At 72.9% G+C, this 54,848-nt stretch carries 56 protein-coding genes, 1 pseudogene and 1 riboswitch (1 of these 58 cut by a window edge); of the genes and pseudogenes, 23 read left to right on the forward strand and 34 right to left on the reverse strand.

The window, feature by feature from the left end:
- Window positions 1–27: 27 nt before the first annotated feature.
- Both AC067A_RS03645 and pdxR read right to left on the reverse strand, forming a co-directional pair.
- Complete coding sequence (locus AC067A_RS03645; protein WP_478613948.1) at window positions 28–1,617, reverse strand: alkaline phosphatase D family protein; 1,590 nt, start codon at window positions 1,615–1,617, stop codon at window positions 28–30.
- 112 nt (window positions 1,618–1,729) lie between these two features.
- Window positions 1,730–3,169: a MocR-like pyridoxine biosynthesis transcription factor PdxR gene (gene pdxR / locus AC067A_RS03650; RefSeq protein WP_478613951.1), complete on the reverse strand. Its 1,440-nt coding sequence runs from the start codon at window positions 3,167–3,169 to the stop codon at window positions 1,730–1,732.
- Between the two features lie 410 nt (window positions 3,170–3,579).
- On the opposite strand from pdxR, the pseudogene AC067A_RS03655 reads away from it, so the two are divergent.
- Window positions 3,580–3,984: pseudogene (locus tag AC067A_RS03655) on the forward strand (EamA family transporter); the annotation flags it as partial.
- 480 nt (window positions 3,985–4,464) lie between these two features.
- Here the strand turns inward: AC067A_RS03655 and AC067A_RS03660 are convergent.
- Window positions 4,465–5,295, reverse strand: a complete 831-nt coding sequence (locus AC067A_RS03660; RefSeq protein ID WP_478613953.1) for an alpha/beta fold hydrolase — start codon at window positions 5,293–5,295, stop codon at window positions 4,465–4,467.
- A 139-nt stretch (window positions 5,296–5,434) separates the two neighbouring features.
- On the opposite strand from AC067A_RS03660, the gene AC067A_RS03665 reads away from it, so the two are divergent.
- A complete protein-coding gene (locus AC067A_RS03665) occupies window positions 5,435–6,331 on the forward strand; it encodes an RNA polymerase sigma-70 factor (RefSeq protein WP_478613956.1) in 897 nt (298 codons plus the stop codon).
- A gap of 246 nt (window positions 6,332–6,577) precedes the next feature.
- Window positions 6,578–7,318 (forward strand): GntR family transcriptional regulator, encoded by a 741-nt coding sequence (locus AC067A_RS03670; protein WP_478613958.1) that lies wholly within the window; start codon window positions 6,578–6,580, stop codon window positions 7,316–7,318.
- A gap of 40 nt (window positions 7,319–7,358) precedes the next feature.
- On the opposite strand, the gene AC067A_RS03675 is transcribed toward AC067A_RS03670, so the two are convergent.
- The 4 genes from AC067A_RS03675 to AC067A_RS03690 form a co-directional block, all read right to left on the reverse strand.
- Window positions 7,359–8,516, reverse strand: a complete 1,158-nt coding sequence (locus AC067A_RS03675; RefSeq protein WP_478613961.1) for an ROK family transcriptional regulator — start codon at window positions 8,514–8,516, stop codon at window positions 7,359–7,361.
- A gap of 340 nt (window positions 8,517–8,856) precedes the next feature.
- Entirely contained in the window at window positions 8,857–9,354 is a 498-nt protein-coding gene (gene mug, locus AC067A_RS03680; protein ID WP_478613964.1) for a G/U mismatch-specific DNA glycosylase, read from the reverse strand.
- 62 nt (window positions 9,355–9,416) lie between these two features.
- On the reverse strand, window positions 9,417–10,859 hold the full coding sequence (purB, locus tag AC067A_RS03685) for an adenylosuccinate lyase (protein WP_478613967.1): 1,443 nt from the start codon (window positions 10,857–10,859) through the stop codon (window positions 9,417–9,419).
- A gap of 97 nt (window positions 10,860–10,956) precedes the next feature.
- Window positions 10,957–11,739: an SGNH/GDSL hydrolase family protein gene (locus AC067A_RS03690; RefSeq protein ID WP_478613970.1), complete on the reverse strand. Its 783-nt coding sequence runs from the start codon at window positions 11,737–11,739 to the stop codon at window positions 10,957–10,959.
- 64 nt (window positions 11,740–11,803) lie between these two features.
- Between AC067A_RS03690 and AC067A_RS03695 the strand changes: the two genes are divergently transcribed.
- Window positions 11,804–12,880 carry a maleylpyruvate isomerase N-terminal domain-containing protein gene (locus AC067A_RS03695; RefSeq protein ID WP_478613972.1) on the forward strand — a complete coding sequence of 359 codons (1,077 nt, stop codon included), beginning with the start codon at window positions 11,804–11,806 and terminating at the stop codon, window positions 12,878–12,880.
- Between the two features lie 51 nt (window positions 12,881–12,931).
- Here the strand turns inward: AC067A_RS03695 and AC067A_RS03700 are convergent, their stop codons facing one another.
- The 5 genes from AC067A_RS03700 to AC067A_RS03720 all read right to left on the reverse strand — a co-directional run bounded on the left by AC067A_RS03700 (window position 12,932) and on the right by AC067A_RS03720 (window position 17,813).
- Entirely contained in the window at window positions 12,932–13,951 is a 1,020-nt protein-coding gene (locus AC067A_RS03700; protein WP_478613975.1) for a hemolysin family protein, read from the reverse strand.
- Window positions 13,948–15,300, reverse strand: a complete 1,353-nt coding sequence (locus AC067A_RS03705; protein ID WP_478613978.1) for a hemolysin family protein — start codon at window positions 15,298–15,300, stop codon at window positions 13,948–13,950. Before AC067A_RS03705 ends, AC067A_RS03700 begins: the two co-directional genes overlap by 4 nt.
- 266 nt (window positions 15,301–15,566) lie before the next feature.
- Window positions 15,567–15,992 carry a GNAT family N-acetyltransferase gene (locus AC067A_RS03710; RefSeq protein WP_478613981.1) on the reverse strand — a complete coding sequence of 142 codons (426 nt, stop codon included), beginning with the start codon at window positions 15,990–15,992 and terminating at the stop codon, window positions 15,567–15,569.
- Between the two features lie 134 nt (window positions 15,993–16,126).
- On the reverse strand, window positions 16,127–16,876 hold the full coding sequence (locus AC067A_RS03715) for an ABC transporter permease (RefSeq protein WP_478613984.1): 750 nt from the start codon (window positions 16,874–16,876) through the stop codon (window positions 16,127–16,129).
- Between the two features lie 25 nt (window positions 16,877–16,901).
- Window positions 16,902–17,813, reverse strand: coding sequence for an ABC transporter ATP-binding protein (locus AC067A_RS03720; RefSeq protein ID WP_478613986.1), 912 nt, complete (start codon window positions 17,811–17,813; stop codon window positions 16,902–16,904).
- A 108-nt stretch (window positions 17,814–17,921) separates the two neighbouring features.
- Here AC067A_RS03720 and AC067A_RS03725 point away from each other — a divergent pair, with 108 nt between their 5' ends.
- On the forward strand, window positions 17,922–19,109 hold the full coding sequence (locus AC067A_RS03725; RefSeq protein WP_478613989.1) for a sensor histidine kinase: 1,188 nt from the start codon (window positions 17,922–17,924) through the stop codon (window positions 19,107–19,109).
- A gap of 4 nt (window positions 19,110–19,113) precedes the next feature.
- Window positions 19,114–19,764, forward strand: coding sequence for a response regulator (locus AC067A_RS03730; protein ID WP_478613990.1), 651 nt, complete (start codon window positions 19,114–19,116; stop codon window positions 19,762–19,764).
- A gap of 127 nt (window positions 19,765–19,891) precedes the next feature.
- Here AC067A_RS03730 and AC067A_RS03735 read toward each other — a convergent pair whose 3' ends face one another.
- From AC067A_RS03735 to bioB, 5 genes are all read right to left on the reverse strand, one after another.
- Window positions 19,892–20,614 (reverse strand): class I SAM-dependent methyltransferase, encoded by a 723-nt coding sequence (locus AC067A_RS03735; RefSeq protein ID WP_478613993.1) that lies wholly within the window; start codon window positions 20,612–20,614, stop codon window positions 19,892–19,894.
- A gap of 10 nt (window positions 20,615–20,624) precedes the next feature.
- Window positions 20,625–20,969 (reverse strand): VOC family protein, encoded by a 345-nt coding sequence (locus AC067A_RS03740; RefSeq protein WP_478613996.1) that lies wholly within the window; start codon window positions 20,967–20,969, stop codon window positions 20,625–20,627.
- Between the two features lie 320 nt (window positions 20,970–21,289).
- Window positions 21,290–22,006, reverse strand: coding sequence for a dethiobiotin synthase (gene bioD / locus AC067A_RS03745; RefSeq protein WP_478613999.1), 717 nt, complete (start codon window positions 22,004–22,006; stop codon window positions 21,290–21,292).
- A 36-nt stretch (window positions 22,007–22,042) separates the two neighbouring features.
- Window positions 22,043–23,323: an adenosylmethionine--8-amino-7-oxononanoate transaminase gene (locus AC067A_RS03750; protein WP_478614000.1), complete on the reverse strand. Its 1,281-nt coding sequence runs from the start codon at window positions 23,321–23,323 to the stop codon at window positions 22,043–22,045.
- Complete coding sequence (bioB, locus tag AC067A_RS03755) at window positions 23,316–24,572, reverse strand: biotin synthase BioB (RefSeq protein ID WP_478614003.1); 1,257 nt, start codon at window positions 24,570–24,572, stop codon at window positions 23,316–23,318. The genes AC067A_RS03750 and bioB overlap by 8 nt, the downstream gene beginning before the upstream one ends.
- 143 nt (window positions 24,573–24,715) lie before the next feature.
- On the opposite strand from bioB, the gene AC067A_RS03760 reads away from it, so the two are divergent.
- Window positions 24,716–25,894: an 8-amino-7-oxononanoate synthase gene (locus tag AC067A_RS03760; RefSeq protein WP_478614006.1), complete on the forward strand. Its 1,179-nt coding sequence runs from the start codon at window positions 24,716–24,718 to the stop codon at window positions 25,892–25,894.
- 303 nt (window positions 25,895–26,197) lie between these two features.
- Window positions 26,198–26,635 carry an ATP-binding protein gene (locus AC067A_RS03765; RefSeq protein WP_478614008.1) on the forward strand — a complete coding sequence of 146 codons (438 nt, stop codon included), beginning with the start codon at window positions 26,198–26,200 and terminating at the stop codon, window positions 26,633–26,635.
- 143 nt (window positions 26,636–26,778) lie between these two features.
- On the opposite strand, the gene AC067A_RS03770 is transcribed toward AC067A_RS03765, so the two are convergent.
- The 3 genes from AC067A_RS03770 to AC067A_RS03780 all read right to left on the reverse strand — a co-directional run bounded on the left by AC067A_RS03770 (window position 26,779) and on the right by AC067A_RS03780 (window position 28,730).
- A complete protein-coding gene (locus AC067A_RS03770) occupies window positions 26,779–27,255 on the reverse strand; it encodes a C40 family peptidase (protein ID WP_478614011.1) in 477 nt (158 codons plus the stop codon).
- A gap of 3 nt (window positions 27,256–27,258) precedes the next feature.
- A riboswitch (cyclic di-AMP (ydaO/yuaA leader) is annotated at window positions 27,259–27,440 on the reverse strand.
- A 339-nt stretch (window positions 27,441–27,779) separates the two neighbouring features.
- On the reverse strand, window positions 27,780–28,085 hold the full coding sequence (locus AC067A_RS03775; RefSeq protein WP_478614014.1) for a hypothetical protein: 306 nt from the start codon (window positions 28,083–28,085) through the stop codon (window positions 27,780–27,782).
- Window positions 28,086–28,091: 6 nt separating this feature from the next.
- The gene (locus tag AC067A_RS03780) at window positions 28,092–28,730 is read right to left on the reverse strand and encodes an ATP-dependent Clp protease proteolytic subunit (protein ID WP_478614017.1); all 639 of its coding nucleotides are present in this window, start codon (window positions 28,728–28,730) and stop codon (window positions 28,092–28,094) included.
- 43 nt (window positions 28,731–28,773) lie between these two features.
- On the opposite strand from AC067A_RS03780, the gene AC067A_RS03785 reads away from it, so the two are divergent.
- Window positions 28,774–29,052 (forward strand): type II toxin-antitoxin system Phd/YefM family antitoxin, encoded by a 279-nt coding sequence (locus AC067A_RS03785; RefSeq protein ID WP_478614020.1) that lies wholly within the window; start codon window positions 28,774–28,776, stop codon window positions 29,050–29,052.
- Between the two features lie 92 nt (window positions 29,053–29,144).
- On the opposite strand, the gene AC067A_RS03790 is transcribed toward AC067A_RS03785, so the two are convergent.
- Window positions 29,145–30,146 (reverse strand): ABC transporter permease, encoded by a 1,002-nt coding sequence (locus AC067A_RS03790; RefSeq protein WP_478614023.1) that lies wholly within the window; start codon window positions 30,144–30,146, stop codon window positions 29,145–29,147.
- A 103-nt stretch (window positions 30,147–30,249) separates the two neighbouring features.
- On the opposite strand from AC067A_RS03790, the gene AC067A_RS03795 reads away from it, so the two are divergent.
- The 8 genes from AC067A_RS03795 (at window position 30,250) to AC067A_RS03830 (ending at window position 37,514) form a co-directional block, all read left to right on the forward strand.
- Window positions 30,250–30,903, forward strand: coding sequence for a TetR/AcrR family transcriptional regulator (locus tag AC067A_RS03795; RefSeq protein ID WP_478614025.1), 654 nt, complete (start codon window positions 30,250–30,252; stop codon window positions 30,901–30,903).
- A gap of 336 nt (window positions 30,904–31,239) precedes the next feature.
- On the forward strand, window positions 31,240–31,542 hold the full coding sequence (locus AC067A_RS03800; protein ID WP_356545066.1) for an urease subunit gamma: 303 nt from the start codon (window positions 31,240–31,242) through the stop codon (window positions 31,540–31,542).
- Between the two features lie 13 nt (window positions 31,543–31,555).
- Window positions 31,556–31,897, forward strand: coding sequence for an urease subunit beta (locus AC067A_RS03805; RefSeq protein ID WP_478614030.1), 342 nt, complete (start codon window positions 31,556–31,558; stop codon window positions 31,895–31,897).
- Window positions 31,890–33,611: an urease subunit alpha gene (locus tag AC067A_RS03810; protein WP_478614033.1), complete on the forward strand. Its 1,722-nt coding sequence runs from the start codon at window positions 31,890–31,892 to the stop codon at window positions 33,609–33,611. Before AC067A_RS03805 ends, AC067A_RS03810 begins: the two co-directional genes overlap by 8 nt.
- A complete protein-coding gene (locus AC067A_RS03815; protein WP_478614036.1) occupies window positions 33,611–34,273 on the forward strand; it encodes an urease accessory protein UreF in 663 nt (220 codons plus the stop codon). Before AC067A_RS03810 ends, AC067A_RS03815 begins: the two co-directional genes overlap by 1 nt.
- Window positions 34,274–34,310: 37 nt before the next feature.
- Window positions 34,311–34,988, forward strand: a complete 678-nt coding sequence (gene ureG / locus AC067A_RS03820) for an urease accessory protein UreG (RefSeq protein WP_478614039.1) — start codon at window positions 34,311–34,313, stop codon at window positions 34,986–34,988.
- Window positions 34,985–35,728, forward strand: coding sequence for an urease accessory protein UreD (locus tag AC067A_RS03825; RefSeq protein WP_478614042.1), 744 nt, complete (start codon window positions 34,985–34,987; stop codon window positions 35,726–35,728). Before ureG ends, AC067A_RS03825 begins: the two co-directional genes overlap by 4 nt.
- A 208-nt stretch (window positions 35,729–35,936) precedes the next feature.
- Window positions 35,937–37,514: an alpha/beta hydrolase gene (locus tag AC067A_RS03830; RefSeq protein WP_478614045.1), complete on the forward strand. Its 1,578-nt coding sequence runs from the start codon at window positions 35,937–35,939 to the stop codon at window positions 37,512–37,514.
- Between the two features lie 188 nt (window positions 37,515–37,702).
- Here AC067A_RS03830 and AC067A_RS03835 read toward each other — a convergent pair whose 3' ends face one another.
- Both AC067A_RS03835 and AC067A_RS03840 read right to left on the reverse strand, forming a co-directional pair.
- Entirely contained in the window at window positions 37,703–38,743 is a 1,041-nt protein-coding gene (locus AC067A_RS03835; RefSeq protein ID WP_478614048.1) for an NAD-dependent epimerase/dehydratase family protein, read from the reverse strand.
- A gap of 64 nt (window positions 38,744–38,807) precedes the next feature.
- Complete coding sequence (locus AC067A_RS03840; RefSeq protein WP_478614051.1) at window positions 38,808–39,536, reverse strand: lysophospholipid acyltransferase family protein; 729 nt, start codon at window positions 39,534–39,536, stop codon at window positions 38,808–38,810.
- A 78-nt stretch (window positions 39,537–39,614) separates the two neighbouring features.
- On the opposite strand from AC067A_RS03840, the gene AC067A_RS03845 reads away from it, so the two are divergent.
- Window positions 39,615–40,625 carry a DUF3048 domain-containing protein gene (locus AC067A_RS03845; protein ID WP_478614053.1) on the forward strand — a complete coding sequence of 337 codons (1,011 nt, stop codon included), beginning with the start codon at window positions 39,615–39,617 and terminating at the stop codon, window positions 40,623–40,625.
- On the opposite strand, the gene AC067A_RS03850 is transcribed toward AC067A_RS03845, so the two are convergent.
- From AC067A_RS03850 to AC067A_RS03870, 5 genes are all read right to left on the reverse strand, one after another.
- Window positions 40,622–40,834: a hypothetical protein gene (locus AC067A_RS03850; RefSeq protein WP_478614633.1), complete on the reverse strand. Its 213-nt coding sequence runs from the start codon at window positions 40,832–40,834 to the stop codon at window positions 40,622–40,624. The genes AC067A_RS03845 and AC067A_RS03850 overlap by 4 nt on opposite strands.
- A gap of 252 nt (window positions 40,835–41,086) precedes the next feature.
- Entirely contained in the window at window positions 41,087–42,031 is a 945-nt protein-coding gene (locus AC067A_RS03855; RefSeq protein ID WP_478614056.1) for a cytochrome c oxidase assembly protein, read from the reverse strand.
- Window positions 42,032–42,135: 104 nt separating this feature from the next.
- Complete coding sequence (locus AC067A_RS03860; RefSeq protein ID WP_478614059.1) at window positions 42,136–43,161, reverse strand: 6-phosphofructokinase; 1,026 nt, start codon at window positions 43,159–43,161, stop codon at window positions 42,136–42,138.
- Between the two features lie 158 nt (window positions 43,162–43,319).
- A complete protein-coding gene (locus AC067A_RS03865; RefSeq protein WP_478614062.1) occupies window positions 43,320–44,048 on the reverse strand; it encodes a type 1 glutamine amidotransferase in 729 nt (242 codons plus the stop codon).
- A gap of 19 nt (window positions 44,049–44,067) precedes the next feature.
- Window positions 44,068–45,315 (reverse strand): MurT ligase domain-containing protein, encoded by a 1,248-nt coding sequence (locus tag AC067A_RS03870; protein ID WP_478614065.1) that lies wholly within the window; start codon window positions 45,313–45,315, stop codon window positions 44,068–44,070.
- A 126-nt stretch (window positions 45,316–45,441) separates the two neighbouring features.
- Between AC067A_RS03870 and def the strand changes: the two genes are divergently transcribed.
- The gene (gene def, locus AC067A_RS03875; protein WP_478614068.1) at window positions 45,442–46,002 is read left to right on the forward strand and encodes a peptide deformylase; all 561 of its coding nucleotides are present in this window, start codon (window positions 45,442–45,444) and stop codon (window positions 46,000–46,002) included.
- Between the two features lie 70 nt (window positions 46,003–46,072).
- Here def and AC067A_RS03880 read toward each other — a convergent pair whose 3' ends face one another.
- Window positions 46,073–46,720 carry a TetR/AcrR family transcriptional regulator gene (locus tag AC067A_RS03880; RefSeq protein WP_478614071.1) on the reverse strand — a complete coding sequence of 216 codons (648 nt, stop codon included), beginning with the start codon at window positions 46,718–46,720 and terminating at the stop codon, window positions 46,073–46,075.
- 163 nt (window positions 46,721–46,883) lie between these two features.
- Between AC067A_RS03880 and AC067A_RS03885 the strand changes: the two genes are divergently transcribed.
- Window positions 46,884–48,095: an acyl-CoA dehydrogenase family protein gene (locus tag AC067A_RS03885; protein WP_478614074.1), complete on the forward strand. Its 1,212-nt coding sequence runs from the start codon at window positions 46,884–46,886 to the stop codon at window positions 48,093–48,095.
- Window positions 48,096–48,103: 8 nt separating this feature from the next.
- Here AC067A_RS03885 and AC067A_RS03890 read toward each other — a convergent pair whose 3' ends face one another.
- A complete protein-coding gene (locus AC067A_RS03890; protein ID WP_478614077.1) occupies window positions 48,104–48,571 on the reverse strand; it encodes a VOC family protein in 468 nt (155 codons plus the stop codon).
- A gap of 163 nt (window positions 48,572–48,734) precedes the next feature.
- On the opposite strand from AC067A_RS03890, the gene AC067A_RS03895 reads away from it, so the two are divergent.
- Window positions 48,735–50,108 carry a cytochrome P450 gene (locus tag AC067A_RS03895; RefSeq protein WP_478614080.1) on the forward strand — a complete coding sequence of 458 codons (1,374 nt, stop codon included), beginning with the start codon at window positions 48,735–48,737 and terminating at the stop codon, window positions 50,106–50,108.
- A 65-nt stretch (window positions 50,109–50,173) separates the two neighbouring features.
- Here AC067A_RS03895 and AC067A_RS03900 read toward each other — a convergent pair whose 3' ends face one another.
- Both AC067A_RS03900 and AC067A_RS03905 read right to left on the reverse strand, forming a co-directional pair.
- The gene (locus tag AC067A_RS03900; RefSeq protein WP_478614083.1) at window positions 50,174–50,953 is read right to left on the reverse strand and encodes a putative protein N(5)-glutamine methyltransferase; all 780 of its coding nucleotides are present in this window, start codon (window positions 50,951–50,953) and stop codon (window positions 50,174–50,176) included.
- Window positions 50,946–51,428 (reverse strand): glutathione peroxidase, encoded by a 483-nt coding sequence (locus AC067A_RS03905; RefSeq protein WP_478614085.1) that lies wholly within the window; start codon window positions 51,426–51,428, stop codon window positions 50,946–50,948. The genes AC067A_RS03900 and AC067A_RS03905 overlap by 8 nt, the downstream gene beginning before the upstream one ends.
- Before the next feature lie 36 nt (window positions 51,429–51,464).
- Here AC067A_RS03905 and AC067A_RS03910 point away from each other — a divergent pair, with 36 nt between their 5' ends.
- Together AC067A_RS03910 and AC067A_RS03915 are read left to right on the forward strand one after the other, a co-directional pair.
- Window positions 51,465–51,689, forward strand: a complete 225-nt coding sequence (locus AC067A_RS03910) for a DUF6011 domain-containing protein (protein ID WP_478614088.1) — start codon at window positions 51,465–51,467, stop codon at window positions 51,687–51,689.
- A gap of 111 nt (window positions 51,690–51,800) precedes the next feature.
- Window positions 51,801–52,871 (forward strand): RNA ligase (ATP), encoded by a 1,071-nt coding sequence (locus AC067A_RS03915; RefSeq protein ID WP_478614089.1) that lies wholly within the window; start codon window positions 51,801–51,803, stop codon window positions 52,869–52,871.
- Between the two features lie 10 nt (window positions 52,872–52,881).
- Here the strand turns inward: AC067A_RS03915 and AC067A_RS03920 are convergent, their stop codons facing one another.
- Together AC067A_RS03920 and AC067A_RS03925 are read right to left on the reverse strand one after the other, a co-directional pair.
- A complete protein-coding gene (locus tag AC067A_RS03920) occupies window positions 52,882–53,745 on the reverse strand; it encodes an acyl-CoA thioesterase (protein WP_478614092.1) in 864 nt (287 codons plus the stop codon).
- A gap of 28 nt (window positions 53,746–53,773) precedes the next feature.
- A protein-coding gene (locus tag AC067A_RS03925; RefSeq protein ID WP_478614094.1) for a DEAD/DEAH box helicase crosses the window boundary here: on the reverse strand, window positions 53,774–54,848 show its 3' portion. Its footprint extends 1,439 nt past the window's final position; the window shows 1,075 of its 2,514 coding nt (coding positions 1,440–2,514); its start codon lies off the right edge, out of view; its stop codon occupies window positions 53,774–53,776.

A 54,848-nucleotide genomic window follows, 5' to 3' on the forward strand; every position in this document is an offset into this window, starting at 1 on the left:
CCGCCGTCGACCGGCGGTTCCTGCGGGCTACTGCCCCACCAGCCCCGGCCGCAGCACCTTGCTGAACAGCACCGTTCCGCCCTCGGCCCGCAGGCGCACCGTCAACTCGCCGCTGTGGCCGTCGATGTCGACCTCGCCGAAGTACTGGGGGCTCTCCATCGGCGACAGGTTGGCCCGCTCCGCCGCCCGGACGAAGACCCGCTCCGGTCCGAACGTGCCGTCGAGCGCGTTCGCCGGGAAACCGCCTGCGGCGAGCGGCCCGGACACGAACTCCCAGAAGGGGGCGAAGTCCCGGAAGGCCGCGCGCTCCGGCGCGTAGTGCTGGGCCGAGGTGTAGTGCACGTCGGCCGTCAGCCACAGTGTGCCGGTGATCCGCCGGTGCTTGACGAACCGCAGCAGCTCCGCGATCTGGAGCTCGCGGCCGAGGGGCGCGCCCGGGTCGCCCTGCGCGACCGCCTCGAAGTTCGCCGAGCCGTCGGGAACCACCAGGCCGAGCGGCATGTCGGCGGCGAGCACCTTCCAGACGGCGGTGGACGCGGCCAGTTCCCGCTTCAGCCAGGCCAGCTGCTCGGCGCCGAGGATGCCGGTGGTGTCATCGGCCTGCCGGCCGGGGGAGTTGGCGTTCCGGTACGAGCGCATGTCGAGGACGAACACGTCGAGCAGCGGTCCGTACCGCACCACCCGGTGCATCCGCCGCTCGCGCCCGCCACCGCGCGCGTGGAGGGTGGACACCGGCGTGTACTCGCCGAAGGCACGCAGAGCGCGCGCGGCGAGGACGTCCACGTCCTTCTCGGTGTAGCGCGGGTCGTCCAGGATCTGTCCCGGGTACCAGTTGTTGCGCACCTCGTGGTCGTCCCACTGCACCACCGACGGCACCTGCGCGTTGAAGGCCCGCGCGTTGTGGTCGAGCAGGTTGTACCGGAAGTTGCCCCGGTACTCGTCGAGGGTCTCGGCGACCTTCGCCTTCTCGGGGGTGGTGACGTTCCGCCAGGTCCGGCCGTCGGGCAGGGCCACGGTCGGGTGGATGACCCCGTCGGCGTAGACGGAGTCGCCGCTGCACAGGAAGAAGTCCGGGTCGAGCCGGCGCATCTCCTCGTACACCCGGAACCCCCCGATGTCCGGGTTGATGCCCCAGCCCTGACCCGCGATGTCCCCGGACCACAGGAACCGGACTCCGTCGCGCCGCCGGTCCGGTGCCGTACGGAACGTGCCGACGACCGGTTGGGAGGTCCGGCGCGGATCGTCCGGGTCGGCGAGCGTGACCCGGTAGTGGATCCGCTCGCCGGCGGGCAGGCCGCGCAGGGCCGTGGTGCCGGTGAAGTCCGTGCCCGCGCCGATCAGCGGCCCGTGGTGCCGGCGCACCCGCCGGAACGACTCGGTCGCCGAGGTCTCCACGACCATGCGCGCCGGCCGGTCCGACCGCACCCACACCAGACCGGAGGAGGCCGTGACGTCCCCCGTCTGCACGCCCCACTCGGCCCGGGGCCGGCCCGACAGCGCGAACGCCGGTGCCGCCAGGCCGGTTCCGGCGAGCGCGAGCCCGGCCGAGGCGGCCAGCGAGCCCCGCAGCAGACTGCGCCGGGCGGGCGAGGGGTGACCGGGCACGGGGTGGGACATGGGAAGGCCTCCGAGGTCGTTTCCGGGCGATCGTGGTGCGCCGTCCCCTGCCTAACGGCCCGGAGCGGCGCCCAAGCGAACCCCGCGTGAACAGATCACCCGCCCGGCCGCTTCACTCCCCGGCCGCCTCCGCCACGAGCCGCACCCCGGTCTCGATCGCGGCCGGCGGCAGATGGGCGTACCCGATGACGAGCCGCACGTCCCCGTCCTCGTGCCGTGCCGTGCCGTACTCCTCCAGGGGCCGCAGCGCCACCCCGGCGCCGGCGGCCCGGGCCACGAACCGCGCGGAGGGCCCGAAGCGTCCCGGCACGCGCGCGATGACGTGGAGTCCGGCGGCGATGCCGCTCACCCGGGTGCCCGGGAGGTGTTCCGCGAGGGCGGCCAGGAGGGCGTCGCGCCTTTCCCGGTAGGCGCGCTGGCAGTGACGGAGCTGCCGGTCGTACCCGCCGCGGGTCACGAACTCCGCGAGCACCGCCTGATCGAGTACGGGATTGCCGAGGTCCATCGTCCGCTTGCGCTCGACGACCTCACCGAGCAGCTCCGCCGGGACCAGCATCCAGCCGAGCCGCAACCCCGGGGCGAGCGACTTGCTGACCGAGCCGGCGTAGACGACCCGCTCGGGGTCGAGCCCCTGGAGCGCCCCGACAGGCGCCCGGTCGTAGCGGAAGTCGCCGTCGTAGTCGTCCTCCAGGACGTATCCGTCCACCGACCGTGCCCAGTCGAGGAGCGCGCCGCGCCGCTCGGCCGACCAGCTGATGCCGGACGGGAACTGGTGCGAGGGCGTCACCACGACCGCCCGTACCCCGGAGGCGGCCAGCGGCCCCGGCATCATCCCCTCGTCGTCCAGCGGCAGCCAGACGGTCTCCATGCCGGTCGAGGCGAACAGCCTTCCGTGCTCGGGACTGCCCGGGTCCTCGATGCCGATCACGCGCAGCCCTCTTGCCCGCAGCACGAAGCCCAGCAGGGTCGACGCCTGCGCCACCCCGGAGCAGACCACGAGCCGTTCCGGATCGGCCACCACACCGCGCCGCCGCGCAAGCATCCCGGCCAGCGCCTCGCGCAGTTCGGGCAGCCCGCGCGGATCGGGGTAGCCGAGCGACGGATGGGGCAACCGTGCGAGGACGGATCGCTGGGCCGCCCCCCAGGCGGCCCTGGGGAAGAGCGACAGGTCGGGCGTTCCCGGGCGGAAGTCCACCCGCACACCCGGCGCCCGGGGGGCCAGGTCACGGGCCTCTCGCACGGCCGCCCTGGCGGCCCCGCCCACCCACGTCCCCGAGCCCCGGTCGCTGCGCAGGTACCCCTCGGCGGTGAGCTGTTCGTACGCCTCGGTGACCAGGCCGCGCGAGACGCCCAGGTCGGCGGCGAGCTCCCGGGTCGACGGAAGCCTCGTCCCCGGCGTCAGCCGGCCCGCCCGCACCGCGTCGCGCAACGCCTCCTGCAAGGTCCGGCCGCGCCGTCGCGCCGGGGCGGCGACGGCCGGAAGCAGCAGCTCCCAGGCGGGCTGCCCCGGAGCGTCCCCCTCGGAATCGGCCCTGTCTCCTGCCTGTGTCATCCGGGTCCGTGGCCCTTCCGCCGCATGATCTCGCCGCTTCCTGCGGGTCCGTCGACCCGAGTATGCCGCGACGGTTCCGCGTGACGCGTAACGCGACCGTCAGCCGGGACGGGCCGCCCGACCGGGCGGGCGCCGCTCCGCCGCCGCGGGGACGGCCCCCCGACGGCCACGCGTGTACGTGCGGCGGCCGAGCGGCGCCGGAAGGCGGCCCCCGGCGAAGGCCGGCGGCTTCTGCGAAGAGCGGCTGCCCCGGCGAAGAGCGGCTGCCCCGGCGAAGGCCGCGGCCTGGGCGAAGGGCGCGGCCTGGGCGAAGGGCGGCGGCCCTGTTCCCCCGTCGCCCCAAGTGGTCCCCGATGGCGCCGTGAAAGTGGACCTCAACGGGGACCGCTCGGCTTTCTAGCGTCGGGAGCATGAACGCGAACTCCCTGCGCGGGGTCCTGCTGGTCACCGTCGCCTACGCCCTCGTCGGCGCCTCCTTCACCGCGAACAGCCTGCTCGGCGCCTATCCGTACGCGGGCGGGCAGGCGCTGCGTTACGGGGCCGCCTGCCTGCTCCTGCTCCCCTTGCTCGGCCGTGGCGGACTGGCCCCGCTGCGGCTCCTGACGCCGCGTCACTGGCTGCGCCTGGCCGCTCTCGTGGCCGTGGGCATGGTGGGCTTCAACCTGGCGGTGCTCGCCGCGGAGCGGTCCGCCGAACCGGCCGTGCCCGGTGTCCTGGTGGGGTGCGCCCCGGTCGTCGTCGCCGTCCTCGTCCCGCTCACCGAGGGCCGCAGGCCCGCCCCCGCCGTGCTGTACGGGGCCCTCCTCGTCGCGGCGGGCGCCTTCACCGTGCAGGGGTGGGGGCGGACGGACCTGGCCGGGATCGGCTGGTCGGTCGCTGCGCTCGCCGGCGAGGTCGGGTTCACGGTGCTCGCCGTGCCCGTGCTGCGGCTGCTCGGGCCGAAGCTGCTGACGGCGGCCGTCTGCGGCGCGGGTGCGGTCGAGGCGGCGCTCGTCGGTCTCGCCGTGGACGGGGCCGGTGTCGTCCGGGTGCCCACGGCCGTGGAGACGGGCGCCCTGGTCTGGCAGGCCGCGCTGGCCACCGTCGTCGGGTTCGTCCTCTTCTACATGGGCGTCCAGCGGGTCGGCATGGAGAGGGCCACTCTCTGTACGGGCGCCATCCCGGTCGCCGCCGCGCTGAGCGCCGCCCTGGTGGGGCACGCCGCCTTCGGCCTGCCGCAGGCGGCCGGGGGCCTGCTCGTCGGGGCCGGCGCCGCCCTCGGCACCGGCCTGTTCAGCCGTACGACCCGGCCGGAGTCAGCGGCTGCCGTCCAGGATCACGCGCGCGACGAGGGCCGGGTCGTCGTTCATGGGCACGTGACCGCAGCCGGGAAGCCGGACCAGTCGCGCACCCGGGAGGGTGTGCTTGGCGCGGACGCCCTGGCGCCGCAGGAGCAGCCGGTCGCGGGTGCCCCAGGCGATCGTGACCGGAATCGTGGGCACGTCGTCGCGGAAGAGCACGGTCCGGCCCGAGGCCAGGGTCTGGTGGAAGCCGGTGGCCTCGCGCAGCGCGAGCGTCTCCGCGACGACCGCCTCGGGTGACCTGCGGCCGGGGCGCGCGTAGATGGTGCTGGTGAGGGCGGTGCGCCCGGCGGGCGTACGGGAGAGGCGCTCGATCAACGGCACCGGCAGCGAGCGGGCCGCGCCCCGCATGGCCCGCAGCGTCCCGAAGGCGTACCGCCGCTCGCCCTCCGACCAGAAGCCGGCGGGGGAGAGGGCGGTGACCGAGCGCGCCCGCTTCTCCCGGCCGAGTTCCAGGGCGAGCAGCCCGCCGAGGGAGTTGCCCGCCACGTGCGGGCGCTCGACGCCGAGGGCTCCGCAGAAGGCGTCGAGTACCGGGACGACGGTGGACAGGCCGTACGGCGAGCCGTCCGGCAGCCCGTCGGACGCGCCGAATCCGGGCAGGTCGACGGCGATCACGTCGCGTTCGGCGGCGAGCACGTCGAGGACGGGCTCCCACGCCTGCCAGTGGTGCCCGATGCCGTGGAGCAGCAGCAGGGGGTCCCCCGCGCCCCGCCGCTCGTACGTCATCGACGTCGTGCGGGGACCCGTGGGGGTCTCGATCGTGAACGCGATCCGTGCGGGCATACCGGCTCCCTGTCCTGAACACCTGGTGTGCGACGTCCCTTAGACGGCTTGTCAGCAAGAGCATTACCGTTCGGTAGCCAGGAGTTCAAGACCACGTCCGAAACTGGACAGGGGAGTGGTCGTCGGCTGGGATGGGCGCGTGCCCACCGATACTCCGACCGAGACCCTGACCGATCTCTTCGAGGAGCACCGCCCGATGCTCCTCGGCGTCGCCTACCGGATGCTCGGCCGCGCGGCCGACGCCGAGGACGTCGTCCAGGAGGCCTGGCTGCGCTGGACCGCGGAGGACCGGACGGCGGTCCGCGAGCCGCGCGCCTTCCTCGTACGCGTCACCACCCGGCTCGCCATCGACCGGCTCCGCCAGGTCCAGAGCCGCCGCGAGTCCTACGTCGGTCCCTGGCTGCCCGAACCCGTCGTCACCGACTTCGGCGCGACCGCCCCCGACACCGCCGAGCGCGCCCTGCTCTCCGACTCCGTATCGCTCGCCGTCCTCGTCGTCCTCGAATCCCTCTCGCCCCTGGAGCGGGCCGTCTTCGTGCTGCGCGAGGCCTTCGGATTCCCCTACGCCGAGATCGCCGTCGCCCTCGACCGCTCCGAGGCGGCCGTGCGCCAGCTCGCCGGAAGGGCCCGTCGGCACGTCGACGAGGGCAGACCGCGCTACGACGTCGATCCCGCCGAGCGCCGCGACCTCACCGAGCGCTTCCTCGCCGCCGCGGCCGGCGGCGACCTCGGCGAGCTGCTCGCCCTGCTCGCCCCGGACGTGCGCCTCGTCGGCGACAGCGGCGGCAAGTCCAAGGCGCCGCTGCGGATCATCGAGGGCGCCGACAAGGTCGGCCGCTTCCTCAAGGCCGTGGCCGAGGGGGCGGAAAGCCTGTTCCAGGTCCGCCTGGTCGAGCTCAACGGCGGCCCCGCCGCGATCGTCCTCGCCGACGGACGGCCCGACTCCGTCTTCCAGATCGAGATGCGTGACGGACGCGTCCAGTGCGTCTACATCCTCCGCAACCCCGACAAGCTCGCAGGCCTCGCCGACCTCTGACCGCGCCGTCCGTGCCCCGCCCCCCGGCACCGGGGGGCGGGGCACAGTGCTGCGCGCGGCCCACACGGACGCGAACGTCCTGTGAACGATCTAGGTCAGAGGGTCACATTCAGGGGCGTTCGACGGAGGATTGGTCTTGACCAAGGGGTGGGCTCGCCTTATGGTCGCAGAGTTAGTGCAGGAACCTTTAATAAACAAGGGCGCGGAAAAAACGCCGCGGGACACGGCGAATTGCGGAGGATCAGGGTGGGGACCACGCAGCTGGCATCGGTACCGGAACCGAAGTACCAGCACCTCAAGACAGTGATCGGCGAAGCGCTCGACTCCGACTTCGCCGTCGGGGAGATCCTCCCCAACGAGCGCGAGCTCGCGGCACGCTTCGGCGTCGCCCGCGCCACGCTGCGCCAGGCACTGGAGCAGCTGGAGCTGGAAGGCCGGCTCCAGCGCCGCCGCGGCGTCGGCACCACGGTCGCCCCGCCGCGCGTCGGCGTGGACGTCTCCACCACCCAGCACGCCTGGCCCGGCGTCGCCGACGACTCCTGGCAGTCCCTCGACTCCGCCGCCGACGTGGCGCCCGCCGCCGTCGCGCGCGTCCTGGAGACCGGCCCGGAGGACCAGGTGCACGTCGTCCGCCGCCTGCGCGTCTCCCAGGGCCAGCCGGTCGCCGCCGAACTGCTCTACGTGCCCGTGGACTCCGTCCCCGGCCTCAGCGCCATCGACGCGCCCGCCGGCCCGGCCCGCGCCCGCGCCGTACTGCGCGAGCTGCAGCACCTCGCCCTCGACGGCCAGGACCGCTCCGTGGAGCTCGGCTCCGCCCGCGCCGACGACGCCAAGGAGCTCGACCGGCTGCCCGGTGCCCCCGTCCTCGTCGTGACGACCCGCTACCTCTCCGCGGGCCGCACCGCCGCCGTCTCCGTGGCCACCTACCGCGCCGACACCTGCCGCCTCACCTTCGGCGACTCCGGCGACCTGGTCATGGCGTCGTAACACCCGTACCGCGTGCACCGGTCCGTCGCCGAAACACCCTCTAGCGGCGGGCCGTCACCGTTCCCTCGACCGCGAAGAGCTGTTCCTCGACGTGGTCGAGGGCGAGGCGCAGCGCGCCCGTGCCCACCGCGGCCTCGCCGAGCAGGGACAGCACCACGCGAGGCGGCCGCAGGCAGAACCGGGCGAGCTCCTCGCGTAGGGGCGGGAGCACGCCGTCGAGACCGGCCGCCCAGCCCCCCACCACGACCAGCTCGGGGTCGATCGCCAGGACCAGCGCCGCCACGTCGTGCACGAGGCGCTGGATGAACCGGTCCACCGCCGCCTCCGCCTGCGCGTCACCCTTGCGGGCCAGCGCGAAGACCTCGGCGACCGCCTGCTCGTCCAGCGGGTGCAGCGGCTCGTCGGTGGTCGAGAGCAGGTGCTCGGGGGTGACCCCCCGGCCCAGCAGGTGCAGGGCGCCGATCTCCCCGGCCGCCCCGCCGTACCCCCGGTGCAGCCGGCCGCCGATCAGCGACCCGGCGCCCGGGCTCAGCCCGGCGAGCACGAACACGATGTCGTCGGAGTCGGTCGCCGCGCCCTTCCAGTGCTCGGCGACGGCCGCGGCGTTCGCGTCGTTCTCCACGATCACCGGACACCGGAAGGAGCGCCGCAGCCGCTCGCCCAGCGCGAGCCCCGTCCAGCCGGGGAGGGCGGTGCCGAGGCGCACCGTGCCGTCGGCCTCCACGATGCCGGGGGTGCCGACGCCGACCGCCCGCAGATTGGACCGGGCGACCCCGGCCCTGCGCAGCACGTCGGCGACGACCGTACGCACCTTGTCCAGGCGCTCGTCCTCGGGCGCCGTCTCCGACACCTCGCGCGACCCGGCGCCGATGATCCGCCCGTCCAGGCCCGAGAGCAGCCCGGCCACCCGGTGCGGACCGATCTCGATGCCGAGCAGATGACCTGCCTCCGCGCGGAAGCGGAACCTCCGCGCCGGACGTCCCTGCCGCCGGGCCTCACCCTCCTCGGGCGCCGACTCGACGACGAGTCCGCCCTCCATGAGGCCTTCGACGACCCCCTCGACCGTGGGCCGGGAGAGGCCCGTGATCCGGGTCAGATCCGTGAGCGTGGGCGCGTCGGCGCCCCGCAGCGCATGGAGTACCACCGCGGAGTTGATCCGCCTCAGCAGAGAAGGATCCCCGCCGGTCAGCCGCCCCACAGTGTGTCCTCCCAGCTCGTACACCTCTTCGGCGGATGGTACTCAATGGGCAGGGTCGCGGCGAGCGCCGCCCCCGGACCCGTCCGTCCGGCGGCCTGACGCGACGCCAACTGCCAGTGCCACGGGCTTTACCGGCCCCATGAACACGACGGCACGCCACCTGGCGACGATCGGCTTGCTCCGCGCCCGCGGCTTCGACGGGAGCCCGGGCTTCCACCTGGCCGAGCCGGCCGCCGGCGAGGAGTTCCGGGAGGACGACGGCACGCGCCGGGAGGCCGTCGAGGATCAGTGCGAAGCGGAACGGGCCGACGGTGTGGCCCGCTCCGCGGACTCTCCCCCGCTACGCGCCGGGTGCCTCGGCGGCCTCCCGGAGACGGGCGTACTCCTCGGCCATCGTCGCCGTCGTCCAGTGCGCGTTGAGGCCGCTCGGATTGGGCAGGGCCCAGATCCGGGTGGACCCGATCATGCGCGGCTGCGGACCGATCGCGGCCTTCGGCTCACCGAAGGCCGTGCGGTACGCCGTGACGCCGACCACCGCGAGCCAGCGCGGCGCGAGCCGCTCCACCTTCCCGGTCAGGATCCGCCCGCCCTCGACGTACTCCTCCCGGCTCAGCTCGTCGGCCCGCGCGGTCGCCCGCGCCACCACGTTCGTGATCCCGAGCCCGTACGTCAGGAGCTCCTCCTGCTCGTCCGGCCGCAACTGCCGCGGCGTGAAGCCGGACAGGTGCAGGACCGGCCAGAAGCGGTTGCCGGGGCGGGCGAAGTGGTGGCCCGTCGCCGCCGTCATCAGACCCGGATTGATCCCGCAGAACAGCACGGAAAGGCCACCCGCGACCACGTCGGGAACGACGCGGTCACGAGCGGCCTCCAGCTCCTGCGGGGTGAACCGGGGAGTCCGGGTCAGAGGATCGCCCCCGGGGTGTACGCGGCGGCCTCCGGGTGCTGCTTGAGGATCTCCTCGATACGGGAGACCACGACCGCGACCTGGTCGGCGGCGGCGCCCGTGAAGGACAGCTTGTCCGCCATCAGCTCGTCGAGCTGGGCCCGGTCCAGCGGGATCCGCTCGTCGGCGGCCAGCTTGTCGAGGAGCTCGTTGCGCTCGGCGCCCTGCTCGCGCATCGCGAGGGCGGAGGCGACGGCGTTCTCCTTGATGGCCTCGTGGGCGACCTCGCGGCCCACGCCGGCGCGCACCGCGCCCATGAGGACCTTGGTCGTCGCCAGGAACGGCAGGTAGCGGTCGAGCTCGCGGGCGACGACGGCCGGGAAGGCGCCGAACTCGTCGAGCACGGTGAGGAAGGTCTCCAGGAGGCCGTCGAGCGCGAAGAAGGCGTCCGGCAGCGCGACCCGGCGGACCACGGAGCAGGACACGTCGCCCTCGTTCCACTGGTCGCCGGCCAGCTCGCCGGTCATCGACGCGTACCCGCGCAGGATGACCATGAGGCCGTTGACGCGCTCGCAGGAGCGGGTGTTCATCTTGTGCGGCATCGCCGAGGAACCGACCTGGCCGGGCTTGAAGCCCTCGGTGACCAGCTCGTGGCCCGCCATCAGGCGGACCGTCTTGGCGATCGAGGACGGGGCGGCGGCCAGCTGCACCAGCGACGTCACCACGTCGTAGTCGAGCGAGCGCGGGTAGACCTGGCCGACCGACGTGAAGGCGTTGGCGAAGCCGAGGTGACCGGCGATCCGCTGCTCGAGGTCGGCCAGCTTGCCGGCGTCGCCGCCGAGCAGGTCCAGCATGTCCTGCGCGGTGCCGACCGGGCCCTTGATCCCGCGCAGCGGGTAGCGGCCGAGCAGCTCCTCCAGGCGCGCGTAGGCCACGAGCAGCTCGTCGGCCCCCGTCGCGAAGCGCTTGCCGAGGGTGGTCGCCTGCGCGGCGACGTTGTGCGAGCGGCCGGCCATGACCAGCTCCGCGTACTCGGCGGACAGCTTGCCGAGGCGGGCGAGGACGGCGACCGTACGGTCCCGCATCAGCTCGAGGGAGAGGCGGATCTGGAGCTGCTCGACGTTCTCGGTGAGGTCGCGCGAGGTCATGCCCTTGTGGACGTGCTCGTGGCCGGCGAGGGCGTTGAACTCCTCGATCCGGGCCTTCACGTCGTGCCGGGTGACCTTCTCGCGCTCGGCGATGGAGCCGAGGTCGACCTGGTCGAGCACGCGCTCGTAGTCGGCGAGGGCGGCGTCCGGAACCTCGATCCCGAGGTCCTTCTGCGCACGGAGCACGGCGAGCCACAGCTGACGCTCCAGCTTCACCTTCTGCTCGGGGGACCAGAGGACGGCGAGCTCCGCAGAGGCGTAGCGGCCGGCCAGAACGTTGGGGATGCGGGGCTTCGCAGTCACAGCAGTCACGTGCACAGAGTCTACTGGCGGTTTCTGCAGGCCAGCGCCACCCTCCGATGTGGAGCTTGCTACGAGACCCAGGTCACGGCGGTGGCCCGACGCCGGCTCAGGGACCGGCGGGGGACTCGTACGGCAGCAGCTCGGGACGCTTGGGAGGGAGGCCGTCGCCGGAGGAACGGCCGGTCAGACGCCGTCCGATCCACGGCCCCAGGTGCTCCCTGGCGAACCGGGCGTCCGCGACCCGGCGGCTCGCCCACCCCGGCTGCGCGGACGGCGGCAGCGGGGTCCGCCAGTCCTCCTCGGGCGCGAGACCGAGGGCCTGCCACACGGCCTCGGCCACCCGCCGGTGCCCGTCGGCGGTCAGATGCAGCCGGTCCACGTCCCAGAGCCGGGGATCGCCGAGGGACTCGGCCCCGTAGAGGTCGACGACCAGGGCGCCGTGCCGGGAGGCCAGGCCGTCGATGTGGTCGAAGAGCTCCTCCATCCGGGGGCGGAACCGCTCCATCACCGGGCCGTTGCGGCCGGGGCTGCGCATGAGGACCAGCTGCCCGCAGGCCGGTGTGAGGCGTTCCACTGCCTCGGTGAGCAGGTCCCGCACGCGCACCATGTCGACCTTGGGGCGCAGGGTGTCGTTGAGCCCCCCGACGAGGGTCACCACATCGGCCTGCATGCTTGCGGCCAGGCCGACTTGCTCCTCGACGATCTGCTTGATGAGCTTCCCGCGCACGGCGAGGTTGGCGTAGCGGAACCCGGGCGTACGGGCCGCGAGCCGGCCCGCGAGGACGTCCGCCCACCCCCGGTAGGAGCCGTCGGGCTTCAGGTCCGACATACCCTCGGTGAAGCTGTCGCCGACGGCGACGAGACTGTTGTACGTGGCATTGATCTCCATGGCGGAGTGATCATACCGCGCGGTATGCGGCGGATGCCGTGGAGATCCCGGGAGGGGAAACCCGATGAGCGACGCGCTCCTGAGCGCCCTGGCCGAGGCCTTCGCCGAGCTCGTGGCGACGGTCGACACCTCGGACGACGAGGTACTCGACCCCGACACGGCGACGGCCTGGCTGCGGGGCACCTCGCACCACCTCTCCGGACTCTCCCCGGCCGACCGGTCCCTCCTCGACGGCCTCCTCCGCGAGGCGGCCCACCGCAGGCCCGAGGGCACACGGCGAGAGGCCCTGCTCCGCGTCCCCGAGCGCCTCGGCGGCACCGAGGACCCCCGGACGACGTCGCACGCGGCCTCGCCGAAGCCGCCCGCGCCCGCCTCACCCGCCGCCCACGTCGCCGCCTGCGACGAGGTCGCCGACCGTGTGCGGCGCTTCGCCGACCTGATACGGGACGCCGATCCCGCCACCCCGGTCCCCACGTGCCCCGGCTGGACCCTCGCGGACCTGACGCGGCACCTCGGAACGCTGCACCGCTGGACCGAGCACCTGATACGGACCCGGGCCTCGGTACGCGTCCGGGCCGACGACCTGCCGCTCGACCTGCCGGCCGACACCGACGGGTACGCCGGGTGGCTGACCTCGGGCGCCGAGAGCGTCCTCACGACCCTGCGCGCCGCCGACCCGGACCTTCCCGTCTGGTCGCCCGGGGCCGACCCGCACGCCCGGTACTACCCGCGGCGGCTGCTCTCCGAGGCGGTCGTCCACCTCGCGGACGCCGAGCTCGCCCTCGGCGGCGCCGCGGAGACGGTCGAGCCCCACACCGCCGTCGACGCGATCGACCACTTCCTCGCCGACGCCCCGTACGTCCCGTGGATCGCGGAACCCGTCGCCCACCTCGACCGGGACGGCGCCGTCCTCCGGCTCACCGCACGCGACACCGGCGCCGTCCGGACCCTGACCCTCGGAGGCGGCGGCTTCACCTGGACGCGGGGGAGCGGCGGCACGGAGCCGACCGCCGGCGTCGAGGCGGACGCCGGCGACCTGCTGCTGCTCCTGCACCGCAGGTACGGTGCCGACGACCCCCGGTTCACGCACACCGGCGACCGGGACCTCCTCGACGACTGGCTGGCCGCCACGGCGCTCTGACATGCCGAGGGCGCCCGGAGACAGGCTCCGGGCGCCCCGAGGTCACGGATGTCACGGCGCCGCCGGACGTCCCACCAGTTCGCGCAGCACGTCCTCCATCGCCACGAGACCGGCAGGCTTGCCGTCCTCGTCGAGCACGGCCGCCAGGTGCGTCCGGCTGCGGCGCATCGCCGTCAGGACGTCGTCCAGCGGCGTGACCGCGCGGACCCGCGCGATCGGCCGCAGCGCCGACACCGGGAACGGCACGTCGCGCGGCGACACGTCCAGGGCGTCCTTGACGTGCAGATAACCCAGGATCCGGCGCTCCGAGTCGACCACCGGGAAGCGCGAGAACCCCGACAGCGCCGACAGTGCCTCCAGCTCCTCGGGGGTCGTGCCGACCTGTGCGTACACCACCTTCTCCGCCGGCATCACGACGTCCCGCACGGGACGCCGGCCCAGCTCCAGGGCGTCGTGCAGCCGCTCGGCCGCCCGGTCGTCGAGAAGTCCGGCGTCACCCGCGTCGGTGACCATCCGGGCGAGCTCGTCGTCCGAGAAGGTCGCCGAGACCTCGTCCTTGACCTCCACGCGAAGCAGCTTGAGCAGCGTGTTGGCCAAGGCGTTGATCGCGAAGATCACCGGCCGCAGGGCCCGCGCGAGCGTCACCAGGGGCGGCCCGAGCAGCAGCGCGGAACGCGTCGGCTCGGCGAGCGCGATGTTCTTCGGCACCATCTCGCCCAGCAGCATGTGCAGATAGGTCGCGAGCGACAGGGCGATCACGAACGAGATCGGGTGCACCAGCCCGTGCGGGACGCCCAGCGCGTCGAAGACCGGCTCCAGCAGGTGCGCGATGGCCGGCTCGGCGACGATGCCGAGGACCAGGGTGCACAGCGTGATGCCCAGCTGCGCCGCGGCGAGCATCGCGGACACGTGCTCCAGGCCCCAGATGACGCTGCGCGCCCGCCGGTTCCCGGCCTCGGCCAGCGGCTCGATCTGACTGCGGCGAACCGAGATCAGGGCGAACTCGGCGCCGACGAAGAACGCGTTGACGACCAGCGTGAGCAGGCCGATCAACAACTGGATCACGATCATCGGCGGGCCTCCCCGGTCTCGTCGTCGGTCTCGTCCCCGGTGTCGTGCGCGGGGGCGTGCATCAGCACGCGCGCCGCGCGCCGACCGGAGGCGTCCACGACGTCGAGCCGCCAGCCGGCCAGCTCCACGCTGTCGCCGACGGCCGGGATACGGCCCAGCTCGGTGGCCAGGACACCCGCGAGCGTCTCGTACGGGCCGTCCGGCACCCGGAGCCCGATGGCACCCACCTGGTCCGTCCGGGCCGCGCCGTCGGCCGACCAGAGCTCACGTCCGTCCGCGTCCTCGCCCGCCCGGGCCAGGTCCGGCGTCTCGTGCGGGTCGTGCTCGTCGCGGACCTCGCCCACGACCTCCTCGACGATGTCCTCCAGGGTCACCACGCCGGCCGTACCGCCGTACTCGTCGATGACGACGGCCATCGTCTGCTTGCCGGAGAGCCGGTCGAGGAGACGGTCCACGGTCAGGGTCTCCGGTACGAGCAGCGGCTCCCGCACCATCTCGCCGATGCGCCGGCGCGGCCGCTCGGCTGCCGGTATGGCGAGCACGTCCTTGATGTGCGCGATGCCGACGACCGAGTCGAGGTTGCCGCGGTAGACCGGGAAGCGCGAGAGGCCCGTCGCCCGGGTCGCGTTCGCCACGTCCTCGGCGGTGGCCTGCACCTCGAGCGCGGTGACCTGCACGCGGGGCGTCATCACGTTCTCGGCGGTCAGCTCCGCCAGGTTGAGCGTCCGGACGAACAGCTCGGCCGTGTCCGCTTCGAGTGCCCCCTCCTTCGCCGAGTGCCGCGCCAGCGCCACCAGCTCCTGCGGGGACCGCGCCGACGCGAGCTCCTCGGTCGGCTCCATGCCCAGGCGGCGCAGGATCCGGTTCGCGGTGTTGTTGAGGTGGCTGATCAGCGGCTTGAAGGCAGCCGTGAACACCCGCTGGGGGGTGGCCACCACCTTCGCCACCGCGAGGGGCGAGGAGATCGCCCAGTTCTTCGGGACCAGCTCGCCGACGACCATCAGGACGACGGTCGACAAGGCCGTACCCAGCACCAGCGCCACGGAGGAGGCGACCGAGGGGGAGAGACCGAGGGCCTCGACCGGACCGCGGATGAGCTTGGCCACCGACGGCTCGGCGAGCATGCCGACCACGAGGTTGGTGACGGTGATGCCCAGCTGCGCGCCGGAGAGCTGGAAGGTCAGCGACCGCACGGCCTTCAGGGCGCTCGCCGCCCCGCGCTCGCCGCGCTCCGCCGCTGATTCGAGCTCGCCCCGCTCGACGGTCGTCAACGAGAACTCCGCCGCGACGAAGGCGCCGCACGCGAGTGAGAGGAGGAGCGCTAGGAGGAGCAGAAGCACTTCGGTCATCGGTTCACCTCCGTCCCATGATCAGTCAGGGAAGGAAGGATCGCTCGATGTCGGCGGTCGAAACCGGAGCTGTCGGGACCAGTGCTACTGGGAGGCTCGCCCATGGGCGGACGCTCACACCTTTCGGTAGTCGGGATGAGACACCATGGTAAAGGACGGGCAAAGCGTCGTGGTGGCCAGGTGCGGCCGTGTGGGGCCGGGCGGCTGTCGGGTCGTGGTCGGGTAGGTAGGGCGGTCGGGTGGGCCGGTGTGGCCGGGTCGAGCCTTCAGGCCGTGAGCGGCTTCACCCAGCGGCGCCATTGATCCTGACGCTCGTACCCGGCGGCGGACCACAGAAGCCTGCCCGTCTCGTTTTCCTCAAGCACCATCGCGTCCACACGCCGCCCGCCGAGGGCGGCGAAGCGCTCCTCCGCCGCCCGCAGGAGCACGGTGGAGATGCCCCGCCTGCGATGGGAGGGAAGGACCGCGAGCCGGTAGAGCGAGGCGCGCCAGCCGTCCCAGCCGGCGATCACGGACCCCACGATCCGTCCGTCTGCCACGGCGAGGATCAGCGCCTCGGGGTCACGCTCGACCAGTCGTGTCACCCCGTTCACGTCGTCCGAGACGGACGTTCCCTTGGCCGACTCCTTCCAGAAGGTCAGGACGTCCTTGGCATCGGAGGGCGTGGCTGCACGTATCTCCAGTTCGACCATGCGCGGATCCCATCACGCGGTGCCGCGCCCCTGCCATCGAGTTCCGAGGGCCGGAACGACCTCTCTCGGCCTCCGAACGAGGAGGTCCACCCAGCCCAGGCGCCATAAGGGCGGCGGCGGTCACCGGCTCGGGGTCAGGCGTCCCGGCGCCGTATCGCCAGCCATCCCCCGGCCACGGCGGCCAGAGCCCACAAGGCCAGGAGGCCGATGCCGGCCCACGGGCCGAGGCCGTCGTGCGCGTCCATGCACATGACCCTCCAACCGGCCCGGTCCGGCAGGAACCGGGCCACCCCCTCGGAAGCAGAGCCGAGCACGAACGGCACCAGCAGCACGAAGGGTATGAGCAGGCTGAGCACGACCGTCGCGCTGCGCAGCACCGCCGTCAGGCCCGCGGCCAGCAGTGTCATCAGCATCAGGTAGAGGCCGCACCCGAAGATCGCGCGGTAGGTGCCTTCGCCGCCCAGCTCCAGCGCATCGGGTCCCATGAACGCCTGTCCGCCGACGAAGGTCGCCAGTCCGGCGAACTGCCCGGCAAGAAAGCCGAGTCCGGCCGTCATCGCCATCTTCGACAGATAGAGCCGCGCGCGGTTCGGCACGGCGGTCAATGACGTGCGCAGGGCGCCGTTGTGGAATTCGGCGGACAGCGCCGTCGCGCCGAAGGCGAAAGCGGCGATCGTGCCGAAGTTGACCCCGTAGAAGGCCGAGAGAAGCGGATCGTCCCCCATGCCGGCGGCCTCCTCGGCGCCGAGCAGGGCGGCCATCAGCATCTGTATGCCCGCGGTGGCCACGCAGACGGCCCACAGTGCCGTGAAGGTGCCGCGCAGGGACCGTATTTTGATCCATTCCGAGTGCAGGACGGGGACGGTGGGCAGAGCGGAACGCATGGGAATCCTCCTTGGACGGTTCGTGTCAGTGGGCGGCGGCGAAGGGGGCGTGCTCGGCGGTGAGGTCGAGGTAGGCCTGTTCCAGCGAGGCCCGCTCGTCGACCAGTTCCAGGATCGGGACGCCTTCGTGAGCGGCCAGGGCGCCGAGTTCCCCGGCCCGTATGCCCGCCACGGTCCACCGCCCGCCCTCGGCGGAGACCAACTCGAGGTCGCGCCGGGCGAGCGCCGACCGCAGCCGTGTCGGGTCGGTCGTGCGCACCCGGGCCGTCGGGGTGCTGCGGGCCTCGATGAACTGCTCCATCGAGGTGTCGGCCAGCAGCCTTCCCTGCCCCAGCACGATGAGATGGTCGGCAAGGGCGGCGGTCTCCGTCATCAGATGGCTGGAGACGAGCACCGTTCGACCCTCGGCGGCCAGTGACCGCATGAGCTCGCGGATCCAGATGATGCCCTCGGGATCCAGCCCGTTGGTCGGCTCGTCAAGGAGCAGCACACCAGGGTCGCCCAGCAGCGCGGCCGCTATGCCGAGGCGCTGGCGCATGCCCAGGGAGAAGGTCCTGATCCTCCGGCCGGCCGCCGCGGCGATCCCCGCCTGCTCGAGGACCTCCTCCACGCGGCTCACCGGAACGCCGCCGGCCGCCGCGAGGAGGCGGAGGTGGTCCCTGGCCGTCCGGCCACCGTGCGCCGACTGCGCGTCGAGTAGGACACCCACCCGGTGGAGAGGGTCGGGGAGTTCGGTGAATCGGCGGCCTCCGATGGTGGCGGTTCCCGACGTGATCCGGTCGAGGCCGAGGAGGAGCCGCATGGTGGTGGACTTCCCCGCGCCGTTGGGCCCGAGGAAGCCGGTCACCCGCCCGGGCAGGACATCGAAGGTGAGGCGGTCGACGGCCCGGCTGCGGCCGAACTCCTTGGTCAGTTCTCGGATCTCGATGGTGTTCATGCCTCAAGGTTCGCCACCGGCCCCACCCGCCGGCCTCCCCCGAGCGAGGGTTCCGTCTCCCCCGTACAGGGGAGTCGCGGCAGGGCCGTGAACTGCCACGATGAAGGCATGCAGCGACTGTTCCGTGCATCTCTCCGACCCGTCACCTACTCACGCTGGGTGCACCTGTGTGTGCCCGTGCTCATGCTCGCCGTGTGGATGTTCATCGAGCGCGATACGCCGTGGATGCCGCTGCTTCTCGTCATACCGCTGGCGCTGCTGCCCTGGACGCGGCGCGCCGAGGGGCACCAGGCGAGGTTCCTGCTGGCACCGCACGACGGGGGCGCCGGCACGGGCGGTTTCAGCACCGTGGCGTCCCGGCGATGGGGCGACCGCTGGCGGACCCTGTTGTGGCTGGAGATACGGCTCCTCCTTTCGGGGGTAACCGTGTGTGCCAGTGTGGTGCTGCCCGTCGCGACGGTCGACCTGGTCCGCGTCGCGGCCGGCGGGGGCCCCGTCGAGGACAGCCTCCTGCCCTTCACACCGCCTTCCTGGGCGGCGTGGCTGCTGGCTCCCGTGCCGCTGGTGCTGCTGATCGTCGTCGTGACCCTGCTCGGCGAGCTGGTCACCTCCATCGCCGGGCTGCTGCTGGGACCCTCCTCGGCGGAGCGACTCACGGCGCTGGAAGCACGCACCGAGCAGCTGCTGGAGCGCACCCGCATCGCGCGGGAGCTGCACGACTCGATCGGCCACGCCCTGACCGTGGCGGTGGTCCAGGCCGGTGCCGCGCGGGCCGCCGGCGACCCGGAGTTCACCGACCGCGCGTTGAGTGCGATCGAGGAGACGGGCCGGGCGGCACTGGAGGACCTCGAACGAGTGCTGCTCGTCCTGCGGGAGTCGGGTCAGCGGCCGTCCCAGCGGCCGACGCTGGCGGAGGCCGACCGTCTCCTCGACTCGGCCCGCGCCTCCGGCGCCGCCGTGGACGCGGAACTGGCGGGCTCACTGGAGAAGCTGACGGGCCCGGTCACCCAGGAGGGGTACCGGATCCTGCAAGAGGCGCTCACCAATGTGTTGCGGCACTGCGGTCCGGTGCCGGTGAGGGTCCGGATCGGGATGGTCGCCGACCGGCTCGACCTGGAGGTGACGAATCCGCTGCCGGACGGCCCTTCCCTGACGATCAGCGGTAGCGGTGGCAGTGGCAGCGGACTGCGCGGAATACGGGAACGGGCCGCCCTGCTCGGGGGGCAGGTCGACACCGGTCCGCACGGGGGCGGCTGGAGGGTGCGCGCACGGCTGCCCCTGCAACCCATACGCTGACCGGATGTCAGTCACCGTCCTGCTCGTCGACGACGAACCCCTCGTGCGCATGGGGCTGCGTGCCGTCCTGGAGGCGCAGCCGGACATCGAGGTGGTCGGTGAAGCCGCCGACGGCGCCTCGGTGGTACCGCTCGTGCGACAACTGCGCCCCGACGTGGTCGCGATGGACGTCCGGATGCCGCTGCTCGACGGGATCGAGGCGACCAAGGCGGTTCTGCGGACGGTGGACTCGCCGCCGAAGATCCTCGTGGTCACCACCTTCGAGAACGACGAGTACGTCTATCAGGCGCTGCGGGCCGGCGCGGACGGATTCCTGCTGAAGCGGGCCCGCCCTTCGGAGATCGTGCACGCGGTCCGGCTGGTGGCGGAGGGCGAGACGCTGCTGTACCCCGCGGCGGTTCGGGCCCTCGCCGCCGAGTACGGCAACCGGCAGGCCCGGGAGGCACTGGAGCGGGCCGCCCTGACGCAGCGGGAGCAGGTCGTCCTGCGCCTGATGGCGAAGGGCCTGACCAACGTCGAGATCGCCCGCGAGCTGATCGTCGGCGCCGAGACCGTGAAGTCCCACGTCAGCGCGGTCCTGGCCAAGCTGGGGGCCCGGGACCGGACCCAGGCCGTCATCACCGCCTACGAGTCCGGCTTCGTCACCCCGGCCTGACCGTCGGCGACCGGTGAGCGGCAGTCACTTCGAGCGGGTGGCCTCGCAGCCCCGCCCGGCCGACCTGGCTGCCGGCGACCGGTGATCGGTAGTCACTTCGAGTGGACGGGCCCGTGACCCTGTTCGGTCACCCAGGACCGCCTGGGCCTCCGACGCCTCCTGGACCCGTGCCACCCCCCAGCTTCGCCACGCCCAGGACGCAGGGTGAGGAGGGGAGGCGGGGGCCCTGGTCGGGGAGGTCGAAGGAGCGGTGGGAGGTGAGGGTGAAACCGGCTGTCGTGATCTCGGAGAGGGGGGTGCGGGAGGTGTGGCAGCCGCCGAAGAGGAGGGGCCAGACCGTGCGGTCGAGGCCGCGTTGGAGGCGGGCCAGGCCGGGCGAGTCCGCCGCCCCGTGTTCGAAGAAGCGGAGTTCACCCTCGGGGCGCAGGACCCGGCGCAGCTCCGCGAGGGCCGCGGGCACGCTCGGTACGGTGCACAGGACGAGCGAGGCGACGGCGGCGTCGAAGGAACCGCTCTCGACCGGCAGCGCCTCCGCCGTGCCCGTCACCACGGTCACCGGGACGGGCGCCCGATGGGCGGCCTCCTCGGCGAGGCGCCGCAGATGGGGTTCCGGCTCGACGGCCAGGACCTCGGTGACGCCGGACGGGTAGTGGGCGAAGTTCAGGCCGTTCCCGGCGCCGATCTCGATCACGCGGCCGGAGAGCCCGGAGAGGAGCTCCGTACGCAGGGCGCCGAGTCCGCCGCGGGCGTCGGCCGTGACGCTGACGCGGGCGTAGAACCGGGCGAAAAGGGGGTGACGGACGTGGGGCCCCCGGGCCGAGGGCCGTGGCGGGGTCGGAGCCGGAGTCATCGGAGGGCCCTCAACCGGTCACGAAGCAGAATTCGTTGCCCTCCGGGTCACGCATGACCTGGAAGGAGCCCTGTTCGTCCGTCACGAGGCCGCCGACCCTGACCGCGCCGGGGGGAAGCGCCTCGTCCGCGGCCCGGGCCGGGTCCGGGACCTCCAGGTCGAGGTGGACCCGATTCTTGACCGCTTTGCCTTCGGGGACGCGTTGGAAGGCGAGCCGGACGAACCCCGGCGGATCGACGTACGACCAGTCGTCACTCCGGTCGACCGGATCACCGCCGAGGAGGCGGGACCAGAACCGGACGAGTGCGGAAGGGCCGGCACAGTCGAACACGATCTCCTGAACGCGAGCACGCATGAACCCAGCCTACGGAGTCAACGGCCCCACGGGGTGTCTTGTCGGCATGCCGGCATCGCGGCCCCAGGATGGCTTGACGGACAGGGCGCTCATGCCGGGTTCGCGGGCCGCCAGGGATGCCTTACCGCTCATGCCGGGCTCGCGGCCCCAGCGGTGTCTTGCCGGGCATGGCGGTCATGCCCGGCTCGCGGGCCCCCAGTGGTGTCCTACCGCTCATGCCAAGCTCGCGGCCCCCGGGGGTGCCTTGCCGATCATCAGGCCTCGCTTCCTGATCCGGCGTGATCGGCCGGGCACCCCCGCTCAAGCCGCGTCTCTCGCTCTCAGGCCCTGGCGGCCTCCGCGAAGGCGGCCGCGTCCCAGGTGCCGCCGAGGGCCGGGGCCAGCCAGCCGCTCGCCGCCTCGCGGAACTCGGTCGGGGTGAGCGACCCCGAGCCTTCCGGCACCGCGCCGAGGAGCGGGGCGCCGGCCGATTCCGGCAGGTCCGTGAGGTTGCAGCGGGCCGCGAGGTCGGGCGCGGCCGGCCAGCTGCCGACCACCACACCGAGCTGTTCGATCCCGCGGGCCCGGAGTGCCTCGCCGGTGAGGGCCGCCGTGTTGAGGGTTCCCAGACCGGCCGGGACCACGACCAGGACGGGTGCGCCGAGGAGCGAGGCCACCTCGGCGAGGGTGCCGCCCTCCTCGTCGAAACGGACGAGGAGCCCGCCCGCCCCCTCGACGAGCACCAGATCGTGGTCGGCGGCGAGCTTCCGGGCGGCCTCGGCGACCTCCCGGGGCCCGACCGGTGCGAGCCCGGCCCGGCGCGCGGACGTGTTGGGGGCCAGCGGCTCCGGGAAGCGGCCCAGCTCGGCGGAGGTCACGGCTCCGGACAACCGGACGACCTCGTCGGCGTCGCCCCGCTCGTCCGGCCCGACCCCCGTCTGCGCCGGCTTCAGGACGGCGACGGACCGTCCCGCCGCCGTTGCCGCGGCGGCCACCGCGGCGGTCACGACCGTTTTGCCGATCTCCGTCCCCGTACCGCTGACGACGATGATTCCCACTGCTGCCCAGTCCTTCCGTTCGGCCGTTCGGCCTGTTCAGCCGGCCGACGCGGCCGCGCGGACCGCCGCGCAGATGCGGGCCAGGTCCTCGTTGCCGGTCACGTACGGCGGCATCGTGTAGATCAGGTCCCGGAACGGGCGCAGCCACACGCCCTCCCGGACCGCCGCGCGCGTCGCCGCCGCCATGTCGACCTCGTGGTCGAGCTGGACGACACCGATCGCGCCGAGCACCCGGACCTCGCGCACGCCCGGCAGGTCGGCGGCAGGGGCGAGGCCCTCCCGCAGGCCGGTCTCGATCCGCTTGACCTCGACCTCCCAGTCCTGGGAGAGCAGCAGGTCGAGGGAGGCGAGGGCGACGGCCGAGGCGAGCGGGTTCCCCATGAACGTCGGCCCGTGGGCCAGGATCGGCACCTCGCCCTGGGAGATGCCGTCGGCGACCCGGCCGGTGCAGAGCGTCGCCGCCATCGACAGGTAGCCGCCGGTCAGCGCCTTGCCCACGCACATCACATCGGGGGAGACCCCCGCCTGATCGGCGGCGAACAGCTTGCCCGTCCGGCCGAACCCGGTCGCGATCTCGTCGAAGACGAGCAGCACGTCGTGTGCGTCGCACGCCTCGCGGAGCACCCGCAGGTAGCCCGGGTCGTGGAAGCGCATGCCGCCGGCGCCCTGGACCACGGGCTCCACGATCACGGCCGCCAGTTCGTGGGCGTGGCGCCCGATCTCGGTTCGCAGCAGTTCGGCGTAGGACTCGTCGTACGTCGCCGGCGGGGTGTCCACGAACACCTGCCGCTGGAGCACGCCCGTCCACAGCTCGTGCATGCCGCCCTGCGGGTCGCAGACGGACATCGGCTGCCAGGTGTCCCCGTGGTAGCCGCCGCGCCAGGTGAGGAGCCGCTGCTTCTGCGGGTGGCCGAGGGAGCGCCAGTACTGCAGGCACATCTTGGCCGCCACCTCGACGGAGACGGAGCCCGAGTCACTGAGGAAGACGTGCCGCAGCGGCTCGGGGGTGATCTCGACGAGCCGGGCGGCGAGCCGCACCGCCGGTTCGTGGGTGAGCCCGCCGAACATGACGTGGCTCATCTTCTCCAGCTGCCCGCGCACCGCCTCGTTGAGCACGGGGTGGTTGTAGCCGTGGATCGCCGACCACCACGAGGACATGCCGTCGACCAGCTCGCCCTGGCCCTCGACCGGCTCGGCGAGCCGGAGGCGCACCCCGGACGCGGACGCGACGACCAGCGGCTCCGCCCGCCCCGGCATGGGGCCGTACGGATGCCAGACGTGCGCCCGGTCCAGGGCGAGGAGTTCGTCGTTACGCATTCGGCGCCAGGTCCGTGCCGGCGCCCCGGCGGCGTACCGCCACCAGGTCGGTCCGGGCGGCGTTCGGCGCGGCCTCGGCGGCGGGTGCCTCCGCCGGAGCCTCGGCGTGACCGCCGCAGGGACCGCAACCGCCACCGGCGTGCGAGCCGCAGCCGGCGCCCCCGGCGGAGGCCTGCGAGCCGCAGCCAGGGCCCTCGGCCGAGGCGTGCGAACCACAGCCGCCGGCCGCCGCGGCGAGCGCGTCCGCGCGGTGGGCGGGCAGCGTGGTCGTACCGGCGCCCTCCACCTCGAAGCCGGCGTCCGCGATCATGTCCAGGTCGGCCTGGCCGGCCTGGCCCTCGCTGGTCAGGTAGTCGCCGAGGAAGATCGAGTTCGCGATGTTCAGGGCCAGCGGCTGCATGGAGCGCAGGTGGACCTCACGGCCGCCCGCGATCCGGACCTCGACGTCGGGGCAGACGAACCGGACCATCGCCAGGATCCGCAGACAACGCTGCGGGGTGAGGTTCCACTCCTTGGCGAGCGGGGTCCCCTCGAACGGGATCAGGAAGTTGACCGGCACCGAGTCCGAGTCCAGGTCGCGCAGCGCGTACACGACGTCGACGAGGTCCTCGTCGCTCTCGCCCATGCCCGCGATCAGGCCCGAGCACGCCGACAGACCGGCGGCGTGCGCCTTCTGCACGGTGTCCACGCGGTCCGCGTAGGTGTGGGTCTTGGTGATGTCCCCGTACGTCGCCTCGGACGTGTTCAGGTTGTGGTTGTAAGCGTCGGCGCCGGCCTCCCGCAGGCGCTCCGCCTGGCCGTCCGAGAGCAGACCGAGACAGGCGCACACCTCGACGCCCTCGTTCTGCTCCTTGATGGCCTCGATGGTCTTGCCGACCCGCTCGACGTCCCGGTCCGTCGGGCCGCGGCCGCTCGCCACCAGGCAGACCCGCTTGGCCCCGCCCGCGACGCCCGCCGCGGCGGCCTGGGACGCCTCGTCCGGCTTCAGCCACGTGTACTTGAGGATCTCGGCCTTGGAGCCGAGGCGCTGCGAGCAGTACGAGCAGTCCTCGGGGCACAGCCCGGACTTCAGGTTGACCAGATAGTTGAGCTTCACCCGGCGCCCGAACCACTGGCGACGCACCTTGCCGGCCGCCGCCACCACATCGAGCAGTTCGTCGTCGGAGGTCGCCAGCACGGCGAGCGCTTCTTCACGGGTCGGCAGCTCGCGCCGCAGCCCCTTTTCCACCAGCGTGTTCAGCAGGTCCATAACCGCAGATCCTTGCCTACCGCCCGCCTCCGGGCCAAGGAGGATCCGAACAAACGCCTCCGATCGAGGTGTGTGGATGCCCACATCCCGACCTCGGCATACTCCGGTTAGGGTCTGTCCGCTGCCTACAAAAGGATCGCCGTATGCCACAGGCCGACGACGCACGGGCCGCGGGCCCGCGCCGGACCGCGTTCGACTGGACCGACGCCGAGGCGCGCCGCCGGGCGGAGGCCGGTCTCGTCCGTACGCTGCGGCCCCGGGCGGCGGAGTCGGAACTCCTCGACCTGGCGAGCAACGACTACCTCGGGCTCACCCGCCGCCCGGAGGTCACCGAGGCGGCGGCCGACGCGGCACGGCGCTGGGGCGCCGGCTCCACCGGCTCGCGGCTCGTCACCGGCACCACCCGGCTGCACACCCGCCTGGAGCGCGAACTCGCCGACTTCTGCGGCTTCGAGGCGGCCCTGGTCTTCTCCTCCGGCTACACCGCCAACCTGGCGGCGCTCACCGCGCTCGGCGGCCGTGGCTCCCTGATCGTCTCCGACGCCGCCAACCACGCCTCGATCGTCGACGGCTGCCGCCTCGCGCGCGCCGAGACGGCCGTCGTCCCGCACACCGACCCCGAGGCCGTACGCAAGACCCTCGACGCGTGCCCCGGACGGCGGGCCCTGGTCGTCAGCGACTCCGTCTTCTCCGTCGACGGGGACAAGGCCCCGCTCCCCGCGCTCGCCGAGGCCTGCCGCGCGCACGGTGCCGGGCTCGTGGTGGACGATGCCCACGGCTTCGGCGTCCTCGGCACCGGAGGCAGGGGCGCCCTGCACGAGGCGGGGCTGGCCGGTGCGGAGGACGCCGTCGCCACCCTCACCCTCTCCAAGTCCCTGGGCAGCCAGGGCGGCGCCGTCCTCGGCCCCGCGCGGGTGATCGAGCACCTGGTGAACGCCGCCCGCACCTTCATCTTCGACACAGGGCTCGCCCCCGCCGCCGCGGGCGGCGCGCTCGCGAGCCTGCGGCTGATCGCCGCCGAACCGGGCCTCGCCGAGCGGGCCCGTACCGTCGCGACGACACTGCACCGGCTGCTCACCGACGCCGGGCTCACCTCGGCCCGGCCCGACGCGGCCGTCGTCTCCGTCCGCGCGCCCTCCCCGGAGGCGGCACTCGCCTGGGCGGCGGACTGCCGCGAACAGGGTCTGCTGGTCGGCTGTTTCCGGCCGCCGTCGGTGCCCGACGGCATCTCGCGACTGCGCCTCACGGCCCGCGCGGACCTGACCGACGCGCAGATCGGGCGTGCGGTGGAGACGATCCTGCGGACGGCGCCGACCGGCTGAGTGTCCAGGGGGTCCTGTCGATCGGACCCCCGAGCCCGGCCTGATCGACAGGGCACCCCCTGGACACTCAGCAGGCCCGGCGCCCGGCCGTCCGCCCGTCGCCCGCACCGAACGCCCCGGCTGGATCGGGCAGGACACCATCCGGGCGCCCAAGCGCGTTCCCAGCGCGCATAGTTCACCGCTTCGGGCGACAGATGGGGACATATCTTGGTGGAACCCCGCTCGGGGCGGCACGATCGGTGGCACTCTGGCGCGAAGCGCAATCCGGGGTGTGCTCCCCGGCGGGAAAGGGACAGCGTCGCCATGGCAGATCACCAGGAATCATCCGTCACGCTGCCGAGCGAACCCGCCTCGGTGCCCACGGCCCGGCGGTACGTCGCGGACGTGCTCACCGGCTGGGGCCTCGACGGCGACGGCGACACCGCCGACGCGATCCGCCTGATCGTCTCGGAGCTGGCCACCAACGCCGTCCTCCACACCTTCGGCCAGTCGCCGAACTTCACGGTCGACGTCCGGCTGGTCCGCGAGGAGTTCCTCCACATCGGCGTGACCGACAGCCATCCCCGCAGGCCCCGCCGCCTTCCGGCCGCGGTGCAGCAGGACAACGGGCGCGGCCTGGTCATCATCCGCTCCCTGGCCGCCGAGGCCGGCGGCCGTCTCTCCGTCACCCCGACCGAGGACGGCGGGAAGACGGTCTGGATCAGCCTCCCCTGGACTGCGGCGGCCGTGCCCAGCCGTTAGGGCGGGCCGGCCGGGGCGGAGCCCCCACGCGGCCACACACCGTTCGCGAAGTGCCGGACAGGCCCTCAGGAGGCGGCGGAGCAGTGGGGCGGCGGCCCCACTCCTCAGTGCCGTCCGAGGGCCGGTTCAGTGGCCGGGCTCCGTCAGCGGACGCGGCCGTAGTAGACCTTCGACGACCAGATCCTGTCGAGCTTCACCCAGGACCCCGTCTTGGGCGAGTGCCAGATCTTGCCGCCACCGGCGTAGATGCCCACGTGGTAGACCCTTCCACCGGAGTGGAAGAAGACCAGGTCCCCCTGTTGTCTGCTGGACGCGGAGATGTGCCGGGTCTTGTTGTACTGCTGCTGCGCGGTGCGAGGCAGCCACTTGCCCGCCTTCTTGTACGCGTAGAGCGTCAGACCGGAGCAGTCGAACCTGGTGGGCCCGGTGGCTCCGTAGCCGTACGGCGCTCCCTTCTTGGACGCGGCGACGCTCAGTGCCTTGTTCGCGTGGGTGGTCGCTGCCTGGGCCTCCGGCGCCACTCCTGGGGCGAGCAGCGTGCCGCCGACGGCGGCGAGGGTGAGAGCCGAGACGGCTCCGGCCCGGGACAGCAGGGACGGGACGTGCATCTGCGCAGTCATGCGCAACCCTTCGTCAGCCGCCTGCGAAGGATGACCTGTCGGGTTCGGGCTGGCGAAGATGCCCGGCCGCGGCTGCGGCTTCACCCCAAGGAACGGCCTCGCTGCCGGAACAGCGCGTTCGTCCCGCAAAAATCGGGTCCTCCACTCCTGCCGATCCACTCCTGTCGACCAGGCGTCCGGGACAGCGGCAGGACTCGGCGTCCGCCCGGACCGCCCCGCCGCGGCGGCGGGGGCTTGTCGTCGTCAGGGATCTTGACCCACGACATGGGCGAAAACCGAGCTGAAACGGCGATATGTGAGGCTCCTCACGACTGATCCATACGGGTGGACAAGCGGGCTTTGCGATCTTCGGAGGTTTGGCCTACGAGTCCCGCACCTGCGGTGGAACGTTCGATTCCGCCAGATGTGTACACCTGTTGCGCAACTCACCCGCGCTTCCTGTCGATTCGTCGACTACGCCGAACGGGCGAGGATTTCTGCGGCGCGCGTCGGCCGTTCGGAGCTGGACACGACACCCGGGAATGTCAACTCGGCCGAGTGCGTGGGACCGTGACGCGGTCGGCCCGGCGCTCGCCGTCCAACACCCTCAGGGCGCGCGTCAATGTGTCGGCGCGTACCTCGTTCTCGCCCCGTATATGCATGAGCGTCAGCGCCTCGAGCAGGGCCTCGGTGCGCCCCACCAGGGCTTGTGCCGCGCGCAGCGCCCCATAGGTATGCGAACCCCTGGATGGGTTGATTCTGCCCAGGAGGTCGACGACTTCGAGGTACGCGTCGACGAAATCACCCTCGGCGCGGGTCAGGGCCGGCAGCGGCGGCAGTTCCGGGACCACGGCCCCTCACCGCGCCGTGCCGCCGGCGGACGCCCGCCGGTTCGTGAGGACGTGGTCGACCAGTCCGTACGCGACGGCCGCCGACGCGTCGAGGACCGTCAGGCGATCGATGTCGGCGTCGATCCGCTCCCTGCTCCGGCCCGTGTGTTCGGTGAGCATCCCGGCCACCAGGGCCCGCAGCCGGAGCAGTTCGCGGGCCTGGAGGTCGAGGTCGCTCGGCTGCCCCCGCAGCGGCTCGTCCAGGGCGGGCTGTTCGAGCGTGATCCGGGCGCCGGGCAGCATCATGCGCTTGCCCGGGGTGCCGGCGGCGAGGAGCACGGCGGCGGTGAACACGGCCTGCCCGAGGCAGGTGGTCTCCACGTCGCAGGCGAGCGTCCGCATCGTGTCGTAGATCGCGGTCATCGCACTGATCGACCCGCCGGGGGAGTTGATGTACAGCGAGATGTCCTGGCCGGGAGCCGCGTGGTCGAGGTGCAGGAGCTGGGCGATGACGTCGTTGGCGGAGGTCTCGTCGATGGGCGTGCCGAGGAAGACGATCCGGGACTCGAGGAGCTTGGAGTACGGGTCGAGGGTGCGGGTTCCGAAGCCGGTCCGCTCGGTGAACTCGGGCAGGATGTGGCGGGCGTCCATGACGGGCACCTCCATCTGTAAAAAATGTACAGGATGTACAGGCCGTAAGATGAGGAGCATGACCTACGAGATCCCGGTGACGCAAGCCCGGGCCGAGCTCGCCGACCTCATCAACCGCGTGGTGTACGGCGGTGAGCGCGTCGTCGTCACCCGCCACGGAAAGCCGCTGGTCGCCCTCGTCTCGGCCGCTGACCTGGAGGAACTCGAGGCGGCGGAGAAGCCCGCCGACGAGCAGGTGGTCCGTTCGGTCTCCGGCCTCCACCCGGTCGACTCCGCTCCCGGCGAACAGCGCCGCTTCGGCATCGCCGCGCACCACCGCGACCCCGGCGCTTCCTGAGGAACGCCGCGAGAAGGCCGCGTGCCCCCGACCGTCACGGTCGGGGGCACGCGGCCTTTCGCCGGGCGGGGCTCGGCCCGCGAGCGCCGGCCTCAGCCCGCGAGCGCCGGCGCCGTCGCCGGTGCGGAGGGGGTCGCGACCCGGCCCCGGCGGGCGCCGAACCAGGTGGCGGCCAGGCCCGCCGCCGCCCAGAGGGAGAGGACGAGCAGCGGTCCACCGGCCGCCGCCCCGTCGAAGGCGGACACCGAGCGGAGCGCCGAACCCCCGGCGCCCGGCGGCAGCCACTGGCCGAGCGTGCCGACGCCGCCGGGCAGCATCTCCGGCGCGCTGGACATGCCCGAGAACGCGTTGCCGAGGAGGATCGTCAGCACGGCCGACAGGCCGAAGCCGGGCTTGCCGAGCAGTGTCGCGAGTCCCGCGAAGGTCGCCCCGATCGCGAGCACCGTCAGGCCGAGCACCCCTGCCTCGGCCCACCAGTCGCCGGCCAGCACGCCGAGCCAGCTGTCGGCGAGCGCCGCGCCCACCATCCCGGCGAGCGCGGCGGCGCCCACCAGGGTGCCGACCGCCCGGGACCCGCGCAGGCCGAGCAGGACGGTGGCGACCCCGGTGGCCGCCCCGACGAGGGCGAGCGGCAGCAGGCTCGCCCCGAAGGCGGCGCCGCGCGGGTCCTCCGCAGGAGCGGCGACCACGTCGGTGACCTGGACCGGGGCGTCCGCCGGCGCCTGCGCGGCCACCGCCTCCCGAAGGAGTCCGGCCACGACAGGGCTGCCCGCCGAAGCGGTCAGGAGCCTCGTGCCGCCGGGAGTGACGACCACGGCGCCGTACACCTCGCGGTCCTCGACGGCCGACCGGGCGGTGTCGGCGTCCTCGTAACGGTGGACCTCGAAGGCGCCCTCGTGCCGGCCGAGCTCCCGCTCCACGGCATCGGCCGCGATGGCGGGCCCGGCGACGCCGATCGGCAGGTCGCGCGGTGCGAGCCGGGCGGCCGGCCAGGCGAAGATCCACAGGGCCAGGGCCGCGACGGTGGGTATCAGCACGAGCACCGCGAGGGTCCTGCGCCCCGTGGTGGCTGAGGGGGCGGTGGCGGGGGGCATGGGGGTCTCGATTCAAAGAGAAGGATCGTTCGTTTTACGTCCGTCACTGTGCGGCGGCCTCGGGCGGTTGTCAAGAATGAATATTCGTTTTAGGTTTCGGGGCATGGCTCGTGTCTCCCAGGAACACCTCGACGCCCGGCGGCGGCAGATTCTCGACGGCGCCGCGCGCTGCTTCGCCCGTACCGGCTTCCACGCCACGTCCATGCAGGACGTGCTCGCCGAGGTCGGGCTGTCCGCCGGCGCGGTCTACCGCTACTTCCGCGGCAAGGAGGAGCTGATCGCGGCCATCGCGACCGAGGCCTTCACGGCGATCCGGGGGGCTTTCGAGGAGGCGTCCCGCGCCACCCCGCCGCCCACCCCCGACGTCCTCCTCGGGGCGGTGCTGCGGCTCTTCCTGGAAGAGCGGATCAAGGGCGCCGACCGGCAGGCCTTCGCGCGCCTGATCATCCAGGTGTGGACGGAGACCCTGCGCAACCAGCAGCTGGCCGAGACGCTCGCGGACGGCTACGACGGCATGCGGGGCGCCTGGACCGCGCTCGTGAACGCCTACCGCGAGAGCGGGCTGCTGCACGCCGACGTCCCGGCCGACCACGTGGCCCGCACCCTCATCGCGACCGCCCAGGGATTCATCGCCCAGCAGGCGCTCTTCGGCGACGTGGACGTCGAGGTCCTGGAGGACGGCCTGCGCGGCCTCATGTCCATGTCCGTCCCCCTGGACGCGCCCCCGGCGCGGGACGTGCCGTCGGGGGAGGTGTGAGTCCCGGCAGGGGGCGTGGCGTCGCGGAGTCGTAAGTCCCGGCATGAAGCGTGTCGTCGCGAGAGCGAGAGCAAGAGCGAGAGGTGTGGACGTCGGCGCGGGACGTGGCGGCGCGAGGGGTGTGAAGAATCGAGGCCGAGTGAACACCTCGGGGCGCCCGTCCGGTCGGATGATCATGGAAACGCAAAGCCGCAGTTAACGAGCCGGAAAAACTTCCGCCCTAACGTGCAATCTCTGGCCGTCCACCGCATCTCCCCGGTTCAACACCGTGTTGACGGTCGGTAGGGTCCGCAGCTGTCCGGGCGTCGTCCCGGTCGACGACTGTGAGGTGGAAGAGTGCAACTCAGCCCGCACGAGCAGGAACGCCTGCTCATACATGTGGCGGCCGACGTGGCCGAGAAGCGCAGGGCCAGGGGCGTCCGCCTCAACCACCCCGAGGCCGTCGCGCTCCTGACCTCCCACATCCTGGAGGGCGCCAGGGACGGCCGGACCGTCGCGGAGCTGATGGCCTCCGGACGCAAGGTGCTCACCCGCGACGACGTCATGGACGGCATCCCGGAGATGATCCACGACGTCCAGGTCGAGGCCACCTTCCCGGACGGCACCAAGCTCGTCACCGTCCACGACCCCATCGTCTGACGGGCGGCCGCGGATGATTCCCGGAGAGATCCTGTACGGGGACGGGCCCGTGACCCTGAACGAGGGCCGTCCCGTCACCCGCCTCACCGTGCTCAACGCCGCCGACCGGCCCGTCCAGGTCGGCTCCCACTACCACTTCGCCGAGGTCAACCCCGGCCTCGCGTTCGACCGCGCCGCCGCGCACGGCCGGCGGCTGAACATCGCCGCCGGGACCGCCGTCCGCTTCGAACCCGGCATCCCCGTCGAGGTCGAGCTCGTGCCCCTGGCCGGCCGCCGGATCGTGCCCGGTCTGCGCGGCGAGACCGCCGGCCCCCTCGACGCCACCGTGCAGCACAAGGACGGCGACCGTGCCTGACCTCCACCGCGCCGTGTACGCGGACCTGTTCGGCCCCACGACCGGCGACCGCATCCGCCTCGCCGACACCGACCTCCTCGTCGAGATCGAGGAGGACCGCTGCGGAGGTCCCGGCCGCGCGGGCGAGGAGGCCGTCTTCGGCGGCGGCAAGGTCGTCCGCGAATCGATGGGCCAGGCGCGGACCACCCGCGCCGAAGGCGCTCCCGACACCGTGATCACCGGCGCGGTGGTCGTCGACCACTGGGGTGTCGTCAAGGCCGACATCGGCATCAGGGACGGCCGGATCACCGCCCTCGGCAAGGCCGGCAACCCCGACACCATGGACGGCGTCCACCCCGACCTCGTCATCGGCCCCGAGACCGAGATCATCGTCGGCAACGGGCGGATCGTCACCGCCGGAGCCGTCGACGCCCACGTCCACTTCATCTCGCCGACGGTCGTCGAGCAGGCCCTCGCCACCGGCGTCACCACCCTCGTCGGCGGCGGCACCGGACCGGCCGAGGGCACCAAGGCGACCACGATCACACCCGGCCCCTGGCACACGGCCCGGATGTTCGAGGCCCTGGACACCTTCCCCGTCAACATCGGCCTGCTCGGCAAGGGCAACACGATGTCCCGGGAGGCCATGCACTCCCAACTGCGCGGCGGCGCACTCGGGTTCAAGATCCACGAGGACTGGGGAGCAACCCCCGCCGTCATCGACGCCTGCCTGGGGGTCTGCGAGGAGACCGGCGCCCAACTCGCCATCCACACCGACACCCTGAACGAGGCCGGCTTCGTCGGCGACACCCTCGCCGCCATCGCGGGCCGCACCGTCCACGCGTACCACACGGAGGGCGCCGGCGGCGGGCACGCCCCCGACATCATCACCGTCGTCTCCGAGCCGTACGTCCTGCCGAGTTCGACCAACCCGACCCGGCCGCACACCGTCAACACCATCGACGAACACCTCGACATGCTGATGGTCTGCCACCACCTCAACCCCGCGGTGCCCGAGGACCTCGCCTTCGCGGAGTCCCGCATCCGGCCCTCGACCATCGCCGCCGAGGACATCCTCCACGACCTGGGCGCCATCTCGATCATCTCCTCCGACTCCCAGGCCATGGGACGGATCGGTGAGGTGATCATGCGGACCTGGCAGACCGCCCACGTCATGAAGAAGCGGCGCGGTGCCCTGCCCGGCGACGGCCGCGCCGACAACCACCGGGCCCGCCGGTACGTCGCCAAGTACACGATCAACCCCGCCGTGGCCCAGGGCATGGACCACCTGATCGGTTCGGTCGAGCCCGGCAAGCTCGCCGACCTCGTGCTGTGGGAGCCGGCCTTCTTCGGAGTGAAGCCGCTCGTCGTCGTCAAGGGCGGCCAGATCGCGTACGCGCAGATGGGCGACGCCAACGCCTCCATCCCGACGCCCCAGCCGGTCCTGCCCCGCCCGATGTTCGGCGCGCTCGGACGTGCCGCCGCGGCCGGCTCCGTCAACTTCGTGGCCCGGGCGGCGATCGAGGACGACCTGCCCCGGAAGCTCGGACTGCACAAGGAGTTCACCGCCATCGGTTCCACCCGGCGGGTCACCAAGGCCGACATGCGCGAGAACGACGCCCTGCCCCGCGTCGAGGTCGATGCCGACACCTTCTCGGTGACCATCGACGGCGAGGCGGTCGAGCCGGCCCCGGCCGTCGAACTGCCCATGGCCCAGCGTTACTTCCTCTTCTGATGTCACGCTCGGCCCTCCTCGTGCTCGCCGACGGGCGGTTCCCCGCCGGCGGGCACGCCCACTCCGGCGGCGCCGAGGCCGCCGTGCGCGCAGGCCGCATCACGGACGCCGCCGGGCTGGAGTCCTTCTGCCGGGGACGGCTGCACACCACGGGCCTCACCTCGGCCGCCCTCGCCGCCGCGGCCGCACACGGCCTCGACCCGCACGAACTCGACGCGGCCGCCGACGCCCGCACCCCCTCGGCCGCCCTGCGCTCAGCCGCCCGCAGACTCGGCCGCCAGATGATGCGGGCCGCGCGCGCCACCTGGCCGTGTCCCGAACTCGACGCGCTCGCCGCCGCCTTCCCGCGCGGCGCGCACCAGCCCGTCGTCCTCGGCGCCGCCGCCCGGGCCGCCGGCCTCGGACCCGAGGACGCCGCGCACTGCGTCGCGTACGAGACGGTCGGCGGACCGGCGACCGCCGTCGTACGCCTCCTCGGCCTCGACCCCTACCAGGCCACCGCCATCCTCGCCCGCCTCGCACCCGAGACGGACCGGGTCGCGGAGCGCGCGGCCGCCGCCGCCCGGCAGGGCGTCGACGCGCTGCCCGCCGCGTCCGCGCCCCTGCTCGACCTCACCGCCGAACAGCACGCGGCCTGGCCCGTCCGCCTCTTCGCGTCCTGACCGCCGCACCCCGCCCCCGACCGACCGGAGCCGACCCATGCACCTCGACCACGGCCACACTCACCACGGCGCCGTCTCCGCCGACGCCCACCGTCCCGACGGCACCCGCCGTGCCCTGCGCATCGGGCTCGGCGGCCCCGTCGGCTCCGGCAAGACCGCGACGGTCGCCGCCCTGTGCCGGGTGCTGCGCGACGCGCTCTCCCTCGCCGTCGTCACCAACGACATCTACACCCGTGAGGACGCCGAGTTCCTGCTGCGCAACGCCGTCCTGCCCCCGGAGCGGATCCGGGCGGTGGAGACCGGAGCCTGCCCGCACACGGCGATCCGCGACGACATCTCCGCCAACCTCGAAGCCGTCGAGGAGCTGGAGGACGCCGTCGGCCCGCTCGACCTGATCCTCGTCGAGTCCGGCGGCGACAACCTGACCGCCACCTTCTCCAAGGGGCTCGTCGACGCCCAGATCTTCGTCATCGACGTGGCCGGCGGCGACGACATCCCGCGCAAGGGCGGTCCCGGCGTCACCACCGCCGACCTCCTCGTGATCAACAAGACCGACCTCGCCCCGCACGTCGGCTCCGACCTGGAGCGGATGGCCCGCGACGCCGCCGAGCAACGGGGTGAACTCCCCGTCGCCTTCACCTCGTTGCGCGCCGAGAACGGCATCGGCCCCGTCGCCGACTGGGTCCGGGCCCGACTCGGAGCCTGGACCGCGTGAGCCTGCGCGCCACCGCCCGGATCGCCGCCGGTGCCGACGGAGGGCTGCCGCTCCTCGTCGGCGACGGGCCGCTCGCCCTGCGCCGCACCCGGGCCGCGGGGCCGTACACCCGGGTCACCGTCGTCGGGGCGATGAGCGCCCCGCTCGGCGGTGACCGGCTCGCCATCGAGACCGAGGTGCGCGACGGGGCACGGCTCCTGGTCGACGCCGCCGCCGCCACCCTCGCCCTGCCGGGCCGGAGCGCCGAGGCCGCCGTGTACGACGTCCGGATCTCCGTCGGCGAGGAGGGCGTGCTCCGCTGGCTGCCCGAGCAGCTGGTCTCCGTTCACGGCTCGGACCTGCGGATGCGGACGACGGTCGAACTCGCCCCCACGGCCCGGCTCGTCCTGCGGGAGGAGCAGATCCTCGGCCGGCACGGCGAACCGCCCGGCACGCTCGTCACCCGGCTCACCGTCCGCCGCGGCGGACGGCCGCTGCTCGACCAGGAGCTGGCCTTCGGTCCGGGCGCTCCCGCCGGCTGGGACGGCGGGGCGGTCCTGGGCGGCCACCGCGCGGTCGGTCAACTCCTGGTCGTCGATCCCGCGTTCGCCGTGAAGCCGGTGGATGCCCGGCCGATCGGTGAACACGCGGTGGTCACCCCGCTCGCCGGGCCCGCGGCCCTCGTCACGGCCGTCGCTCCGGACGCCCTGGTGCTCCGCCGGCTGCTCGACTCAGCCCTGACCGAACTAGGACCTGTCTGAGCATTTCGGTGAATAGACGGACAGTTTCCGGTCCTTGTGGTCGGCTCCGCACCTGTACCGCTCAGCGGTACGCACCTCTCCGGTTATTGGTTCGGCAAAGAAACACACGTTCGGTCTTTCGTGGTGTGCCCCAGGGACGAAAGGATCCGGCGGACAACCCGATACGCGGCGCCGCCACGGGGGCGGCGCCCACCCTGGGGGAGGACCTTTGAGACGTACAGCCATGCTCGGCTCGGCCGGCACGCTGATAGCGGGCACGCTGGTCGCGGGAGCGATCGCCGCCCCGTCCGCGAACGCCGACAGCCGGCACCTGCGCGACGCGGAGTCGATCGGCGTCGCCGTCGCCGCCGCGCGTGCGGCCCAGGCGGGCATCGACTGGCAGGACTGCCCCGCCGACTGGGGCCTGGAGAAGCCGATCCAGTGCGGCTGGGTCACCGTCCCCGTCGACTACGCCAAGCCCAACGGCAAGAAGATCAAGATCGCGGTCGACCGCATCAACGCCACCGGCACCCCCGCCGAGCGCCAGGGCGCCCTGCTCTACAACCCGGGCGGCCCCGGCGGCTCCGGCCTCCGCTTCCCGCGCCGGGTCACCACCAAGAACAAGATCTGGGCGGGCGCCGCCAAGGCCTACGACTTCGTGGGCTTCGACCCGCGCGGTGTCGGCCACTCGGCCCCCATCTCCTGTGTCGACCCGACCGAGTTCGTCAAGGGCCCCAAGCTCGACCCGGTCCCCGACAGCGAGGCCGACAAGCTGGCGCAGCGCAAGCTCGCCGCCGAGTACGCCAAGGGCTGCGCCGAGAAGAGCGGCGACATGCTGCCCTTCATGACCACGCCGAACACCGCGCGTGACCTCGACGTCATCCGTGCCGCCCTCGGCGAGAAGAAGCTGAACTTCGTCGGCGTCTCGTACGGCACCTACCTGGGCGCGGTCTACGGCACCCTGTTCCCGACGCACGTCCGCCGCATGGTCCTGGACAGCGTCGTGAACCCCTCGACGCGCAACATCTGGTACGAGGCCAACCTCGGCCAGGACATCGCCTTCGAGGGCCGGCTCACGGACTGGATGACCTGGGTCGCCCAGCACGACGCCACCTACCACCTCGGCGACACCCTCGACGAGGTCCGCCGGCAGTGGGACACCCTGCGCGCCGACGCCAAGAAGGCGCCCCTCGGCGGCAAGGTCGGCCCCGCCGAGCTCATCGGCTTCTTCCAGAACGCCCCGTACTACGACTCCATGTGGGCCCCGGTGGCCGAGGCGTGGAGCGCGTACGCCGCGGGCGACCCGCAGCCGCTGATCGACAACGCCGCCGCGGACCTCACGGACACCGCCGGCAACATCGCCTCGGAGAACGGCAACGCCGTCTACACCGCGGTCGAGTGCGCCGACGCCCCGTGGCCGACCAGCTGGAAGAAGTGGGACCGCGACAACTCCCGCCTCCACGAGCAGTACCCGTTCATGACCTGGGCCAACGCGTGGATGAACCTGCCCTGCGCGACCTGGTCCGCGCCGCGCCAGCGCCCGACCGTGGTGAAGACGAACAAGGGCCTGCCGCCCGTGCTCATCACCCAGTCCGAGCGCGACGCCGCCACCCCGTACGAGGGCGCCGTCGAGCTCCACAAGCGCTTCAAGGGCTCGCGCCTGATCACGGAGAAGGACGCCGGCTCGCACGGCATCACCAGCCTGGTCAACCCGTGCCTGAACCCCAAGGTCGAGGACTACCTGCTGACCGGCAGGCTCGACGCCACGGACCAGACGTGCGCCCCGCACGCCACCCCGCAGCCGTAACACCCGGCACAGCGGCATGAGGAAGGGGCGGCCGCCCGACGGCCGCCCCTTTCGTCGTCCGGCCACCCACCCGAGGCCCCCGGCCGTCCCCGCCGGCCAAGCCCGGGACGCCTCGGCCGTCCCCGCCGGCCGAGCCCGGGACGCCCCGGTCGTCCCCGCTGGGCCCGGGGCGCCCCCCGTCGTCCCCGCTACCGGGCCGAGGACGCCAGCCAGGCGTCCTCCGCCGCGTAGTCGAAGAAGTCCAGCCCGTACCGCGCGAGGCCGGGGAACGCCTCGCGCCAGTCCCGGTCCGCCAGGTGAGAGGTGAGCCACTCGACCGTCTCCGGCAGCGACGCGGCGTACGACACCACCGGCCGGTACCCCAACTCCCGCTCGGCGGCCGTCATGTCGTAGACGACGGGGTGCTCCGCGGTCCACGGCGTGAGCCCGACGAGGCCCTCCGGCGGCGCGCCTTCGATCAGCACGGTCTCGCTCTCCACCCCCATGACCGCGTCGATCGCGGTCCCGATCTCGGCCACCGTCGGCGCCTCGGGGTCGGCGCCGTTCAGCACCCGGCTGCCCGGCCTCGCCGCGGCGAGCCGGACGAGCTCCGCGAGGTTGTCCACGTGGACCGGGTGGAACCGCGAGGCACCGCCGTACGACAGCGGGCGCACCGGACGCCCGTCGAGCGCCCGCTTCACGAACCACAACTCGCGCGGCCCCGGGCAGTACGGCCCGTGGATGGCGCCCGCCCGCAACAGCGTCGCCGGCAGCGCGTCGCCCGCGGCGAGCAACTCCCGCTCCAGGGCCACCTTCCGCGTGCCGTACGTGCTGTCGCCGGGCGCGACCGTCCGCCAGTCCTCCGCGACCGGCACCGGAAACGCGGGGAAGCCGTCCGGCCGGTCCTGGGTGTCGAAGCTGCGACCCCGGTCGTCCTCGTAGACCGCGCCGCTCGACACCACGACCGCCGAACCGATCCGGCCCGCGAGCCCGGTCAACTGCCGCCCGTGCGCGCCGTCGTAGGCGACGATGTCCACGAGTACGTCACAGCCGTCGCCGAGCGCCGCCGCGAGCGCCCCCTCCTCGGTCCGGTCGAGCCGCGCCGTCCTGACCCCGTCGGGCCACCTCGCGTCCCTGCCGCCGCCCCGCGAGGCGGCCGTCACCTCCCAGCCGTCCGCGGCGAGGGCCCTCACGGCCGCCCGCCCCACCTGTCCCGACGCACCCAGCACGAACGCGTTTCCCTTGGTCATGGGCGTGACGCTAGACGCGCGGGGACCCGGGGCCCAAGGGATTGCGCCGTGCGCGGATCCGCCCTCAGCGTTCCCGGCGGGGGAACTTTCGCGGGGCTGTGCCGTCCGCGGCCTCCGCGGCCTCCGCGGCCTTCACCACCGCCGCGTAGTCGTCGACGTACTCCTGCCCCGAGAGCCGCAGGATCTCGTACATGATCTCGTCCGTCACCGCCCGGACCACCGCCCGCTCGTCCGCCGAGCCGGCGAAGCGGGAGAAGTCCAGCGGCGCCCCGAACCGGATGGTCACCCGGCGGATCCGCGGCACGACCTTCCCCGGCGGCTGGATCTCGAACGTGCCGACCATCGCGCACGGCACCACCGGCACACCGGCGGTCAGCGCCATCACCGCCACCCCCACCTTCCCCTTGTAGAGCCGCCCGTCGTGCGAGCGGGTCCCCTCCGGGTAGATACCGAGCAGCTCGCCCTTCGCCAGGACGCCGAGACCCTCGCGGATCGCCGCCTGGCCGGCCTCCTTCCCCGACCGGTCCACCGGGATCTGCCCGGCCGCCCGGAAGAACGCGGCCGTCAGCCGCCCCTTGAGTCCCGGACCGGTGAAGTACTCCTGCTTGGCGAGGAAGGTGATGCGCCGGTCGAGCACTGCCGGCATCAGGAAGTGGTCGGAGAAGGAGAGGTGATTGCCCGCGATGATCGCCGCGCCCTTCTCCGGGACGTGTTCGAGTCCCTCGATCCGCGGCCGGAACAGCAGCTTGAGGAGCGGTCCGAGCAGTACGTGCTTCATCAGGTGGTAGAACACCCGTGACCCCCGTTCGTCGTCGTCAAGCCCGTTGTATCCGCGCGCGGGCCCGTGGTCCACTGGTGGGGGAGCGTCACCATGAGAGGCGAGCGCGGAGCCGGGCGCCCCGGCCGCGCCCTCACGGCGCTGCTGTGCGCGGTGACGGCGGCCGGGCTGTACGGCTGCTCCGACTCGGGCCCGCCGGAGCCGAGCCCGGTGCCGACGCCCGCGCCCGCCACGACGTCCGCCGCGCCGACCGGTCGCTCGCCGTTCACCGGGCTGCCCGCGCGCCCCGCGCCCGTCCTCGCCGTGAAGCTCGACAACGTGCCCGCGGCACGCCCCCACACGGGCCTGGGCGCCGCCGACCTCGTCTACGTCGAACAGGTCGAAGGCGGTGTCACCCGGCTCCTGGCCGTCTACTCCTCCCGCCTTCCCGACCTCACCGGCCCCGTCCGCAGCGCCCGCGAGTCCGACATAGCGCTGCTGGGCGACTTCGGCCGGCCCGCCCTCGCCTACTCCGGCGCCCAGTCCGCCCTGAACCCCCTCCTGCGGGCCGCGCCCCTCGACCTCGTCACGGAGGGCAGCGCACCCCAGGCCTTCCGGCGCTCAGCGGACCGCCCCGCCCCGCACAACCTGTACCTGCGCCCCGGCCGCGCCCTCGCCGCCGCTCCGGGCGCCGACGACGCCCGGGACATCGGGTTCCGCTTCGGGCCCGCGCCGTCCGGCGGCACCCCGGTCGAGTCGTCGACCGTCCGCTACCCGGCGGCGCGCTACACCTTCACCTGGTCCGCCGCCGACCGCGCCTGGCGGGTGGCCATGGACGGCCGGGAGGCCCGCGCCACCGACACCGGACCCGTCGAGCCCGTCACGGTCGTCGTCCAGCGCGTCACCGTCCGTCCGTCCCGCTTCCACGACCGGTTCGGCGCGGTCTCGCCGTACAGCGAGACCGTCGGCAGCGGCACCGCACTCGTCCTGCGCGACGGCCGCGCCCACGAGGCCCGCTGGTTGCGCCCCACGACGGCCTCGGGCACCACCTTCACCACCCCGTCCGGCGCCCCGCTCGCCTTCGCCCCCGGCCAGGTCTGGGTGCTGCTCGCCCCGCGCGCCTAGGGAGATGTCGGGCCGGGACGTCCCGGTGGGCGGGGGCTCGGTGCGGTCGGCACCGTGCTGTCCGACGCGGCCATCCCGATCGTGGCGATGACCAGCACCACCACGCCGAACCAGAGCCAGCCGCTGCTGCCGAGCGCCACCGTGTAGGCCGTCGTGAGCACCAGCGCCGCGCAGGTGAGCACCGCCATCGTCTTCGTGGGACCGGTCATCGATCCGCCTCCTCCCGATCCGGGCCTGGAAGCCTTCCCCGCCATCGTGACCCCGCGGGCGGGGCGCGCGCTACTCCCCGGACACGCCGGCGTGCGCCGGGCCGCGAACCGGTCCCGCGCCGGCGACGCGAAACGCGCCCGCGCCGGAAAACGCACAACGCGAACCGGTCCCGCGCCGCAAACGCGAACCGGGTCCGGCGCCGGAGACGGCACCGGACCCGGAAGCGGTCCGCGGGGGAGTCGGGGACGGGGTCAGCGACTCCGGAGGGAGGCCAGGTAGGCGTTGTACGCCTCCAGCTCCTTGTCCCCGTCGCGGTCGGCCGCCCGGTCCTTGCGGACGGCCTGGCGCTGCTCGGAGTGGTACCACTGGTAGACCAGGGCGATCAGGACGATCACCGACGGGATCTCGCTGAACGCCCAGGCGATGCCGCCGGCCGCGTTCTGGTCGGTGAGCGCGTCGATGCCGAGCGAGGCCGACGGGTTCCTGTACGCCTCCACCAGCGGCTCGGACGCCATCATCATCGCGATGCCGAAGAACGCGTGGAACGGCATGCCCGCGAACAGCTCCAGCATCCGCATCACGTAGCCCGGCCGGTGCGGGCCCGGGTCGACGCCCATGATCGGCCAGAAGAAGACCAGGCCCACCATCAGGAAGTGCACCATCATGCCGATGTGCCCGGCCTTCGAACCCATCAGGAAGTCGAAGAGCGGCGAGAAGTACAGCCCGTACAGGCTCGCGATGAACATGGAGATGGTGAACGCCGGGTGGGTGATGACCTTCATGTACCGGCTGTGCAGCAGCTTCAGGAGCAGCTCGCGCGGCCCGAGCGAGCCGCGGCCGGCCACCGGCAGCGCGCGCAGCGCGAGCGTCACCGGCGCGCCGAGCAGCAGCAGGATCGGCGACAGCATGGAGATGACCATGTGCTGCACCATGTGCACACTGAACATGACCATGCCGTAGTCGTTGAGCTTGGTGCACATCACCAGGGCGACGGTCAGCACGCCGACCACGAAGAACACGGTCCGGCTCACCGGCCAGGCGTCCCCGCGCCGCCGCAGTCGCGCCACCGCCCAGCCGTACAGACCGAGCGCCGTGAGGCAGCCGATCAGGAAGAAGAGGTCGGGAGAGAACTCCAGGCCCCGTCCCAGCGTGAACGGCGGCATGTCCGTGGTCATGCCGTGCCCGCTGTGATCCATCGTGTGCACTCCTGGAGCCCGATTCGCGCTTGTTGTCCGCACCAGACTAGAACCGCCCCCGGTCGCGCTCGCGACCGGGGGCGGGTGTCACGCGGTGGCGTCGGTCAGAGCACGCACTCGGCCTCGGCGTACCGGTCGGCCGGGACCGTCTTGAGGGTCTCCACGGCCTGGGCCAGCGGAACCATCGTGATCTCGGTGCCGCGCAGCGCGGTCAGCATGCCGAACTCGCCGCGGTGCGCCGCCTCGACCGCGTGCCAGCCGAAGCGGGTGGCGAGGACGCGGTCGTACGCGGTGGGGGTGCCGCCGCGCTGGACGTGGCCCAGGATGACGGGACGGGCCTCCTTGCCGAGGCGGCGCTCCAGCTCGGCGGAGAGCTGGTTGGCGATGCCGGTGAAACGCTCGTGCCCGTAGATGTCGGTGCCGGCGGTCTTGAAGTCCATCGACCCCTCGGCCGGCTTCGCGCCCTCGGCGACGACCACGATCGCGAACCGCTTGCCGGCCTCGAAGCGCTCGCCGACCCGGGCGGTCAGCTGGTCGATGTCGAAGGGGCGCTCGGGGACGACCACGGCGTGTGCGCCGGCGGCCATGCCGGAGTGCAGCGCTATCCAGCCGGTGTGGCGGCCCATGACCTCGACGACGAGGACCCGCTGGTGCGACTCGGCGGTGGTCTTCAGCCGGTCGAGGGCCTCGGTGGCCACGGTGACGGCGGTGTCGAAGCCGAAGGTGACGTCGGTGGAGGCGATGTCGTTGTCGATCGTCTTCGGGACGCCGACGATCGGGAGACCGGCCTCGGAGAGCAGGTTCGCCGCCTTCAGGGTGCCCTCGCCGCCGATCGGGATGATCGCGTCGAGCCCCAGGTCCGCGACGTGGCCCTTGGCGCGCTCGACGCCGCCGACCAGGTGGGCGGGCTGGACCCGCGAGGAGCCGAGGATGGTGCCGCCCCGGGCCAGGATGCCGCCGACCGCGTCGAGGTCGAGCTTCCGGTAGTCGCACTCCAGGAGACCCCTCCACCCGTCGTGGAAGCCGATGACCTCGTCGCCGTGGTCGACGACGGCGCGGTGCACGACGGAACGGATGACAGCGTTCAGACCGGGGCAGTCTCCGCCGGAGGTGAGCACGCCAATGCGCATAGCCCAAAAACCTTTGCAACGTGGGCCGACTCCCGGACCACGTCGTCCGGCTGGATCCCCGCCACCCTATCGCCGCAGGGTGGCGGGGCCGAACCGGATGTCCGCACAGTGGACAACGTACCTTCGTACGAGGGACCGCGTGCGGCGCTCGCGGTGACTCAGGCGGGCTGGGTCGCCGCCGCGATGCGCTCGGCGCGCAGCGCCTCGTACCAGCGGTCGTCGGTCGGCGGCAGCGCGTTCACGTCGAGGGCCAGCTTCAGGAGCAGGTCCGCGATCTGCGGGTTCCTGGCCATGACGGGGCCGTGCATGTACGTGCCGAAGACGGTGTCGTTGTACGCGCCCTCGGTGCCGTCACCGGTGCCGTTGCCGTTGCCGAAGACGGTCCGGGCGAACGGCCGGGCCGTCGGGCCGAGGTGGGTGATGCCCTGGTGGTTCTCGAAGCCCGTCAGCTGGGGGAGGCCGAGGCGCGGGTCGATGTCCGCGAGGACGTCGCCGACGCAGCGGGCGCCCTCGCCGCGGGTCGTGGTCACGTCGAGCAGGCCGAGACCGGGCTGCCGCTCGCCGACGTCGTTGATGAACTCGTGGCCCAGGATCTGGTAGCCGGCGCAGACCGAGAAGATGATCGCGCCGTTGGAGGCGGCCCGCGACAGGCCGCCGTCGCGGAGGAGGCGCTCGGCCGCGAGCCGCTGCGGACGGTCCTCGCCACCGCCGATCAGGTAGATGTCGCCGGAGGTCGGGACGGGCTGGTCGCTGCGGACGTCGACGCGCTCGACGTGGAGACCGCGCTGCTCGGCGCGGCGCTGGACGACGAGGACGTTGCCCTGGTCGCCGTAGGTGCTGAGCAGGTCCGGGTAGACCCAGACCAGGCGCAGGCTGCTGTCACTCATGCTGCAAGTCCTCTACGGGTCAGTTGCCGACGCGGCGGCGGACGTCCTGGAACGCGGTGTAGTTGGCGATCAGCTCGATCTGCCCGGGCGGGGCCATCGTGACGGCCTCGTCCAGCGTGTCGCAGACGCGGAAGTCGACACCCGCGACCTCCAGACGGACCGCCAGGTCGAGCCGGCGGTCGCCGATCACCATGATCGGGTGGCCGGCGAGCCGGCCGTAGTCCACGTCCCACAGCCAGGAGGTGTCCGTGCCGTCGGCGCCGCGCGCGTTGACGGAGAGGATCACCGGGGCCGGCGGCCCGTCGATGAGGGAAAACGTTTCGAGCCAGCCGGCCGGGTTCTTCGCGAGCAGCAGACGCAGGTCGCGGTTCTGGAAGGAGACCACGTCGTAGCGTCCGGCGACCGCCTGCACCTGGTACATCCGCTCCAGCGCGACCTGCGGCGGCACGCCGAAGACGGCGGCGACGGCGGCCGAGGTGGCGGCGTTCGCCTTGTTGGCGCGGCCGGGCAGCTGGAGGCGGATCGGCCAGGCCGAACCGTGCGGGTCGAGGACGTGGTCGCCGCTGAGCGCCCAGCTCGGCGCGGGACGGCGGAAGCCGCACTCGCCGCAGAACCAGTCGTCGCCCGGGCGCTGCATCACGCCGCCGCAGGCGGGGCACGACCAGGCGTCGTCCTTCCACTCCTGGCCCGCGGCGACCCACACCACGTTGGGGGAGGAGGAGGCGGCCCACACGATGAGCGGGTCGTCGGCGTTGGCGACGACCATGGCCTTCGTGCCGTTGAGGCCCTCGCGCCACTTCTCGGCGAGCATCCGGGTCTCGGCGGCGCGGTCGAGCTGGTCGCGCGAGAGGTTGAGCAGCGCGATCACCTTGGGCGTGGTGTCCCGGGCGACGCCGGCGAGGTACTTCTCGTCGACCTCGATCACGCCGTACTTGGAGTCCGAGCCGCCGGCCAGCGCCGAGGTGATGCCGGCGGGCATGTTGGCGCCGAGGGCGTTGGAGACGACGGGGCCGGCGGCCCGCAGGGCCTCCGCGATCAGCCGGGTCGTCGTCGTCTTGCCGTTGGTCGCCGACACCAGGACGACGTCCAGATGCTGCGCGAGCCGCCCGAGCAGGTCCGGGTCGAGCCTCAGCGCCACCTTGCCGCCGATCACCGATCCACTGCCGCGCCCCGCCGCACGCGACACCGCGGCCGCGGCCTTGCCCGCCGTCACGGCCAGCTTGGCGCGCGGCGACAGCGGCTCTGGATTACCGGGGTGTCCTGACATCGTTCTTGTTCCTCCTCGCGTCGGTCCGGGCTCAGCCTATCGAGATCCGGCCAGCAGCCCGAACAGCGGCACCGTCGAGCAGCCGCCCGAAAACCGGGAGGTCACAGGGACCGTACCCTTACGGCCATGCGAAACCGGCCCATCCCCGGCAGTTCCGGCCTCGTCCGAGCGATGACCCTCCTCGGCGACCCCGTGCTGCACACACCCTGCGCGCCCGTCACCGACTTCGGACCCGAACTGGCCCGGCTCGTCGAGGACATGTTCGCCACGATGTACGCGGCGCACGGCGTGGGCCTGGCGGCGAACCAGGTCGGCGTGGGCCTCCGGGTCTTCGTGTACGACTGCCCCGACGACGAGGAGAACCGCCACCTCGGCCATGTGGTGAACCCGCGCCTGGTCGAGGCGGACGGCGACGTGATCAGGGGCCCGGAGGGCTGCCTCTCGCTGCCCGGCCTCGAGGCGCCGACGCCCCGGTACGACCGCGCGGTGGTGGAGGGCGTACGCCTCGACGGCACCCCTGTGCGGATCGAGGGCACGGGGTTCTTCGCCCGCTGCCTCCAGCACGAGACCGACCACCTCGACGGCGGGGTCTACGCCGACCACGTGACGGGGTGGCGGAAGTCACGTCTGCTGCGCACGATCCGCAAGCAGTCGTGGGGCGGCAAGGCATCCGTGCTGGAGGCCTGACCGGCCCGGCCGGCTCCGGGAACGCGGGACGGAGCCCGGCCGGGCCGGCGGCCGGGCTCCGCCGGAGCGGTCAGAAGCCGGGCCCGCCGGGGAGGTCGTCGGCTTCGGCCAGGCGGCCCCACAGCAGGCCGGCCAGGCTCTTGACCAGGTCCGCTCGGGAGCAGGGGCGTTCGCCGAGCCACCAGTCGCCGGCGGCGTGCATCATGCCGACGATGCCGTGGCCCCAGATGCGGGCCTGGACCTCGGCGGCGGGGCCGAGGTCGACGCGCTCGGCGATGACCTGGCCGAGCTCCTCGCCCATGCGGCGCAGCAGCGGGGCCGAGTGGCGGCCGACGTCGAAGCCCTGCTCGGCCTGGTGCGACTCCTCCGCCGGGTGCATGAGGAAGCGGTAGACCTGGGGCATCGCCTCGATCGAGGCGAGATAGGTGTCGAGGGTGGCCTCGACGCGGCGGCGGCGGTCGGCGGGGGCGTCGAGCGAGGCCCGGAGGGAGGCGAGCAGCGCGTCCGTGTGCCGGGTGGCGAGGGCGCGGTAGAGCCCCCCCTTGTCGCCGAAGTGGCGGTAGAGGATCGGCTTGGTGATGCCGGCCTCCGCCGCGATCGCGTTCATGGACGCCTTGGGGCCGTCGCGGAGCACCACCCGGTCCGCCGCCTCCAGCAGTTCGCGGCGCCGCTGCTCGGCGGGCGTCTGCCGGTCGGTGGTCCGGTGTGCGATGTCCATAAGCGTGTCTCCCCGCCCGTGCGATTCCGTGAGGCTGTCGCAACGTAACACCCGGCCGGGATCCGGTGCCGGTCGGGCCGAAGTGCTCCGCTGCTGGTTGACAGCCCCTACCCACCGGTAACAGACTACTGTTACCGCAAGTAACGTACCGCTGGGAGGGCACATGGGCGAGTTCACGCTCGAACTCAACGAGGACCAGAAGCAGGTCCGCGACTGGCTGCACGGCTTCGCCGCCGACGTCATGCGCCCCGCGGCCGCCGAATGGGACGAGCGTGAGGAGACTCCCTGGCCGATCATCCAGGAAGCCGCCAAGCTCGGCATCTACTCGCTCGACTTCTATGCCCAGCAGTTCTTCGACCCGACCGGCCTCGGCATCCCGATGGCGATGGAGGAGCTGTTCTGGGGCGACGCCGGCATCGCCCTCTCCATCGTCGGCACCGGCCTCGCCGCCGTCGGCGTCCTCGCCAACGGCACCGAGGAGCAGATCGGCACCTGGGTCCCGCAGATGTACGGCGACGCGAACGACGTCAAGGTCGCCGCCTTCTGCTCCTCCGAGCCCGACGCCGGCTCGGACGTCGCCTCGATGCGCACCAGGGCCGTCTACGACGGGGCCAAGGACGAGTGGGTCATCAACGGCACCAAGACCTGGGCGACCAACGGCGGCATCGCCAACGTCCACGTCGTCGTCGCCGTCGTCGACCCGGAGCTCGGCTCCAAGGGCCACGCCTCCTTCATCGTGCCGCCGAACACCCCCGGCCTGTCCCAGGGCCAGAAGTTCCAGAAGCACGGCATCCGCGCATCCCACACCGCCGAGGTCGTCCTGGAGGACGTCCGCGTGCCCGGTCACTGCCTCCTCGGCGGCAAGGAGAAGCTGGACGACCGCCTCGCCCGCGCCCGTGAGAAGGCGAAGAGCGGAGAGCGGGTCAAGAACGCCGCCATGGCCACCTTCGAGGCCTCCCGTCCGGCCGTCGGCGCGATGGCGGTCGGCACCGCCCGCGCCGCGTACGAGGTCGCCCTCGACTACGCGAAGACCCGCGTCCAGTTCGGCCGCCCGATCATCGAGAACCAGGGCGTCGCCTTCCAGCTCGCCGACATGGCCACCCGGATCGACGCCGCCCGCCTCCTCGTCTGGCGCGCCTCCTGGATGGCCACCGCCGGCAAGCCCTTCACGGCCGCCGAGGGCTCCATGTCCAAGCTGTACGCCAGCGAGGTCGCCAAGTCGGTCACCGCCCAGGCCATCCAGATCCTCGGCGGCAACGGCTACACCCGTGAGTACCCGGTCGAGCGGATGCACCGCGACGCCGCCATCTACACCATCTTCGAAGGCACCAGCGAGATCCAGCGCATGGTGATCAGCCGGGCGCTGGCCAAGTAGGCGCGGGTTCAGACGACGCAGAACTCGTTCTCCTCGGGGTCCTGGAGGACGACCGCGTAGTAGTCCATGCCGTCGGGCTCGTCCATCGTGTACAGCACGGTGGCGCCCAGGGCCGTCAGACGGGCCACCTCGCCGTCCACGCGTGTGCGGCGGAGGGCGAGGGGGACCTCGCGGCCGCCGCCGACCTTCAGGTCGAGGTGGACGCGGTTCTTGACGGTCTTGGGCTCCGGGACGCGCTGGAACCAGACGCGGGGGCCCACGCCCTTCGGGTCGACGATGGACTCCGGGAGCTCCCCGGCGCCCTCGCCGAGCTCCTCCTCGGGGACGCCCACGGCCTCCCAGTACGCCCGCCAGGTCGCGTGCCCGGCGGGCGGGGGGTCGGGGACGTACCGCAGGGCGTCCGCCCAGAAGGGCACCAGCCGCTGGGGATCGGCGCAGTCGACGGTCAGCTGCAGGGTCAGCTCGGGACGTTCCATGGGGCGAGCCTCGCAGACGCCACCGACAACGGCCAGGTGGGTGCGAGGACAGTCGACTTCGAGCCAACAGGCCAGATCCGGTCGGCTGTTCGAGCCCGGCTACCCGTGCGTTACTTCCTGAGGAACAATCACCAGGCCAGTGACGATCAAGGGGGAACCGATCATGGCCACCACCACCGGTGCCGAGGCACCCGTACTCGCGGGAAACCCGCTGCTCGGCTCCATGTTCGACCTCAAGAACGACGCGCTGGGCACCTTCCTGCGCGCCCAGCGCGAAGTCGGCGACGTCGTCCGGATCACCGCCGGCCCGCCCGGGCTCCGCGGCAACGTCTACGGCGTCTTCTCCGCCGAGGGGGCCCAGCAGGTCCTCGCCGGCGAGTCGGCCAACTTCCGCAAGGACAACGCCTTCTACCAGGAGATCCGGGAGTCCTTCGGCAACGGCCTCCTCACCAGCCAGGACGAGGACTACCTCCGCCAGCGCCGGCTCGTCCAGCCCCTGTTCACCAAGCGCCGCGTCGACGGCTACGCCGCGGCCGTCGCCGCCGAGGTCGCCACCCTCACCGGCGAGTGGCGGGACCGCGGGGCCGCAACCGTCGACGTCCTCCACGAGATGACCCGCCTCGCGCTGCGCGCCGTCGCCCGCATCCTCTTCGGCACGGACGTCGACGCGGCCGTGGAGATCGTCGAGCGCAGCTTCCCCGAGCTCGCCGCCTACGTGCTGAGCCGCGGCTACGCCCCGGTCAAGGTCCCCCGCGGCTGGCCCACTCCCGCCAACCGCAAGGCGGCCACCGTCCACGAGGCGCTCTACCAGGTCTGCGACCGCATCATCGCCGAGCGGCGCGCCTCGGACCGGGCCCCCGGCGACGGCGACGACCTGCTCACCCTCCTCGTCGAGGCCGAGAGCGCCGAGGACGGCAGCTTCGACGCCACCGAGCTCCGCGAGCAGGTCCTCGTCTTCCTGCTCGCCGGGCACGAGACCACCGCCACCTCACTCGGCTTCGCGCTCCACCTGCTCGGCAAGCACCCGGAGGCCCTGAAGCGGGCCCACGAGGAGGTCGACCGGGTCCTCGCCGGCCGGGTCCCCGACGCCGCCGACCTGGACGCGCTGCCCTACGTCACCCGGGTCCTCAAGGAGACCATGCGGCTCTTCCCCGCGGCCCCCGTCGTCGGGCGCCGCGCCGTGGCCACCACCGTGGTCGACGGCGTCACCATCCCGGCCGGCGCGGACGTCATCGTCGCCTCCTACGTCACCCACCGGCACCCCGCCTACTGGGAGGACGCGGAGCGCTTCGACCCGGACCGCTTCACCCCCGAGGCGGAGGCGGCCCGCCCCCGGTACGCCTGGTACCCCTTCGGCGGCGGCCCGCGCGCCTGCATCGGACAGCACTTCTCGATGCTGGAGTCGGTGATCGCCCTGACGATGATGCTCCAGAAGTACGACTTCGAGGCGGTCGACACCGAGGTGCCCGTCGGCTCCGCCATCACGCTCTTCGCCAAGGGCCCGGTCCGCTGCCGTCTGATCCCCAGGTCGGCGTAGGCACGCACGGACGCGGCCCGGCCCCCGAAAGCGGGGGCCGGGCCGCGTCCGTCACGGGCCGCTCGCTACGGCCGGGTCGCGACGACCACCGTCGCCCACCACTCGTCCGAGGTGACGACCTCGGGCACCAGGCCGGCCGCGGACATCGCCGCGACGGCCGACTCCGCCTGCCGTTCGCTCGTCTCCACGAACAGGTGCCCGCCCGGCGCCAGCCATCCCGGCGCCTCGGCGGCGACCCGCCGCAGCACGTCGAGCCCGTCCGCGCCGCCGTCGAGCGTGACGTGCGGCTCGTGGTCCCGGGCCTCGGGAGGCAGCAGCCCGATCTCCTCCGTGGGCACGTACGGCACGTTGGCGACCAGGATCTCGACCCGGCCCCTCAGCCCACCGGGCAGCGGCGCGAAGAGGTCACCCTCGTACACCCGGCCGCCGCGCGGCTCGACGTTCCGCCGGGCGCAGCGCACGGCCGCCGGCTCGATGTCCGAGGCGTGCACCTCGGCGCCCGCCACCCGGTCGAGGAGCACCGCGCCCGCCGCGCCCGAGCCGCAGCACAGGTCGACGCAGACGGCGCCCGGCCGGGCCAGCTCCACCGCGTGGCCGACGAGGAACTCCGTACGGCGCCGGGGCACGAAGACACCGCCGTCGACCCCGATCCGCAGCCCGCCGAACTCGGCCCAGCCCACGACGTGCTCCAGCGGCAGGCCCGCGGCCCGCCGCTCGACCATCGCGTCCAGCTCGGCCGGCCCCGCCGCCGCCGCGAGGAGCATCTCCGCCTCCTCCTCGGCGAAGACGCATCCCGCGGCCCGCAGCCGTTCGACGACCCCCGTGCCGGTCCCCCTATCAGACAAGCTGGGCCTCGATCGCCGCCACGACCTCCGGGGCCTCCGGCTCGGTGCGCGGGCGGAAACGGGTGACCCGGCCGTCGCGGCCGATGAGGAACTTCTCGAAGTTCCACTGCACGTCGCCGGCCTCGCCCTCGGCGTCGGCGACCTGCACCAGCTCCGAGTAGAGCGGGTGACGGCCCTCGCCGTTGACGTCCGTCTTCTCCAGGAGGGGGAAGGACACCCCGTACGTCGCCGAGCAGAAGGTCTGGATCTCGTCGGCGCTGCCCGGCTCCTGGCCCGCGAACTGGTTGCAGGGCACGCCGAGGACGGTGAAGCCACGCTCCCCGTACTCCTTCTGCAGCCGCTCCAGACCCGCGTACTGCGGGGTCAGGCCGCACTTGGAGGCCACGTTCACCACCAGGACCGCGCGGTCCCGGTAGTCGGCGAGGGAGACCGGCTCGCCGGTCAGGCTCTTCAGCGGAATGTCGTACAGACTCATGGACTGCTCCTCATCGAAATAGGGTTTGATCTCAGCATGGGAGACGAACCACTGGCAATCGCGATCGATTCCGCACCGGACGGCCCGCCGCGCCGCGTCCACTGCCGCCTCTGCGGCCGACCCCTGACCGGCGCCGACTCCCGGCGCACGGGCCTCGGGCCCACCTGCGACGCCAAACTCCACCCCCCGGCCCCCGACATCCGCACCCGCCGCCACGAGGTCGACCAGGACACGCTGCCGGGCCTCGCCCCGGAGGCGTAGGAACCGCAACCCGGCGACGCTACCAGGCGGCAAATCGATCGCCCAGGGGAAAACGGGTCGGCCACAGTGTGCGGCGATGAGACCGAGACCCGACCGACCGGAGAACCGAACATGTCGACCCTGCGCGTCACCGCCGAAGTCCTGACCGTCCATCCGCACCCCGACGCCGACGCCCTCGAACTGGCACAGGTGGGCCTCTACCGGGCCGTCGTCGCCAAGGGGGCGTACACGACGGGCGACGCCGCCGTCTACATCCCCGAGCAGGCCGTGCTGCCCGCGGGCCTGATCGAGGAGCTGGGACTGACCGGACGGCTCGCCGGCGGCAACGCGGACCGGGTCAAGGCGGTACGCCTCCGCGGTGAGCTGTCGCAGGGGATCGTCTGCCGCCCGGGAGCGCTCGCGGGAGTGGACCTGGAGCGGGCCGCCGCCGACGGAACCGACTTCGCGGAGCGCCTCGGCATCGTGAAGTGGGTGCCGCCGATACCGCCGACCATGAGCGGCGACGTGGAGGTCGCGCCCGACCTGCTGCCCTGGGTCGACATCGAGAACCTCCAGCGCTACCCGGACATCTTCGAGCCCGGCGAGCCCGTCGTCCTCACCGAGAAGCTCCACGGCACCGCCTGCCTGCTCACCTACGGCGCCGAGGACGGACGCGTGCAGGTGTCCTCCAAGGGATTCGGGTCGAAGGGCCTCGCCCTCCAGGAGGACCCGCGCAACCTGTACTGGCGTGCCGTCCACGGGCACGGGCTGGCCGCCGTCGCCGAGCGCCTCGCGAAACGCCTCGGCGCGCGCCGGGTCGGGCTCTTCGGCGAGGTGTACGGCTCCGGGGTCCAGGACCTCGCCTACGGCGCCGACGCCCGCTCCGAGACCGTCGGATACGCCCTCTTCGACGTGTCCGCCGACATCGACGGCAAGGTCCGCTGGCTGGACCCGGCCGAGGTCCTGGAGCCCGGCGAGGCCCCGCTCGTGCCGCGGCTGTACACCGGCCCGTACGACCTGGAGACCGTCCTCGCGCACGCGAGCGGCCGGGAGACCGTCTCCGGCCGGGAGGCGCATCTGCGCGAGGGCGTCGTCATCCGGCCGGTGACCGAGCGGTACAGCCCGGTGACCGGCGGCCGTGCCATCGCCAAGGCGGTCAGCCCGGCCTACCTGACCCGCAAGGGCGCCACCGAGTACGAGTGACCGGGCGGGGCTACAGCTTCCTGAACAGGCCCTCCTGGACCACCGACACCAGGAGCCGGCCCTCGCGGTCGTAGATCCGGCCCCGTGCGAGTCCCCGGCCGCCCGTGGCGATCGGGGACTCCTGGTCGTAGAGGAACCACTCGTCCGCGCGGAACGGGCGGTGGAACCACATCGCGTGGTCGAGCGAGGCCATGTCGAAGCCGCGCGGACCCCACAGCGGCTCGACCGGGATGCGCACCGCGTCCAGAAGGGTCATGTCCGAGGCGTAGGTCAGGGCACAGGTGTGGACCAGCGGGTCGTCGCCCAGCGGCCCCACGGCCCGCATCCACACCGCGGAGCGCGGGTCCGCGTCCTTGACCTCCTCCTGGGTCCAGCGCAGCCGGTCGACGTAGCGGATGTCGAAGGGCTGGCGGCGGGCCATCCGCTCCAGCGCCTCCGGCAGCGCGCCCAGGTGCTCGCGGATCTCGTCCGCGAGGTTCGGCAGCGTGTCCGGGTCGGTCAGGTGGCGCGGCGGCAGCTGGTGCTCGAAGCCCGCCTCCTCCGGCTTGTGGAAGGAGGCCGTCAGATTGAAGATCGTCCGCCCCTCCTGGATCGCGGTGACCCGGCGGGTCGTGAACGACCGGCCGTCGCGCACCCGCTCCACCTGGTACACGATCGGCACCCCGGGCCGGCCCGGCCGCAGGAAGTAGGCGTGCAGCGAGTGCACCGGCCGGTCGCCCCCGGTGGTGCGGCCGGCCGCCACCAGGGCCTGCCCGGCGACCTGCCCGCCGAAGACCCGTTGCAGCGATTCCTGCGGGCTGCGCCCGCGGAAGATGTCGACCTCGATCCGCTCCAGGTCGAGCAGGTCCACGAGCCTCTCGGCGGGACTGGTCACGGTTCGCGACTCCTTCTGTCGGCGGTGGCTACAGCTGTCCGACGGACGTCACGCGGACCACCGCGCGGCCCTCCTCGTCGGAGGCCGCGAGGTCCACCTCCGCGCTGATGCCCCAGTCATGGTCGCCGTTCGGGTCGGCGAAGGTCTGCCGGACGCGCCACAGGCCGTGCGCCGCGTCCTCCTCGATGGCGAGCAGCTTCGGGCCGCGCGCGTCGGGACCCGTGCCGAGGTCGTCGTACTCGTCCCAGTACGCGTCCATCGCCTCGCCCCAGGCGTCCGCGTCCCAGCCGGCCTCGGCGTCCAGCTCGCCCAGCGCGTCGACGTTGTCGAGGGCGGCCAGCTCCACCCGCCGGAACATGGCGTTGCGCACCAGGACCCGGAAGGCGCGGGCGTTGGCCGTGACCGGCTTGACCTGGTCGGCCTTCTCCTGGGCCTCCTCGGCCGTCTGGACCTCCGGGTTGGCGAGCTGCTCCCACTCGTCGAGGAGCGAGGAGTCGACCTGGCGCACCATCTCGCCCAGCCAGGCGATCAGGTCCTCCAGGTCCTCGGTCTTCAGGTCGTCCGGGATGGTGTGGTCGAGCGCCTTGTATGCGCTCGCGAGGTACCGCAGCACGATGCCCTCGGTCCGCGCCAGCTCGTACCAGGAGGTGAACTCCGTGAACGTCAGGGCGCGTTCGTACATGTCACGGATGACGGACTTCGGCGACACCGGGTGGTCGCCGACCCACGGGTGGGACTTCCGGTAGACGTTGTACGCGTGCCACAGGAGCTCCTCCAGCGGCTTCGGGTACGAGATCTCCTGGAGCCGCTCCATCCGCTCCTCGTACTCGACGCCGTCCGCCTTCATCCGGCCCACGGCCTCGCCGCGTGCCTTGTTCTGCATGGCGGCGAGGATCTGGCGCGGGTCGTCGAGCGTCGACTCCACCACGGACACCATGTCCAGGGCGTACGAGGGCGACTCCGGGTCCAGCAGGTCGAAGGCGGCGAGCGCGAACGTCGACAGCGGCTGGTTGAGCGCGAAGTCCTGCTGGAGGTCGACCGTGAGACGGATCGTGCGGCCCTCGGCGTCCGGCTGGTCCAGCTGCTCCACCACGCCGCCGTCG

It is taken from the genome of Streptomyces sp. NPDC043176, assembly GCF_056436715.1.

Bases quoted from the DNA above. Each gene is read 5' to 3' on its own strand.
- AC067A_RS03645 (WP_478613948.1), bottom strand. From the start codon at position 1,617: ATGTCCCACCCCGTGCCCGGTCACCCCTCGCCCGCCCGGCGCAGTCTG.
- pdxR (WP_478613951.1), bottom strand. From the start codon at position 3,169: ATGACACAGGCAGGAGACAGGGCCGATTCCGAGGGGGACGCTCCGGGG.
- AC067A_RS03660 (WP_478613953.1), bottom strand. From the start codon at position 5,295: ATGCCCGCACGGATCGCGTTCACGATCGAGACCCCCACGGGTCCCCGC.
- AC067A_RS03690 (WP_478613970.1), bottom strand. From the start codon at position 11,739: ATGGAGATCAATGCCACGTACAACAGTCTCGTCGCCGTCGGCGACAGC.
- AC067A_RS03695 (WP_478613972.1), top strand. From the start codon at position 11,804: ATGAGCGACGCGCTCCTGAGCGCCCTGGCCGAGGCCTTCGCCGAGCTC.
- AC067A_RS03700 (WP_478613975.1), bottom strand. From the start codon at position 13,951: ATGATCGTGATCCAGTTGTTGATCGGCCTGCTCACGCTGGTCGTCAAC.
- AC067A_RS03705 (WP_478613978.1), bottom strand. From the start codon at position 15,300: ATGACCGAAGTGCTTCTGCTCCTCCTAGCGCTCCTCCTCTCACTCGCG.
- AC067A_RS03710 (WP_478613981.1), bottom strand. From the start codon at position 15,992: ATGGTCGAACTGGAGATACGTGCAGCCACGCCCTCCGATGCCAAGGAC.
- AC067A_RS03715 (WP_478613984.1), bottom strand. From the start codon at position 16,876: ATGCGTTCCGCTCTGCCCACCGTCCCCGTCCTGCACTCGGAATGGATC.
- AC067A_RS03720 (WP_478613986.1), bottom strand. From the start codon at position 17,813: ATGAACACCATCGAGATCCGAGAACTGACCAAGGAGTTCGGCCGCAGC.
- AC067A_RS03725 (WP_478613989.1), top strand. From the start codon at position 17,922: ATGCAGCGACTGTTCCGTGCATCTCTCCGACCCGTCACCTACTCACGC.
- AC067A_RS03730 (WP_478613990.1), top strand. From the start codon at position 19,114: ATGTCAGTCACCGTCCTGCTCGTCGACGACGAACCCCTCGTGCGCATG.
- AC067A_RS03735 (WP_478613993.1), bottom strand. From the start codon at position 20,614: ATGACTCCGGCTCCGACCCCGCCACGGCCCTCGGCCCGGGGGCCCCAC.
- AC067A_RS03740 (WP_478613996.1), bottom strand. From the start codon at position 20,969: ATGCGTGCTCGCGTTCAGGAGATCGTGTTCGACTGTGCCGGCCCTTCC.
- AC067A_RS03750 (WP_478614000.1), bottom strand. From the start codon at position 23,323: ATGCGTAACGACGAACTCCTCGCCCTGGACCGGGCGCACGTCTGGCAT.
- bioB (WP_478614003.1), bottom strand. From the start codon at position 24,572: ATGGACCTGCTGAACACGCTGGTGGAAAAGGGGCTGCGGCGCGAGCTG.
- AC067A_RS03760 (WP_478614006.1), top strand. From the start codon at position 24,716: ATGCCACAGGCCGACGACGCACGGGCCGCGGGCCCGCGCCGGACCGCG.
- AC067A_RS03765 (WP_478614008.1), top strand. From the start codon at position 26,198: ATGGCAGATCACCAGGAATCATCCGTCACGCTGCCGAGCGAACCCGCC.
- AC067A_RS03770 (WP_478614011.1), bottom strand. From the start codon at position 27,255: ATGACTGCGCAGATGCACGTCCCGTCCCTGCTGTCCCGGGCCGGAGCC.
- AC067A_RS03780 (WP_478614017.1), bottom strand. From the start codon at position 28,730: ATGGAGGTGCCCGTCATGGACGCCCGCCACATCCTGCCCGAGTTCACC.
- AC067A_RS03785 (WP_478614020.1), top strand. From the start codon at position 28,774: ATGACCTACGAGATCCCGGTGACGCAAGCCCGGGCCGAGCTCGCCGAC.
- AC067A_RS03790 (WP_478614023.1), bottom strand. From the start codon at position 30,146: ATGCCCCCCGCCACCGCCCCCTCAGCCACCACGGGGCGCAGGACCCTC.
- AC067A_RS03795 (WP_478614025.1), top strand. From the start codon at position 30,250: ATGGCTCGTGTCTCCCAGGAACACCTCGACGCCCGGCGGCGGCAGATT.
- AC067A_RS03805 (WP_478614030.1), top strand. From the start codon at position 31,556: ATGATTCCCGGAGAGATCCTGTACGGGGACGGGCCCGTGACCCTGAAC.
- AC067A_RS03815 (WP_478614036.1), top strand. From the start codon at position 33,611: ATGTCACGCTCGGCCCTCCTCGTGCTCGCCGACGGGCGGTTCCCCGCC.
- ureG (WP_478614039.1), top strand. From the start codon at position 34,311: ATGCACCTCGACCACGGCCACACTCACCACGGCGCCGTCTCCGCCGAC.
- AC067A_RS03835 (WP_478614048.1), bottom strand. From the start codon at position 38,743: ATGACCAAGGGAAACGCGTTCGTGCTGGGTGCGTCGGGACAGGTGGGG.
- AC067A_RS03845 (WP_478614053.1), top strand. From the start codon at position 39,615: ATGAGAGGCGAGCGCGGAGCCGGGCGCCCCGGCCGCGCCCTCACGGCG.
- AC067A_RS03850 (WP_478614633.1), bottom strand. From the start codon at position 40,834: ATGACCGGTCCCACGAAGACGATGGCGGTGCTCACCTGCGCGGCGCTG.
- AC067A_RS03855 (WP_478614056.1), bottom strand. From the start codon at position 42,031: ATGGATCACAGCGGGCACGGCATGACCACGGACATGCCGCCGTTCACG.
- AC067A_RS03860 (WP_478614059.1), bottom strand. From the start codon at position 43,161: ATGCGCATTGGCGTGCTCACCTCCGGCGGAGACTGCCCCGGTCTGAAC.
- AC067A_RS03865 (WP_478614062.1), bottom strand. From the start codon at position 44,048: ATGAGTGACAGCAGCCTGCGCCTGGTCTGGGTCTACCCGGACCTGCTC.
- AC067A_RS03870 (WP_478614065.1), bottom strand. From the start codon at position 45,315: ATGTCAGGACACCCCGGTAATCCAGAGCCGCTGTCGCCGCGCGCCAAG.
- def (WP_478614068.1), top strand. From the start codon at position 45,442: ATGCGAAACCGGCCCATCCCCGGCAGTTCCGGCCTCGTCCGAGCGATG.
- AC067A_RS03880 (WP_478614071.1), bottom strand. From the start codon at position 46,720: ATGGACATCGCACACCGGACCACCGACCGGCAGACGCCCGCCGAGCAG.
- AC067A_RS03885 (WP_478614074.1), top strand. From the start codon at position 46,884: ATGGGCGAGTTCACGCTCGAACTCAACGAGGACCAGAAGCAGGTCCGC.
- AC067A_RS03890 (WP_478614077.1), bottom strand. From the start codon at position 48,571: ATGGAACGTCCCGAGCTGACCCTGCAGCTGACCGTCGACTGCGCCGAT.
- AC067A_RS03895 (WP_478614080.1), top strand. From the start codon at position 48,735: ATGGCCACCACCACCGGTGCCGAGGCACCCGTACTCGCGGGAAACCCG.
- AC067A_RS03905 (WP_478614085.1), bottom strand. From the start codon at position 51,428: ATGAGTCTGTACGACATTCCGCTGAAGAGCCTGACCGGCGAGCCGGTC.
- AC067A_RS03910 (WP_478614088.1), top strand. From the start codon at position 51,465: ATGGGAGACGAACCACTGGCAATCGCGATCGATTCCGCACCGGACGGC.
- AC067A_RS03915 (WP_478614089.1), top strand. From the start codon at position 51,801: ATGTCGACCCTGCGCGTCACCGCCGAAGTCCTGACCGTCCATCCGCAC.